The sequence below is a fragment of the Herbidospora sakaeratensis genome (assembly GCF_001570525.1).
In the GTDB taxonomy this organism is placed as follows: domain Bacteria; phylum Actinomycetota; class Actinomycetes; order Streptosporangiales; family Streptosporangiaceae; genus Herbidospora; species Herbidospora sakaeratensis.
Map to the genome: position 1 here is coordinate 57,672 of NZ_BBXC01000009.1, position 57,671 is coordinate 115,342.

49 protein-coding genes (1 of these 49 only partly in view) are annotated in these 57,671 nt (G+C 71.5%); 32 read left to right on the forward strand and 17 right to left on the reverse strand.

The annotated features are described in order from the left end of the window. The 4 genes from AW271_RS10250 to AW271_RS10265 form a co-directional block, all read left to right on the forward strand. Positions 1-274, forward strand: partial view of a phosphocholine cytidylyltransferase family protein gene (locus tag AW271_RS10250; protein WP_062335347.1) — the 3' portion only. Its footprint begins 458 nt before the window's first position; 274 of the gene's 732 nt are visible here — the last part of the coding sequence; its start codon lies beyond the left edge, outside the window; the stop codon is at positions 272-274. A 29-nt stretch (positions 275-303) separates the two neighbouring features. Then, positions 304-1,344 (forward strand): iron-containing alcohol dehydrogenase family protein, encoded by a 1,041-nt coding sequence (locus AW271_RS10255; RefSeq protein WP_062336365.1) that lies wholly within the window; start codon positions 304-306, stop codon positions 1,342-1,344. Beyond that, positions 1,322-2,080, forward strand: coding sequence for a CDP-alcohol phosphatidyltransferase family protein (locus AW271_RS10260; RefSeq protein ID WP_062335348.1), 759 nt, complete (start codon positions 1,322-1,324; stop codon positions 2,078-2,080). The genes AW271_RS10255 and AW271_RS10260 overlap by 23 nt, the downstream gene beginning before the upstream one ends. A gap of 149 nt (positions 2,081-2,229) precedes the next feature. After that, entirely contained in the window at positions 2,230-3,111 is an 882-nt protein-coding gene (locus AW271_RS10265; RefSeq protein WP_062335349.1) for a glycosyltransferase family 2 protein, read from the forward strand. Here AW271_RS10265 and AW271_RS10270 read toward each other — a convergent pair. From AW271_RS10270 to AW271_RS10290, 5 genes are all read right to left on the reverse strand, one after another. Then, positions 3,108-3,836: an acetoacetate decarboxylase family protein gene (locus tag AW271_RS10270; RefSeq protein ID WP_062335350.1), complete on the reverse strand. Its 729-nt coding sequence runs from the start codon at positions 3,834-3,836 to the stop codon at positions 3,108-3,110. The two genes, AW271_RS10265 and AW271_RS10270, sit on opposite strands and share 4 nt — an antisense overlap. A gap of 39 nt (positions 3,837-3,875) precedes the next feature. After that, a complete protein-coding gene (locus AW271_RS10275; RefSeq protein ID WP_062335351.1) occupies positions 3,876-4,994 on the reverse strand; it encodes a glycosyltransferase family 4 protein in 1,119 nt (372 codons plus the stop codon). A 60-nt stretch (positions 4,995-5,054) separates the two neighbouring features. Next, the gene (locus AW271_RS38365; protein ID WP_062335352.1) at positions 5,055-6,926 is read right to left on the reverse strand and encodes an acyltransferase family protein; all 1,872 of its coding nucleotides are present in this window, start codon (positions 6,924-6,926) and stop codon (positions 5,055-5,057) included. Between the two features lie 282 nt (positions 6,927-7,208). Continuing rightward, positions 7,209-9,173, reverse strand: a complete 1,965-nt coding sequence (locus tag AW271_RS10285) for an LCP family protein (RefSeq protein WP_062335353.1) — start codon at positions 9,171-9,173, stop codon at positions 7,209-7,211. Between the two features lie 176 nt (positions 9,174-9,349). Beyond that, on the reverse strand, positions 9,350-10,747 hold the full coding sequence (locus AW271_RS10290) for a hypothetical protein (protein WP_245653019.1): 1,398 nt from the start codon (positions 10,745-10,747) through the stop codon (positions 9,350-9,352). Here AW271_RS10290 and AW271_RS10295 point away from each other — a divergent pair. The 9 genes from AW271_RS10295 to AW271_RS10335 all read left to right on the forward strand — a co-directional run bounded on the left by AW271_RS10295 (position 10,736) and on the right by AW271_RS10335 (position 22,409). Beyond that, entirely contained in the window at positions 10,736-12,649 is a 1,914-nt protein-coding gene (locus AW271_RS10295; protein ID WP_245653020.1) for a hypothetical protein, read from the forward strand. The two genes, AW271_RS10290 and AW271_RS10295, sit on opposite strands and share 12 nt — an antisense overlap. A 48-nt stretch (positions 12,650-12,697) precedes the next feature. After that, positions 12,698-13,618 carry a glycosyltransferase family 2 protein gene (locus AW271_RS10300; RefSeq protein ID WP_062335355.1) on the forward strand — a complete coding sequence of 307 codons (921 nt, stop codon included), beginning with the start codon at positions 12,698-12,700 and terminating at the stop codon, positions 13,616-13,618. Further along, positions 13,618-14,676, forward strand: coding sequence for a glycosyltransferase family 4 protein (locus AW271_RS10305; protein WP_062335356.1), 1,059 nt, complete (start codon positions 13,618-13,620; stop codon positions 14,674-14,676). Before AW271_RS10300 ends, AW271_RS10305 begins: the two co-directional genes overlap by 1 nt. Positions 14,677-14,710: 34 nt before the next feature. Beyond that, on the forward strand, positions 14,711-15,562 hold the full coding sequence (locus AW271_RS10310) for a class I SAM-dependent methyltransferase (RefSeq protein ID WP_245653021.1): 852 nt from the start codon (positions 14,711-14,713) through the stop codon (positions 15,560-15,562). An 86-nt stretch (positions 15,563-15,648) separates the two neighbouring features. Beyond that, positions 15,649-16,575: a lysylphosphatidylglycerol synthase transmembrane domain-containing protein gene (locus AW271_RS10315; RefSeq protein ID WP_062335357.1), complete on the forward strand. Its 927-nt coding sequence runs from the start codon at positions 15,649-15,651 to the stop codon at positions 16,573-16,575. Positions 16,576-16,708: 133 nt separating this feature from the next. After that, on the forward strand, positions 16,709-17,824 hold the full coding sequence (locus tag AW271_RS10320; protein WP_245653022.1) for a glycosyltransferase family 4 protein: 1,116 nt from the start codon (positions 16,709-16,711) through the stop codon (positions 17,822-17,824). Between the two features lie 15 nt (positions 17,825-17,839). Further along, positions 17,840-18,943, forward strand: coding sequence for a mannose-1-phosphate guanylyltransferase (manB, locus tag AW271_RS10325; protein WP_083976456.1), 1,104 nt, complete (start codon positions 17,840-17,842; stop codon positions 18,941-18,943). After that, positions 18,936-19,859, forward strand: a complete 924-nt coding sequence (locus tag AW271_RS10330) for a DNA-3-methyladenine glycosylase family protein (protein WP_062335360.1) — start codon at positions 18,936-18,938, stop codon at positions 19,857-19,859. Before manB ends, AW271_RS10330 begins: the two co-directional genes overlap by 8 nt. 30 nt (positions 19,860-19,889) lie before the next feature. After that, positions 19,890-22,409 carry a bifunctional FO biosynthesis protein CofGH gene (locus AW271_RS10335; RefSeq protein WP_062335361.1) on the forward strand — a complete coding sequence of 840 codons (2,520 nt, stop codon included), beginning with the start codon at positions 19,890-19,892 and terminating at the stop codon, positions 22,407-22,409. A gap of 8 nt (positions 22,410-22,417) precedes the next feature. Here the strand turns inward: AW271_RS10335 and AW271_RS10340 are convergent, their stop codons facing one another. Next, a complete protein-coding gene (locus AW271_RS10340) occupies positions 22,418-23,695 on the reverse strand; it encodes a coenzyme F420-0:L-glutamate ligase (RefSeq protein ID WP_062335362.1) in 1,278 nt (425 codons plus the stop codon). After that, entirely contained in the window at positions 23,692-24,630 is a 939-nt protein-coding gene (gene cofD, locus AW271_RS10345) for a 2-phospho-L-lactate transferase (protein ID WP_062335363.1), read from the reverse strand. Before cofD ends, AW271_RS10340 begins: the two co-directional genes overlap by 4 nt. Before the next feature lie 132 nt (positions 24,631-24,762). Here cofD and AW271_RS10350 point away from each other — a divergent pair, with 132 nt between their 5' ends. The 4 genes from AW271_RS10350 (at position 24,763) to AW271_RS10365 (ending at position 30,980) form a co-directional block, all read left to right on the forward strand. Further along, entirely contained in the window at positions 24,763-26,166 is a 1,404-nt protein-coding gene (locus AW271_RS10350) for a fused MFS transporter/spermidine synthase family protein (protein WP_157554015.1), read from the forward strand. Between the two features lie 187 nt (positions 26,167-26,353). Then, a complete protein-coding gene (locus AW271_RS10355; protein ID WP_030451269.1) occupies positions 26,354-26,611 on the forward strand; it encodes a WhiB family transcriptional regulator in 258 nt (85 codons plus the stop codon). Positions 26,612-26,781: 170 nt separating this feature from the next. Continuing rightward, positions 26,782-29,556, forward strand: a complete 2,775-nt coding sequence (locus AW271_RS10360) for a glycosyltransferase family 2 protein (protein WP_062335365.1) — start codon at positions 26,782-26,784, stop codon at positions 29,554-29,556. Beyond that, positions 29,553-30,980, forward strand: coding sequence for a DUF5719 family protein (locus AW271_RS10365; RefSeq protein ID WP_062335366.1), 1,428 nt, complete (start codon positions 29,553-29,555; stop codon positions 30,978-30,980). The genes AW271_RS10360 and AW271_RS10365 overlap by 4 nt, the downstream gene beginning before the upstream one ends. Here the strand turns inward: AW271_RS10365 and AW271_RS10370 are convergent. After that, entirely contained in the window at positions 30,968-31,393 is a 426-nt protein-coding gene (locus tag AW271_RS10370; protein WP_062335367.1) for a metallopeptidase family protein, read from the reverse strand. The genes AW271_RS10365 and AW271_RS10370 overlap by 13 nt on opposite strands. 113 nt (positions 31,394-31,506) lie before the next feature. On the opposite strand from AW271_RS10370, the gene AW271_RS10375 reads away from it, so the two are divergent. From AW271_RS10375 to AW271_RS10390, 5 genes are read left to right on the forward strand one after another with little or no spacing between them, the layout of a single operon-like run. After that, on the forward strand, positions 31,507-31,863 hold the full coding sequence (locus AW271_RS10375; RefSeq protein ID WP_030451265.1) for a DUF3499 domain-containing protein: 357 nt from the start codon (positions 31,507-31,509) through the stop codon (positions 31,861-31,863). Between the two features lie 56 nt (positions 31,864-31,919). Next, positions 31,920-33,272: a phosphomannomutase/phosphoglucomutase gene (locus AW271_RS10380; protein ID WP_062335368.1), complete on the forward strand. Its 1,353-nt coding sequence runs from the start codon at positions 31,920-31,922 to the stop codon at positions 33,270-33,272. Next, positions 33,269-33,436: a Trm112 family protein gene (locus tag AW271_RS38370; protein WP_083958892.1), complete on the forward strand. Its 168-nt coding sequence runs from the start codon at positions 33,269-33,271 to the stop codon at positions 33,434-33,436. The genes AW271_RS10380 and AW271_RS38370 overlap by 4 nt, the downstream gene beginning before the upstream one ends. After that, positions 33,433-34,542: an SIS domain-containing protein gene (locus AW271_RS10385; protein WP_062335369.1), complete on the forward strand. Its 1,110-nt coding sequence runs from the start codon at positions 33,433-33,435 to the stop codon at positions 34,540-34,542. The genes AW271_RS38370 and AW271_RS10385 overlap by 4 nt, the downstream gene beginning before the upstream one ends. 34 nt (positions 34,543-34,576) lie before the next feature. Continuing rightward, the gene (locus AW271_RS10390; protein WP_062335370.1) at positions 34,577-35,515 is read left to right on the forward strand and encodes a cation diffusion facilitator family transporter; all 939 of its coding nucleotides are present in this window, start codon (positions 34,577-34,579) and stop codon (positions 35,513-35,515) included. On the opposite strand, the gene AW271_RS10395 is transcribed toward AW271_RS10390, so the two are convergent. Then, positions 35,492-35,824 (reverse strand): MerR family transcriptional regulator, encoded by a 333-nt coding sequence (locus tag AW271_RS10395; protein ID WP_062335371.1) that lies wholly within the window; start codon positions 35,822-35,824, stop codon positions 35,492-35,494. The two genes, AW271_RS10390 and AW271_RS10395, sit on opposite strands and share 24 nt — an antisense overlap. Before the next feature lie 94 nt (positions 35,825-35,918). Between AW271_RS10395 and ahcY the strand changes: the two genes are divergently transcribed. Both ahcY and AW271_RS10405 read left to right on the forward strand, forming a co-directional pair. Then, positions 35,919-37,349, forward strand: a complete 1,431-nt coding sequence (gene ahcY, locus AW271_RS10400) for an adenosylhomocysteinase (protein ID WP_062335372.1) — start codon at positions 35,919-35,921, stop codon at positions 37,347-37,349. A 2-nt stretch (positions 37,350-37,351) separates the two neighbouring features. Next, complete coding sequence (locus AW271_RS10405; protein WP_062335373.1) at positions 37,352-38,584, forward strand: adenosylhomocysteinase; 1,233 nt, start codon at positions 37,352-37,354, stop codon at positions 38,582-38,584. Positions 38,585-38,765: 181 nt separating this feature from the next. Here the strand turns inward: AW271_RS10405 and AW271_RS10410 are convergent, their stop codons facing one another. After that, the gene (locus AW271_RS10410; RefSeq protein ID WP_083976457.1) at positions 38,766-39,542 is read right to left on the reverse strand and encodes an RDD family protein; all 777 of its coding nucleotides are present in this window, start codon (positions 39,540-39,542) and stop codon (positions 38,766-38,768) included. A 26-nt stretch (positions 39,543-39,568) separates the two neighbouring features. On the opposite strand from AW271_RS10410, the gene AW271_RS10415 reads away from it, so the two are divergent. Continuing rightward, positions 39,569-40,561 carry a stage II sporulation protein M gene (locus AW271_RS10415; protein WP_062335375.1) on the forward strand — a complete coding sequence of 331 codons (993 nt, stop codon included), beginning with the start codon at positions 39,569-39,571 and terminating at the stop codon, positions 40,559-40,561. Here the strand turns inward: AW271_RS10415 and AW271_RS10420 are convergent. From AW271_RS10420 to AW271_RS41240, 5 genes are read right to left on the reverse strand one after another with little or no spacing between them, the layout of a single operon-like run. Further along, positions 40,558-41,880 (reverse strand): DUF58 domain-containing protein, encoded by a 1,323-nt coding sequence (locus AW271_RS10420; protein ID WP_062335376.1) that lies wholly within the window; start codon positions 41,878-41,880, stop codon positions 40,558-40,560. The genes AW271_RS10415 and AW271_RS10420 overlap by 4 nt on opposite strands. Further along, positions 41,880-42,833, reverse strand: a complete 954-nt coding sequence (locus AW271_RS10425) for an AAA family ATPase (protein ID WP_062335377.1) — start codon at positions 42,831-42,833, stop codon at positions 41,880-41,882. Before AW271_RS10425 ends, AW271_RS10420 begins: the two co-directional genes overlap by 1 nt. After that, positions 42,830-43,930: a DUF4350 domain-containing protein gene (locus AW271_RS10430; protein WP_062335378.1), complete on the reverse strand. Its 1,101-nt coding sequence runs from the start codon at positions 43,928-43,930 to the stop codon at positions 42,830-42,832. The genes AW271_RS10425 and AW271_RS10430 overlap by 4 nt, the downstream gene beginning before the upstream one ends. Then, a complete protein-coding gene (locus AW271_RS10435; RefSeq protein WP_062335379.1) occupies positions 43,927-44,541 on the reverse strand; it encodes a DUF4129 domain-containing protein in 615 nt (204 codons plus the stop codon). Before AW271_RS10435 ends, AW271_RS10430 begins: the two co-directional genes overlap by 4 nt. Then, the gene (locus tag AW271_RS41240) at positions 44,532-45,731 is read right to left on the reverse strand and encodes a DUF7847 domain-containing protein (protein ID WP_063817948.1); all 1,200 of its coding nucleotides are present in this window, start codon (positions 45,729-45,731) and stop codon (positions 44,532-44,534) included. Before AW271_RS41240 ends, AW271_RS10435 begins: the two co-directional genes overlap by 10 nt. A gap of 280 nt (positions 45,732-46,011) precedes the next feature. Between AW271_RS41240 and mtrA the strand changes: the two genes are divergently transcribed. From mtrA to AW271_RS10470, 6 genes are all read left to right on the forward strand, one after another. Then, positions 46,012-46,689, forward strand: a complete 678-nt coding sequence (mtrA, locus tag AW271_RS10445) for an MtrAB system response regulator MtrA (protein ID WP_030451251.1) — start codon at positions 46,012-46,014, stop codon at positions 46,687-46,689. Between the two features lie 122 nt (positions 46,690-46,811). After that, on the forward strand, positions 46,812-48,413 hold the full coding sequence (gene mtrB, locus AW271_RS10450) for an MtrAB system histidine kinase MtrB (RefSeq protein ID WP_439648968.1): 1,602 nt from the start codon (positions 46,812-46,814) through the stop codon (positions 48,411-48,413). Continuing rightward, positions 48,403-50,157, forward strand: coding sequence for an LpqB family beta-propeller domain-containing protein (locus tag AW271_RS10455; protein WP_157554016.1), 1,755 nt, complete (start codon positions 48,403-48,405; stop codon positions 50,155-50,157). The genes mtrB and AW271_RS10455 overlap by 11 nt, the downstream gene beginning before the upstream one ends. 28 nt (positions 50,158-50,185) lie before the next feature. Further along, the gene (locus AW271_RS10460) at positions 50,186-50,902 is read left to right on the forward strand and encodes a ComF family protein (RefSeq protein ID WP_157554017.1); all 717 of its coding nucleotides are present in this window, start codon (positions 50,186-50,188) and stop codon (positions 50,900-50,902) included. Between the two features lie 519 nt (positions 50,903-51,421). Further along, entirely contained in the window at positions 51,422-52,093 is a 672-nt protein-coding gene (gene hpf / locus AW271_RS10465; RefSeq protein WP_062335383.1) for a ribosome hibernation-promoting factor, HPF/YfiA family, read from the forward strand. Between the two features lie 148 nt (positions 52,094-52,241). Further along, positions 52,242-52,955: a response regulator gene (locus tag AW271_RS10470; protein WP_062335384.1), complete on the forward strand. Its 714-nt coding sequence runs from the start codon at positions 52,242-52,244 to the stop codon at positions 52,953-52,955. Here AW271_RS10470 and AW271_RS10475 read toward each other — a convergent pair. Continuing rightward, a complete protein-coding gene (locus AW271_RS10475; protein ID WP_062335385.1) occupies positions 52,948-54,081 on the reverse strand; it encodes a winged helix-turn-helix domain-containing protein in 1,134 nt (377 codons plus the stop codon). The genes AW271_RS10470 and AW271_RS10475 overlap by 8 nt on opposite strands. A gap of 40 nt (positions 54,082-54,121) precedes the next feature. Next, complete coding sequence (locus AW271_RS10480) at positions 54,122-54,391, reverse strand: hypothetical protein (RefSeq protein ID WP_062335386.1); 270 nt, start codon at positions 54,389-54,391, stop codon at positions 54,122-54,124. A gap of 212 nt (positions 54,392-54,603) precedes the next feature. On the opposite strand from AW271_RS10480, the gene secA reads away from it, so the two are divergent. Then, positions 54,604-57,399 carry a preprotein translocase subunit SecA gene (gene secA, locus AW271_RS10485; protein WP_062335387.1) on the forward strand — a complete coding sequence of 932 codons (2,796 nt, stop codon included), beginning with the start codon at positions 54,604-54,606 and terminating at the stop codon, positions 57,397-57,399. Positions 57,400-57,671: the final 272 nt, after the last annotated feature.

Below are 57,671 nucleotides of genomic sequence, written 5' to 3' on the forward strand. Positions count from 1 at the left end.
GCTCAAGCGCATCACCAAGCTGATGGAGCCCTCCGAGGCCTACGGCGAGTACATCGGCGCCACCCTCATCCGGCCGGGCGCCGCCGAGCGGCTGGCCGACGCGCTGCGCACCACCTTCGAGCGCGACCCCCAGCTCTACTACGAAGACGGCTACCAGGAGATGGTCGAGCGCGGCGAGACCATCCACGTCGCGCCCATCGGCGACGTGCGGTGGGTCGAGGTCGACAACCACGACGACCTCGCCAAGGCCCGCGTCATCGCCGCGACCTACTGAGAGGGGGGCACATGCCGATTCTGGCGAGGATGCTCCCCGCCCCCATCACCATGGAGGTGCGCCGGGGCGCGATCGCGCAGCTCGGAACGCTGCTGGCCGACAGCCGGGTGGCGACCTCCGGGCGGGTGGCGGTGGCCGTGGGCGCGGGCCTGGGCGACCGCATCACCGAGGTCATCGCGCCCTCGCTGGGCGACGCCGAGGTCTTCCGGGTGCCCGACGGCTCGGTCGACGCCGCCATCACGCTCGGCGCCGACCTGCGCAAGGGCGCCTACGAGGCGCTGGTGGGCATCGGCGGCGGCAAGACCATCGACGCCACCAAGTACGCCGCCTCGCTCGCCGGCATCCCCATGGTCGCCGTGGCGACCAACCTGGCCCACGACGGCATCTGCTCGCCGACCGCCTCGCTCACCCACGAGAGCGGCAAGGGCTCGTTCGGCGTGCCGATGCCGGTGGCGATCATGGTCGACCTCGACTTCGTCCACGACGCCCCCCAGGCGCTGGTGCGCTCGGGCGTCGGCGACGTGATCAGCAACCTGTCGGCGATCGAAGACTGGCAACTCGGCAACGCCGAGCGCGGCGAGCCGATCGACGGGCTGGCCTGTTCCATGGCCCGTACGGCCGCCGAGGCCGTCATGGGGCGCGGCGACTCCGTGGAGTCCGACGCGTTCCTGACCGTCTTGGCGGAGGCTTTGATTCTTTCCGGCATGTCGATGGTCATCGCCGGGTCAAGCCGTCCGGCGAGCGGCGGAGATCATGAGATCCTGCATGCCGTGGATCAGCTCTTCCCCGGCACCTCCAACCACGGCGAGCTGGCCGGCATCGGCGCCGCGTTCTGTTTCCACCTGCGCGACGACGAGGCCCGGCTGGGCCAGATCGTCGACTGCCTGCGCCGCCACGAACTCCCGGTGACCCACCTCGACGTGGGCCTGACCACCGAGCAGTTCGCCCAGGCGATCGCGCTCGCGCCGTCGACCCGTCCGGGTCGATACACCATCCTTGAGCATCTCCGCCTGACCGAGGGCGAGATCCGTGATCGAGTTGAGGGTTATGTCCACGCCGTCGGTCGCTGAGGTCCGCGCCAAGGCGCAGCCCGAGATGACCCTGGAGCGCCGCAACGGGGAACACTGGGCGGGCCTGCTCTACATGCGCAAGTTGTCGATCTACGTCACCTGGGCGCTGGCCCGCACCCCCATCACGCCCAACCAGGTCACCGGCCTGATGATCGTGACCGGGGTGGCGGCGGGCGCGGTGCTGGTGCTGCCGGGGCTGGCCGCGGCCGTGCTGGCGGCCCTGCTGGTGCAGGTCTACCTGCTGCTCGACTGCTCCGACGGCGAGCTGGCCCGGTGGACCGGGCGCACCTCGCTGACCGGCGTCTACCTCGACCGGGTGGGCCACTACTTCGCCGAGGCGGCGATCCTCATCGGGCTCGGCTTCCGGGCCTCCGAGACCTGGCCCGACTGGTACACCGTGCTCGGCTTCGCCGCCGCGCTCGGCGCCATCCTCATCAAGTCGGAGACCGACCTGGTCGACGTCGCGCGGGCCCGCTCGGGGCTGGTCGCGGCGACCGAGTCGTCGGCGACCCAGTTCCAGTCACGCAAGCTGGCGATGGCCCGCCGGGCGGCGGCCGCGCTGCGGTTCCACCGGGTGATCCAGGCGGTCGAGTTGTCACTTATCGTGGTGATCGCCGCGGTGCTCGACTTCTGGTTCCCGGCGACGAGGATCCTCGTCGTGGCGTGCGCGATCATCGCCGGGGTGCAACTTATTCTGCACCTGGTGAGCATTCTCGCCTCACGGCGGCTCGCTTGAGTTTTGCGGCGATCTCTCTTGCCCGGACACTTCGTGTTTGGTGGGTGTTCGCCGCTGGTTCCGATACGCTTAGTCCGGATTTGCCCGCCCAAATAGACTCGGTGATCATGAAATCGTGTGTCTCCCACCTCGTGCCGGGGCGATGACGCATGAAGATTTCCTGTGTCATCCTCACGATGGGTAACCGCATCCCGGAGCTCGACCGCGCGGTCGAATCGGCGTTGACGCAGGTCGACGGTGATATCGAAGTGGTGGTCGTGGGCAACGGGGTGGAAGTTCCGCCGCTCTCGGTGGAGCCGCAGCCCGGGTCCTCGGCCACCGTCAAGACCGTCCGGCTCGCCCACAACGTCGGCATCCCCGAAGGGCGCAACCGGGGCGTGCAGGAGTGCTCGGGCGACGTCGTGCTCTTCCTCGACGACGACGGCTGGTACGCCAACGACAAGGTCGCCGCGCACGTCCGCGAACGCTTCGCCGCCGAGCCCGACCTGGCCGTCATCTCCTTCCGGGTGATGGACCCCGACGCCGGGGTCGTGCAGCGCCGCCACGTGCCCCGCCTGCGGGCCGGCGACCCCGAGCGCAGCTCGCCCGTCACCACGTTCCTGGGCGGCGCCTGCGCCATCAGGCGGTCGGCGTTCCTGCAGGTCGGCGGCCTGCCGGAGAAGTTCTTCTACGCCCACGAAGAGACCGACCTGGCCTGGCGGCTCCTCGGCGAGGGCTACCGGATCGAGTACGACGCCGAGACGGTCATGTTCCACCCGCTCGTGCTGCCCACCCGCCACGCCGACTTCTACCGGCTCAACGCGCGCAACCGCGTGTGGCTGGCCCGGCGCAACCTGCCGTGGCCGCTGGTGCTGCTCTACCTGGGCAACTGGATGTTGCTGACGCTCCTCCGCGACCGCTCGCCGTTCGCGCTGCGCGCCTGGTTCCGCGGCTTCGCCGAAGGCTGGCGCGAGCCGGCGGGCGAACGCCGCCCGATGGCCTGGCGGACGGCCTGGCGCATGCTCATGCTGGGCCGTCCGCCCATCGTCTAAAAGGCTTCACCGAAGCTCATCGACACGTGCGTGGCCGTCATCGTGGCCAGCGCCCGCTTCGGCAGCCCCAACTCGCTGAGCTCCTTGGCGACCGGATGGTTGCCCAGCCGGATCAGCGCGCCGCCCGGCCGGGCCCGGACCCCCGACGCCCGCACGCTCCAGCCGGTCCGCCGGGTCGCGCCGTCGCGGTGCGCGAACGCCTCCAGCGCCGGCAGCCCCGCGCCCGGCAGCGGCACGCCGGGCCGGATCAGCAGGTCGAGCACCAGCCGCCCGTCCTTGCGCAGCACACAGCGTTTGTAGGGGGTCTTCTGGCGGACGTCGATGTCGGCCAGTTCCTTCGGGAAACCCCAGATCTCCCGGCCGGCCTCCATCGTGAACGTCTGGTCGACCGGCAGCCAGTGCACGAACGCCGCCGACCCGCTCGCCCGGACGTCCAGCACCCCCGCCCGCGCCGACCGGCGTGGCGGCGGCCCGGCCTCGGGTGGACGCACCCAGAAGACCACCCCGAACTCGTGGTAGGCCCCCAGGTCGGAGTCCTTGTACTCGGCGAAGACGAGCGTGCACAGCGCCTTCCCCGGGAGGATCTCGGTCACGTCGAGCCCCGAGTAGGCGATCACCGCACGGGCCGCGTCGGCCCGCACGAAATAGGTCGCCGCGCCCGCCGTCGCGTCCCTGACCTCCACCGGAAGGTCCACCCGGCGGCCCTGGATGAGATGGCTAGCCATGACTCCAGTACATCAACGCAGGGGGTGCACCGTACAGTCTCAGACCGCCACGGCGCGGTGCCCGCCGCGGACGGTCACCCGGCCGCGGGCGGCGGCCCAGTTCTCCAGCAGGGACACGAACTCCGGGGCGCGGTCGGGCCAGTGGTAGGCGGCGCGCGCCTCGGCGTGGCCTTCGGCGGCGGCCTTGGCGCGGCGGGCGGGGTCGTCGCGCAGCTCCAGCACGGCCCGGTAGGCGGCGTCCACGTCGCCGAACGGCACGACCGTGCCGCAGCCCTTCATCGCCTCGACGGCCCTGGGCAGCGGCGTCGTGATGACGGGCACGCCCTGGGCCATGTACTCGATCACCTTGGTCGGCGTCGACTCGCGGTAGTTCGGCACGTCGTGCAGCAGCGACAGGCCCGCCAGCGCCCCCTGAGTCATACGCAGGGCGTGCCGGTTCGGGACGTAGCCGAACCAGTCGAGCAGGCCGGTGCGCTGGGCGTCGCGGAGCATCGGCCGCACGTCGGCGTCGGCCGGGCCGATCAGGTCGAGCCGGATGCCGTGGGGCCGCAGCAGCTTGGCCAGCTCGACCATCTCGGTCGCGCCGCGCGCCTCGGAGATGTGGCCGACGTACACCACCCGCGACTCGCCCGGCGGGGGCGGCACGGTCTCGGACACGTAGGTGTGGTTGGGCACCACCGGGTGGTCGCCGGCGAACCGGGCCCGGTAGGACTCCTCGGCCAGGATCAGGTGCAGGCGGCGCTCGGCGCGCGCCTCCAGGTTGCGCAGCAGCGGCGGCAGCGTGCTGCGCGCGAAGTCGGGCAGGTACGGCTTCGCGTCGAGCGCGGCCACCGTGTCCTCGTGCACGTCCCACACCGTCGCCGGACGCCGCCTCGGCAGCGCCAGCAGCAGTTCGATGTCGTGCACCAGCAGAAGGTCGGCGTCGGCGCAGCCCCGCTTCAGCGCGCTCCGCGCGGCGCGCAGCGCCTTGGCCCGGTGCAGCCCGACGGCCCGGGGCACGTCGATGGCCCGGATCTCCGGCTGCGGCGTCACGTTGCAGTGCGTGAACGGCGCCACGTAGGTGACCTCATGACCCGCGTCCAGCAGCGCCCGGATCTGCCGGTGCATGATCCGGGCGTCCTCCGGATGGTGGACGACCGTGCCGACACATACCTTCATGCAGCGAGGCTGACCGGCAGGTCCGACATGCCCGGATGCGGAGCGTTAACCGCAGCCGAACTACGGTTGAACTTCCGCCTGCGGTTTCCGGTAGAGCCAGGTCAGGCGCGGTTCGAGCAGCCACTTGAAGATGGAGCGGGTGATCGGCAGGCAGAGGATTATCGCCAGCACGAAGGAGCTCGCGATGATCGCCAGGGTGCCCAGCGGGCCCTGCAGCCACTCCAGCTTGAGTAACCCGAAGTCCTTCAGGATCAGGATCGGGATGCCGTGGAGGAGGTAGGCGTACAGGGTGCGGACGCCGAGGTCGCTGAACCAGGTCTCCCGCTTGGGGATGATCGCCAGCACCGAGAAGCACAACGCCAGCACGCCGATCAGGAACGCCACGCGGAAGCCGATGGCGTACCACCAGTCGTCCATGTTGAGGTCGGCGTAGCTGTACCGGTTGTAGAAGATCTTCAGGCCGAGCTGGGGCGCGAGCACGATCGCGGCGGCGGTCCAGGCCGCCAGGACGAACGCGCCGATCATGCGCACCCACGACTTGTGCAGCCACTCGAAGTGCTCCGGCTTGAGGACCATGCCGAGCACGAAGAACGGCAGCAGGCCGAAGAACCGGTCCATGCTGAAGTCCTGCTCCAGCTGCGAGAAGCCCGAGAGCAGGTAGACCAGAACGGCGACGGTGAACGGCCAGCGCACCCGCTTCCACACCGGGACCGTCACCCGCCAGAGCAGCAGCGCGACCAGATACCAGTTGAGCCAGGCGGGGTCGGTGATGGTCAGCGTCCACTTGCCGCCCAGGCCCCAGCGCAGCAGCGCGTAGCCGACCTCCACGATCACATAGGGGATCAGGATCGTGTCGACGAGCTTGTTGACCTTGCCCCGGGAGTCCCAGAAGTTCCGCGACAGATAGCCGCTGATCATGACGAACAGCGGCATGTGGAACGCGAACGCCCAGATGTACCCGGCCTTGTTCGCCGGGTCGGCGCCGACCGTGTCGCGCAGCGCGTGGCTGGAGATGACCAGCGCGATCAGCACGAACTTGACGTTGTCGAGGTGGTGCGAGCGCGGCTTCTTCGCCGGGCTCGGCTCCTCTTCCTCCCGGTACGCCGGCGGCGCCGCCGACGGCGGGGTCGCGGCCCAGGCGGGCAGCGGCATGGACGGCGACTCGGGGAAGCCGCCCGTCGTGTGGCCGGCGTGGCCGCCCGTCTGGGAGCCGACGGCGGCGAAGGTGTCGGTCTGGAAGTTCTCGAAGCCGGGCGGCTGGGTGGGCAGCGGCGCCGACGGCGGGTCGTAGGGGGAGCGGCGGCGCTGCCACGGGCTCCAGTCGGCGGGCGGGTCGGGGTAGTCGACCGGCCCGAGGCCCGGGGGCGCCTGCTGCGCGGGGGTGTGCGGGATGCGCTGCGCCTGCTGCGGGTCGGGCGTGTGGGGGATGCGGTTGGCCGTCTGCGGGTGCTGCGGGGCCTTGGGCGCGCCGCCGCCGAAGTAGTCGAACCCCTCGCCGGGGCCGTCGTCGGCCTTGGCCCGCCGGTCGCGCGGCTTGCGCTGCGGCAGCGGGTCGGCGGAGGTCTGCGTGGGCGCGGAGAGCGGCGCGCCGGGCAGGCCGTACGCGCCCGTGCCCGAGGGGGTTCCGGACGCGCCGGGGCTGTCAAAAGGGCCCGGGAAGGGGGAGCGGCCGGTGTCCGGGCCGGGCTTCTGGGGGGCCTGCGGCGCGAAGGAGTCGGCCAGGCGGCCGCCCGAGGCGTAGGGGTTCTGGGGCACCTGCTGCGGGCCCGTCGAATGTGTGCCGTGGGCCTGGGGGCCGGTGCCGAACTCGACCGGTCGCTGGGGGCCCGTCACGGACGGGTCGTGGTGGTCGACCGGCTGACCGGGGGCCAGCGGGTCGGCGCCCTGGACGGCGGGGAGGTCAAGGTGGGTGTCGTCGGTGATCCGGCCCATCACCCCCGTTGGTGCGTCTTCAGCATCCGGATTCGGAACCGGGGGGCGGTTTCGGATGTCGCTCACGTGTCACTCACGGAAGAACGCTCAGCTATCTGTCAGAGGGCGGAACCAGACGAGGCCTGACAAACGCCCCCAGGGTGGCAGAAGGAAGACCGGGGCGCCCAGGCCGGACACCCCACCTTAACGGTCTTGTCGCCAGGATGTCGCAGGAGGGCGGAATCTCCGGGAAATCCGAAAATCCGCCCTCCAGTGACCGAAAAGCCGGTCGAAAACCGGGGATCAGGTCGCGCAGATGTCGGTGTTCGAGTCGACCGTCGACTCGTCCTCGGCCGCCGACAGCGGGACCTTGACGCCCTCGAAGTCCTTGCCGACGACGAGCTGGATGATCGGGCCGACGGCCTTCTTCGGCTTGCCCGGCGGCGGGGTGGTCGGGGTGAACGGCTTGACGTTGGCCACCGGCAGCAGCGTCGTCGACGGGTCGACCGCCTTCAGCAGGGAGGCGATGAGCATCTTGGAGCCCTCCCAGCCCTCGCCCTTGTAGGCGACCGAGGTGGTCTCCTGGTCGGAGCCGTCGGCCTTGCGGCCGTCGCCGATCTGGGTGACCCTGAAGCCCTGCGCGGTCAGCGCCTCGGCGACCTCGCTGGCCTTGCCGGTCGTGTTGGTGCCGTTCACGACCTGGACCCGCACCTGCGCGGCCTCGGTCGGCTTGGGCGCCGGCGGCGCCGACGGCTTGGCCTCGCCGCCGCCCTCGCTGGAGCCGCCCTCGGTCGAGCCGCCCTCGGCGGGCGGGGCCGCCGACGGGGGCGGGGTCGGCGCGGCCGTGGAGACCTCGCTGTCGGTGCGGATCGCCGCGAACAGGTTGTCGGCCTGCGGCTGCTTCCACTGGACGCGGTTGGAGTCGCCCGCGTACGCCTCCCACGGGACCGTGATGGCCTTGAAGCCCCGGGCGGTCAGCTTCTGGGCGCTCTTGGCGATGTCGACCAGCGTCTCGGTGTTGAGCTGGTCGTCCATCTCGACCGAGCCGGTCGCGGCGCTGACGAAGTCGAACAGCTTCGTCGGGTCGGTGACCAGGTCGCCGCTGGTGGCCTTCTTGACGACCTGCGACAGGAAGACCTGCTGGCGTTTGATGCGCTCGATGTCGCTGCCGTTGCCGATCTTGCGGATGCGGACGTAGCCGAGCGCGGCCTCGCCCTTCACGATCTGGCGGCCGGCCGGCAGCACGAGCTTGGAGGCCCGGTCGTTCACGGCCTGGGGCAGGCAGATCTCGATGCCGCCGAGCGCGTTCACGATGTTCTTGAAGCCGGTGAAGTCGACCTTGATGAAGTGGTCGATGCGGATGTTGGTCAGCGACTCGATCGTGCGGATCGTGCAGACGATTCCGCCGAGGTTGAACGCCGAGTTGATCATCCCGAGCTGGGCCGGCATCGGCTGCTTGGTCTGCACGTTGTCGCACGACGGGATCTGCACCATCGAGTCGCGCGGGAAGCTGATCAGACGCGCCTGGTCGCGCTGCGGCGACACGTGCAGCAGCATGATCGTGTCGGTGCGCTCGCTGTGGTCTTCGCGGGCCGCCTTCTGGCCGTACCGGGCGTTGTCGCCCTGCCGGGTGTCGGAGCCGACCAGCAGCACGTTGAGCGCGCCGGTCTGGTTCTCGGGACGGTTCTCGCCCAGGGCGTCGGTGACGTTGGTGGTCTGGATGTTGCCCAGCGTGCGGCGGTAGACCGTGTAGGCGGTCAGGCTGCCGGCCACCAGCAGGGTGGTGAGCACGATGCTCACCCAGCCGAGCGCGCCCAGGCCGGCCTTCGACCGGCCGCCGCCGCCCGCGCCGCCCTTCTTCGGGGCCTTCGGCGGGGGACCGGGCGGTCCGCCCACACCCGCGCCCGCGCCCATGGGCGAGACCGGCACGGTGTAGGCCGTCTGGTACGGGGAGGGGCCCGTCGGGCCGCCGACCGAGACGGGGGCGTCGTCGAAGTCGTCCTCGTCGTCGTTCTTGCGGCGCTTCAGCCAGCGGAACCGGCGCGGCTCGTCGTCGTCATCGTCCCAGCGGTCGCCGACGCCCCAGCGGTGCTCGTCGAAGTCGGGGTCGCCCTCGGTCTCGCGGCGGCGGGAGGACTGCTCGCCGTACATGGGCGGCGGCTCGAACGCCGGCTGCTGCGGGGAGCCGGGGTTGCCGGCCCCATAGGAGTAAGCACCGGTGCCCCAACCGGGTTGGTCGGAGGAGGGGACGTGCCGGTGGTCGCTCATACCGTCTCCTCGACTGAACACGTGTCGAAGGCAGAGGCGTCGTGGATGATTCGCTCGCTCATTGCGCCTTCGAGATTAGGTCACGATGCGGTCGCCCGGCCCAGCGATCTCCGATTTGGGCTGGCGGACAGCATACTCATTTGCGGACATTTCACGGTATGCGGTTGTGCTGAGGTTTACTTGCATTTCACTGACGTCGCAGGTGAGAGGGCCAGCGCGGCGGCCAGGAACGCCAGGGGGGCGGCGGGCAGGACGTACCGGTAGTCGAAGACCGCTGTGGCGGCCGGGACCACCAGGAGCGCCCATGCCACCGCCCACGGAATGAGGACGTCCGAACGCCGCATCGCGATGACGGGAACGAGCAGGACGAGCAGGAGCAGCGGCCCCGGTAGTGCCAGCACACTCTGATAGGTACGGAGCCAGCCCGCCACAGGTTCGATCACTTGCGTGGATATCGGCCCGTTTTCATATTGGCGGGCGAGTTCGACCCCAAGTGTGTCCCGCGTCTGCGGTTCGCCCGGAACCGTGACGGGGAACTCGTAGGCGGCGTACACCTCAGGATTCGGATAGACCGGACGGCCCGGCTCGAACGCCCTGACCAGGTCGCGGGCGACCACTTCGAGGTAGTCGCCGGGCTGCCGGGCGATGGCGAGCAGCGCGAACCGCTGCGCGAGCGCGTCGTTCCCGGCCGTGAAGGTCTCGCCGGGCAGCCGCACCAGCGGAGAGGCGTCGTCCCAGACGTAGTCCTGCGCGGGCGGCCTCGGGTCGCGGTCGTCGCAGAGCACGGCGAGGTCGGCGGGCGGCTTCATGACCTGACATTCGGCGAAGGGCATGACGCGGACGTAAAGGAAGGCCCCGTTCGCGCCCACGAGTCCCCAGCGGTCGTGGGCCGCGTGGAACCACACCCCGTAGGCCACCACGGGCACCAGGGCCCCGGCCGCGAAGACGACCGTCAGCCTGCGGGCGCGCCATCCGTACAGGACCAGGAACACGACGATCAACGGCAACCCGGCGGTGCGCGTGATCGTCGCCGCCGCCAGCAGCACCCCGACGGCCAGCGCCGCCCGCCACGTGACCGGCCGCAGCGCCAGCACGGTCGCGGCGACCACGAGGAACAGGAAGAGCGTGTCGGAGACGAGCAGGTGTTCGAGCTGGATCTGGTACGCGTCCAGCAGCACCACCGCCGCCGCGACCACCCCCAGCGCCTTGCGCCGGATCGCGGCGTAGATCAGCACCGCGGTGGCCAGCCCGAGCAGGTGCTGGACGACCACCACCAGCCCGAAACTGTGGAACGGCTCGAACAGCCGCAGGAAGAAGGAGTACCCGGCGGGCCGGACGAGATCGGGCCGGGGCCTGATCGCCGTCACGACATAGGTGTAGGTGTCGGGAAACCAGAGCGCCGGCTGGTAGCCGACCACGGCCAGCACCCGCAGCAGCACCCCGACCCCGAACACCCCGGAGAACCACGGGTTCTCCCGCACCCAGCCGACAGCCCTGCCCGCCCGCGACGGCGCGGCGGGCACGTCCTGGCGCTCCGCGCTCAGTGACGTGCCAGGTAGGTGGTGGTCGTTCATCTGGCTCCAGGTCAGGGCCGGTCGGAGGGGCGCGTCGCCCGGCCACGGTACACCGCTAGGCTCTGGCCCATTCGCGCGCTGAGGATCGACCTGTCACCAGGACGGCTGCTGGCCGTCGGGTCGGTGCTGCCCGCGCTGGCCCTGTCGGGGTGGTCGCTGGCGGGGCTGCTGCTGGTGTTCCTCGGCTGGTTCGGGATCTGGCAGCTGGTCGTGCTCGGGATTCCGGCGGCGGCGTTGTTCGTCTGGGCGGGGTGGCCGAAGGACACGGTCGAGTCGACGTGGTGGCAGGCCGGGTCGGTGTTCCTGGTCGCCGCCGCGTCGGGGGTGTTCAACACCGTCTACGCCTCGCAGCAGTACATCGTCCGCCGCGACCCGGCCACCTATCAGCAGTACGCCATCTGGCTCCGGGACCACGGCGGGCTGCCCATCCCGACCGACCTCGCCGCGTTCGGCGGCCCCGACGAGGCGCTGCGGTTCGCGAGCATGGGGTTCTACGCCCACGACGGCGCGGTCGTGCCGCAGTTCATGCCGGGCGCGCCCATCCTCTACGCCTCCGGGTTCACCCCGGCGCTGCTCGGCGCGCTGGCCGTGCTGACCGTCGGGGGCGTGACCGCCCGGCTCGTGCACGCGCGGTTCGCCTGGATCGGCGCGCTGGCGTTCGCCGTCGCGATGCCGATCCTCTACACCTCGCGGACCACCTTCAGCGAGATCCCCTCGCTGGTCCTGCTGTTCGGCGGGATCGCCCTGGTGCTGGCCGGGCGGCGCATGTTCACCGCCGGGCTGGTGTTCGGGCTGGCGCTGCTGATCCGGATCGACGGGCTGCGGGACATCCTGCCCGTGCTGGTCTTCGGGATCGTCGCGCAGCGGAGGCTGCTCGCGGGCGTGGTCGCCGGGGGCGCGATCGGGTTCGGCGCGGGGTTCGTGTTGTCGCGGCCCTACTTCGACTACCTGAGCGGGTCGCTGCTGCCGCTGCTGGCGATCTGCGCGGTCGTGCTGGTCGTCGCGCCGTTCGTCAGGAGGGTCCCCCGGTGGTTGCCGAACGTGGCGGCGGCCGGGGTGGTGCTCGCCGTGCTGGCCTTCGCCGTGCGGCCGCTGGTCGAAACGGTCACAAGGCCGGTGACCAACCCCGAAGACGAGCTCACCGCCCAGATGATCGAGGCGGTGCAGAGGGCCAACGGGCTGCCACTCGACCGCACACGTCTGTATTACGAGGATTCGCTCTACTGGGTCATCTGGTACGTCGGCCTCCCGGCCCTCCTGCTCGCCGTCTTCGGCGCGTTCACGCTGATGCGGAAGATGGAGAAGCCGTGGCTGCTGCCGACGGCGATCGTCCTGTGGACGACGGCCACCACGCTCTACCGCCCGGCCATCACCGCCGACCACCCGTTCGCCGCCCGCCGGCTGGTGCCGGTGATCATCCCGGGGCTGATCCTGCTGGCGGTCTGGGGCGCCCGGAAGCTGCCCGTCTGGGCGACCGCCGCGCTGCTGGTCGTGCCGCCGGTCATCACCTCGATCGGCACCGCGTTCACCCCGATCGAACGGGGCGAGCGGGCCGCCGTGCAGAAGATGTGCGACGCGATCCCGAAGGGGTCGACGGTGCTGATCGTCGAGCGGGTCACCGGCGACCGGCTCACCCAGGTGGTGAGGGGCCAGTGCGGCTTCCCGACGGCCCGGGTCGCCTATCCCGATGGCGCCGACGTGCCGAGGGAGGCCGACGTGCGCCGGATCATCGCGAAAACGCATGACCCCGTGCTGCTCGCGGCCGAGCCCGGCCAGCTCACCGCCTACGGCACGCCCCGGCAGGTCATGAGCCTGCGAACCCGCCAGGACGAGCGTTCTCTGGTCAAGGCGCCCGACGGAACGTGGTCGCTCAGCGTCGACGTCTGGCTCGCCGTGCCGTGATGTGCGGTCGGCGTGCGACTGGGCAGAGTACCCTCTTCCGACGTGGACATGCCCCCGGAGAGTGGACCAGTGGTGAGCGACAACCCCTACGTCACGATCGTGCTGCCCTGCTACAACGAGCAGGACCATGTGATCGACGAGGTCGAGCGCATCTGCGCGGCCATGGACTCCTCGGGCTACACCTACGAGCTCCTCGCCGTCGACGACTGCTCGACCGACGCCACGCTGGAGAAGCTCCACGAGGCGGCGCCGCGCTACCCGAGCATGCGCATCCGCGCCTTCCACCGCAACGGCGGCGCGGGCACGGTCCGGCGCATCGGCTCGCAGGAGGCCCGGGGCGAGATCGTCGTGTGGACCGACGCCGACATGACGTACCCGAACGAGCGCATCCCCGAGCTGGTCCAGATCCTTGAAAAGGACGCCACGATCGACCAGGTCGTCGGCGCGCGCACCTCCGAGGAGGGCTCGCACAAGCTGCTGCGGGTGCCGGCCAAGTTCGTGATCAGGAAGGTCGCCGAGCGGCTGGCGGGGCAGAAGATCCCCGACCTGAACTCGGGCCTGCGGGCGTTCCGCAAGTCGGTCGCCAGGCCCTATCTGCGGCTGCTGCCGCCCGGGTTCTCGTGCGTCACCACGATCACGCTGGCGTTCCTGTCGAACCAGCACGACGTCTACTACCTGCCGATCGACTACGCCAAGCGGGCCGGCAAGTCGAAGTTCAGCTTCTTCGGCGACGCCTACCGCTACATCCTGCAGGTGCTGCGGATGATCATGTACTTCAACCCGCTCAAGGTCCTGATGCCGCCGGCCCTGTGGCTGGTCGGCATCGGCCTGGTCAAGGGCGCCTACGACGTCGTCAACTACGGCTTCTACCTGACCAGCAACGCCATCGTGATCTTCCTGTCGGGCATGCTCATCGGCTCGGTCGCGCTGCTGGCCGACCTGATCGTGCGATCCCGCGGCAACGAGTGATGCGCGTCGCGATCGTCGGGCCGACCTTCCCCTACAAGGGCGGCGGCGCCCAGCACACGACCGAGCTCGCCCACCGCCTCGCGCGGGCCGGGCACGACGTCGTGATCGAGTCGTGGAAGGCGCAGTATCCGTCGTTCCTCTATCCGGGCGTGCAGACCATCGACACCCCCGAGGGCGAGCCCTACCCGGACACCCGGCGGCTGCTCGACTGGCGCCGCCCCGACGGCTGGGTGGCCTGCGGCCGCCGCCTGCGCGACGCCGACCTGGTGATCCTCACCGTGCTCAGCCCGGTCCAGGTGCCGCCCTACCTCGGCGTCCTGTACGGACTGCGCCGTCGGGCCCGGGTGATCGCGCTCTGCCACAACGTGCTGCCGCACGAGACCAAGCCCTACGACCGGCCGCTGATGAAGGCGCTGCTCGCCCGGGTCGACGGCGTGCTGGCCCACTCGGAGCCGCAGGCGGCGCTGGCGCGCGAGCTGGGGCAGCCGTTCGTGAAGGTGGCGCCCCTGCCGCCGCACCTGCCCTCGGCCGGGGCGACCGGGGCGGGCGGGCTGAACCGGCGTTTGTTGTTCTTCGGCATCGTCCGGCCGTACAAGGGCCTCGACCTGCTGCTCCGCGCGCTGGCCCAGGTGCCCGACGTGGCCCTGACCGTGGCCGGGGAGTTCTGGGGCGGTACGGAGGCCACCACGGCGCTGATCGGGGAGCTCGGCCTGGCCGACCGGGTCGAGCTGCGTCCCGGCTACGTGCCCGCCGACGACGTGCCGAAGTTGTTCGCCGGGGCCGACGCGCTCGTGTTGCCCTACCGGTCGGCGACCGCCTCCCAGAACGTGTGGCTCGGGCACGAACACGGTGTCCCGGTCATCGCCACCCGGGTCGGCGCGCTGGCCGACAATGTGACCGACGACGTCGACGGCCTGCTGGTCGAACCCGGCTCCGCCGACGCCCTCGCCGACACCCTGCGCCGGTTCTACGAACCGGGCACCCCCGAGCGTCTCCGGGCGGGCGTCAAGGCGGTCGACCCCGAGCCGTACTGGTCCGCCTATCTGGCCGCGCTCTGAGCGGCCGGCAGGTTCAGCAAGAGGAAGGACGCCCGTGGGCACCGAACGCGCCGCGCAACTGGAGTACTCCGAGTTCCAGTCGGCGATGCTCGACGAGGCCAAGCGCCGCCGCAAGGCCGCCAAGATCATCGCGGTGCTGGCCCACTTCCTGGGCCGCGGCGACCGCCCCCTGGAGGGCCTGACCGTCGCCGACATCGGCTGCTCGGCCGGGTTCATCGCCGACGAACTCGCCCTGGCCGGGGCCCGGCACACCTTCGGCATCGACATTGACGTCCCGGGCCTGCGCAAGGCCTCCGGACGCTTCGGCGAGCGGGTGGCGTTCGTCTGCGGCGACGGGACCCGGCTCCCGTTCCCCGACGGCTCGGTCGACGTCCTGGTCTTCAACCACATCTACGAGCACGTCGTCGACCCCGACGCGGTGATCGCCGACATGCACCGGGTGCTGGCCGACGACGGCGTGCTCTACCTGGGTCTCGGCAACCGCCTCGGGATCATGGAACCCCACTACAAGCTGCCGTTCCTGTCCTACCTGCCGCCCCGCGCCGCCGACCGGTACGTCCGGGCGTTCGGCCGGGCCGACAACTACTACGAGCGTTTCCGCACGCGGGCCGGCCTGCGCCGCATGCTGGCCGACTTCCACGTGTGGGACTACACGTTCCCAGTCCTGGCGACACCCGAGGCGTTCGCCGGGGGAGAGCTGTTCGCGGGCGCGGCCGGGAAGGCTGCCAAGGCGACCCTGGAGAAGGCGCCCCGGACGGCGCTGCGGGCGCTGCTGCCGATCGTGCCCACCTACATCTGGGTGGCGACCAAGAGCGCGCGCCGCCCGGCGGGCATGACGTTGCCCCAGCCGCCGGAGTCGGTGCAGACCCGAGCTTCGGCGTCGTGAAAAAGGCGGATAAATCCGGCGTGACAGAGAACGGCCCCACCGCTCACGAGCCTGGCCGACACGCAGAGCTCGGCCAGACCTCCGAAGTGGCGCCGCCGCGTAAGCGGGTGCTCAGAAGGGTCGTCCGGTTCGGGTTTCTCGCCGTGGCCCTCGGGTTCGGGGTGTGGGCGGTCGTCTCGCAGTGGGAGGCGATCAGCGCCGGGCTGGCGCGGTTGTCGTGGCCGCTCCTCGGGGTGTCGCTGGTCGCGGTCGTCGGGGCGTTGCTGGCCGGGATGCTCATGTGGCGGGCGCTGCTGGCCGATCTCGGGTCGCCGCTGCGGCTGACCGACGCGGCGAAGATCTTCTTCATCGGGCAGCTCGGCAAGTACATCCCCGGCTCGGTCTGGCCGGTGCTGGCCCAGATGGAGATGGGCAAGGACCACGGCATCCCGCGGGCGCGGAGCGCGGCGGCCTTCTTCCTGACGTACCCGATCTATCTCGCGACCGGGCTGCTGGTCGCCGTGGCCACGTTGCCCGCCTTCGCGGGGGACTCGGTCTCCGGGTACGCCTGGTTGCTGCTCCTGCTGCCGGTTCTCGCCGTGGGGTTGCATCCGAAGGTCGTCAACGGGCTGCTGAACCTGGGGTTCCGGCTGCTCCGGCGGCCGCCGATGGAGCGGCCGCTGACCGCCAGAGGGGTGCTGACCTCCACCGGGTGGGCCTTCGCCGGGTGGGCCGCCTACGGGGCGCAGCTCGCGGTGATCGTCCACGGGCTGGGGGCGACCGGGCCGAGGGCCGTGGTGCTCAGCTTCGGGGCGTTCGCGCTCGCCTGGTGTCTCGGGTTCGTGTTCGTGCTGGCCCCGGCCGGGGCGGGGGTGCGGGAGGTCGCCATGGTGGCGGCGCTGGCCCCGGTGCTCGACCAGGGGTCGGCCATCGCGGCGGCGCTGGTGTCGCGGGTGGTGGTCTCGGTGGGTGATCTGGTCTGTGCGGCCGTCGCGGGTTGGCGGGCCGGCAAAACGGAAAAAACCGTGGAATAGCTACGGAATGCGGTCCTGGAACGCGCGAATCGTGTGATTTCGCCCAGGATTGGCGTTCCAGGCGGCCTACAGTGAGGGACGAGGGCGAATTCTTCGCCGCGCGTTGAGGGGAGCGATCTCGTTGAAACCCCGAGTGCTCGTTGACGCCGCGGCCGTTCCGGCCGACCGAGGCGCCCTGATCCGCTACGTCGACGGGTTGCTCGCCGCGCTCGACCGGCAGGGCGCCGACCTCGTCATCGTCTGCCAGCGGGCCGACGCCGAACGGTACGCCCGGCTCGCCCCCGGCGCGGAGATCATGCCCGGCCCCCACGCCATCGCCAACCGGGGCGCCCGCCTCGTCTGGGAGCAGACCGGGGTGCCGCTGCTGGCCCAGAAGGTCGGCGCAGACGTGATCCACGCGCCCTTCTACTCGGTGCCGCTGCGCTCCGAGGTGCCGAGCGTGGTGACCGTCCACGACGTCGCCTGCTTCACCGAGGCCGACCAGTACGAGTCCGACCGCGCCGCCTTCTTCCGCTCGGCCACCAAGACCGCCGTCCGGGCCGCCCGCCGGGTGATCACCCCGTCGAAGGCCACCCGCGACGAGCTCATCCGGGTCGTCGGCGCCGACCCCACCCGCATCGACGTCGCCTACCACGGCGTCGACCCCGACCTGTTCCACCCGCCGGCCGAGGCCGAGATCCGCCGGGTGACCAGCCGCCTGGGCGTGCACGGCCGTCCCTACATCGCGTTCGTCGGCCCGGCCGAACCGCGCAAGAACGCGCCCAACCTGATCAGGGGCTTCGCCAAGGCCGTCGAGGGCCGGGAGAACCCGCCCGCGCTGGTCATCGCCGGGCCCGCCGAGAGCGGCCGGGAGGTCGAGGCGGCCATGCGGTCGCTGCCCGAGGGCGTCACCGTCGTCCGGACCGGCTACCTGCCGTTCGGCGACCTGGCCGGGTTCTACGGCGGCGCGCTGGTCGCCGCCTTCCCGTCGCGGTGCGAGGGGTTCGGCATGCCCGTGCTGGAGGCGATGGCGTGCGGCGCGCCGGTCCTGACGACGCGGCGCACGTCTCTCCCGGAGGTCGGCGGGGACGCGGTGGCGTACACCGAACCCGACTCGGAGAGCATCGGGGCGGCGCTGCGGAGCCTGCTCGATTCACCCGCCAGACGCGTCGAATTGGGCGCCGCGGGGCTCGCGAGAAGCCGCGAATTCACGTGGCAGATGTCCGCGCACGCACATCTGGTTTCCTATCGGCGTGCGACGGAACATTGAGTTAGCCTCGCCCATGTGACGGAGCCTTCTTTGCCCCAGCCCGGTCAGCTTGAGGCGATTCTCCTGGTCGGCGGGCAGGGGACGCGGCTACGCCCGCTGACCCTCTTCACCCCCAAACCCCTGCTGCCCACGGCCGGAGTGCCGTTCCTCGCCCACCAGCTCGCCAAGGCGCGGGCCTGCGGAGTGACCCGGATCGTCTTCGCGACGTCCTACAAGGCCGAGATGTTCGCCGAGGCGTTCGGCGACGGGTCGGCGTTCGGTCTCGAGATCGTCTACATGACCGAGGAGACCCCGCTCGGCACCGGCGGCGCGATCCGCAACGCGGCCGAGGCGCTGACCGTCCCCGGCGACGCGCCGGTGCTGGTGCTCAACGGCGACATCCTGTCGGGCCACGACATCTCCGCCCAGGTCGCCCGGCACGTCGAGGCCGGCGCCGCCGTCACGCTCCACCTCACCGAGGTCGACGACCCGTCGCGGTTCGGCTGCGTGCCGACCGACGAACAGGGCCGCGTGACGGCGTTCCTGGAGAAGACCCCCAATCCCGTGACGAACCGGATCAACGCCGGCTGCTACGTCTTCACACGGTCGGTCATCGACACGATCCCGTTCGGCGAGGTCGTCTCGGTCGAGCGGCAGACCTTCCCCGGCCTCATCGAGTCGGGCCACACCGTCCTGGGCTTCGCCGACTCCTCCTACTGGCTCGACGTGGGCACGCCGGCGGCGTTCGTGCAGGGCTCCGCCGATCTGGTCCGCGGCCTGCTCGCCTCCCCCGCCCTCCCGGGCGCACCGGGTGAGGCGCTGCTGCTCGACGGCGCGACCGTGTCGCCCGAGGCCAAGGTCACCGGCGGTTCGGTGATCGGGGCCAGGGCCGCCGTGGGGGCCGGGGCGACCGTGCGCGGTAGCGTGGTGGCCGACGGCGCGGCCATCGCGCCCGGCGCGACGGTGATCGACTCGGTGATCGGGGCCGGTGCCACCATCTGCGCGGGGGTCGTGGTGCGCGAGGCGGTCGTCGGCGACAGGGCGTCCATCGGGGCGCGCAACGAACTGACGGCGGGAGCCCGGGTCTGGCCCGGCGTCGACCTGCCGGAATGCGCGGTGAGATTCTCCAGCGATGCCTGAACGAAGCTGGCGCCCCGACGGCCCCCTGAACCTGGGGCTGACGGTGGCGCCGCACCGGCACGGCTCGGGCGACCCCGTCTGGCAGACCACGCCCGACGGGGCGCTCTGGCGCGCCTGCCTGACCCCCGAAGGCCCCGGAACACTCCGGATCTCCGTCGTCGCGGGCCAGGTCCACGGCCTGGCGTGGGGGCTGGGGGCCGAATGGCTCCTGGAGACGATGCCCGACCTGCTCGGCGCGGGCGACGACCCGGCCGGGTTCGGCGTGCTGCTCGACGCCATGGGCGACGACCCGGTCGCCGCGTTCCTGAAGAGGCTGCACCTGCGGGCCTCCGGCCTGCGGATCGGCCGGGCCGGACGCGTATTCGAGGCGCTGGTGCCGGCCGTGCTGGAGCAGAAGGTGGTGGGCCGGGAGGCGTTCCGGGCCTGGCGCTGGCTGGTCCGCAAGTACGGCGACCCCGCCCCCGGGCCGGGCCCCGAAGGGCTGCGGGTGCCGCCGTCGGCCGACACCTGGCGGCTCGTGCCGTCGTGGGACTGGCACCGGGCGGGGGCGGAGGCCGTACGGGCCCGCACGATCGTCAACGCGGCCCGCCACGAGGGGAAGCTGGAGACGGCGAGCACCACGTGGGAGGCCGACCGCCTGCTCCGGGCCCTGCCCGGCATCGGCGTCTGGACCTCCGCCGAGATCCGCCAGCGGGCCTGGGGCGACGCCGACGCCCCCAGCGTGGGCGACTTCCACATCCCCGGCCTGGTCGGCTTCGCCTTCACCGGCGAGAAGACCGACGACGAGGGCATGCTGCGGCTGCTCGAACCCTTCGCCGGGCACCGCCACCGGGTGGTCCGGCTGATCGAACTCAGCGGGCGCCGCCCGCCGGGCCGGGGCCCGCGCATGGCTCCCCGCGACTACCGCGAATTCTGATCACCGTAGTGTGCAGGTATGACGGCAGCAATGCGGCGGGCGCTGGCACGCGCGCGCGACGGCAAGACGATCGACGTGGCCGAGGCGGCCATCCTCCTGGAAGCCCGCGGCGCCGACCTCGACGCCCTGCTCGACCACGCCTCCCGGGTCCGCGACGCGGGCCTGGAGGCGGCGGGCCGCCCCGGAGTGATCACCTACAGCCGCAAAGTGTTCATCCCGCTGACGCGGCTCTGCCGCGACCGTTGCGGCTACTGCACCTTCGCGACCGCCCCCGCCAAGCTGCCGAGCGCGTTCCTGTCTCCCGACGAGGTGCTGGCCATCGCCCGTGAGGGCGCCGCGATGGGCTGCAAGGAGGCCCTGTTCACGCTGGGCGACCGCCCGGAGGACCGCTGGCCGGCCGCCCGCGAGTGGCTCGACGCCCACGGCTACGACGACACCCTCTCCTATGTGCGCGCCATGGCGATCCGGGTGCTGGAGGAGACCGGCCTGCTGCCCCACCTCAACCCGGGGGTGCTGACCTGGCGCGACTTCCAGCGCCTCAAGCCGGTCGCGCCGTCGATGGGCATGATGCTGGAGACGACCTCGACGGCCCTGTTCACCGAGAAGGGCGGCGCCCACTACGGCTCGCCCGACAAGGATCCGGCCGTCCGCCTGCGCGTGCTCGAAGACGCCGGTCGCTCGAACGTGCCGTTCACCACGGGCATCCTGATCGGCATCGGCGAGACGATCCTCGACCGGGCCGAGTCGATCTTCGCGATCCGCCGGGTGGCGCGCGAGTACGGCGGCGTCCAGGAGGTGATCGTGCAGAACTTCCGCGCCAAGCCCGACACCGCGATGCGCGGCCTGCCCGACGCCGACCTGCAGGAACTGGCCGCGACGATCGCGGTGACCCGCATGGTGCTGGGCCCCCGCATGCGCGTGCAGGCCCCGCCGAACCTCATCGGCGACGAGTACGCCCTGATGATCCGCGCCGGCATCGACGACTGGGGCGGCGTCTCCCCGCTGACCCCCGACCACGTGAACCCCGAACGCCCCTGGCCGATGATCGACGCGCTCGCCGAACGCACCGCCGAGGTGGGCTTCGACCTGCGGGAACGCCTGACGATCTACCCCGAGTACGTCCGCGCCGGCGAACCCTGGCTCGACCCCCGCCTGAGCGCTCACGTGGCCGCGCTGGCCGGCCCCGACGGCATGGCGCTCGACGTGAATCCGGTGGGCCGCCCCTGGCAGGAGCCCGACGGCGGGTTCGTCGCGTCGGGCCGGGTCGACCTGCACACCGAGGTCGACACCACCGGCCGCACGGGCGACCGCCGCGACGACTTCGACCACGTCTACGGCGACTGGGACGCGCTGCGAGACCGCCTCCCCACGGCCGTGCCGATGACCGGCGACGGCGCCGAGGCGCTGCGCCAGGCCGCCCGCGACCCCCTGGCGCTGACCGACGCGCAGGCCGAGGCGCTGCTGGGCCTGACCGGCGAGGCGCTCGACGAACTGTGCGCCCTGGCCGACGGCCTGCGCCGCGAGGTCAACGGCGACGACGTCACCTACGTCGTCAACCGGAACATCAACTTCACCAACGTCTGCTACACCGGCTGCCGTTTCTGCGCCTTCGCCCAGCGCCGCACCGACGCCGACGCGTACACCCTGAGCCTCGACCAGGTCGCCGACCGCGCCGAGGAGGCGTGGGCGGCCGGCGCGACCGAGGTGTGCATGCAGGGCGGCATCCACCCCGACCTGCCCGGCAGCGCCTACTTCGACATCGCGCGGGCGGTCAAGGCCCGGGTGCCGGGCATCCACGTGCACGCCTTCTCCCCGATGGAGGTCATCAACGGCGCCAGTCGGACTAACCTGTCGATCGAAGACTGGCTGACCGCCGCCCGCGAGGCCGGCGTCGACTCCCTGCCCGGCACGGCGGCCGAGATCCTCGACGACGAGGTGCGCTGGGTGCTGACCAAGGGCAAACTGCCCGCCCGCGAGTGGATCGACGTCATCACCACGGCCCACAAGGTCGGCATCCCGACGACCTCGACGATGATGTACGGCCACGTCGACACGCACGCCCACTGGGTCAAGCACATCCGGCTGATCCGCCGGCTCCAGGAGGAGACGGGCGGCTTCAGCGAGTTCGTGCTGCTCCCGTTCGTGCACCACAGCGCCCCCATCTACCTGGCCGGCATCGCCCGCCCGGGGCCGACGGCCGCCGAGAACCGCGCGGTCCACGCGGTGTCGCGGCTGCTGCTGCACGGCGCGATCGACAACATCCAGTGCTCGTGGGTGAAGCTCCAGGACGACCTGTGCCGCCAGGTGCTGGCCGGGGGAGTGAACGACATCGGCGGCACGCTGATGGAGGAGACGATCAGCCGCATGGCGGGGTCGGAGAACGGGTCGTACAAGACCATCTCCGAGCTGCGCGCGATGGTCGAGGTCAGCGGCCGTCCGCTGCGCCAGCGCACCACCGAGTACGGCGTCCCGTCACCCGAGCGCCGCGCGGCGGCGGAGGCGAGTGACGGGGTGTGCGCGAGCGTGCGGCGGGTGCTGCCCGTGGTGTGACCGGTGCTCTAGCGGATGACGTAGAAGTCCTCGGCCGACCTCGGCGGGCGCTCCCTCGGCGGTTCGGCCGCGTGGCCGATGGCCACCGCGCCCATCGGGTCCCAGGTGTCAGGGAGGCCGAGGACCTCGCGCACCACCGGGCGGCAGAACATCGTCGACGACACCCATGCCGAGCCCAGCCCCTCGACCGCGAGCTGGACCAGGAAGTTCTGCACCCCGGCCCCGGTCGCGACCACGAACATCTCCCGTTCGGAGGCGTTGCGGCGGTCGTCGCGGTAGGTGTGGGAGCCGTCCATGACCAGGCACGGCACCGCCAGGTAGGGCGCGTCGCGGAGTACGTCGCCGCGCCTGATCCGCTTGGCGATCGACTCCTCGGTGAAGCCGTCGCCGCGCAGGTCGGCGATCCACGCCTCGCGCATCGCGTCGACCAGCGCGAGCCGGGCCCCGGCGGTCTCCAGCAGCACGAACCGCCACGGCGTCGTGTGGTGGGGAGCGGGGGCCGAGATGGCGGCGGCGACCGCGCGGCGCACCGCGGCTCCGTCGACCGCCTCATCGGAGAACTTCCTGATGGTGCGCCGGGCGAACACGACGTCGGCCGAGCCGTAGCGGAACAGGTCCTGGTCGGCGGGGCGGATCAACGACGCCCCGCCGGGGCCGTCGGCGTCGCCCACCAGGTGGCCCAGGCCCGAGACCACGGCCACGGGGACCCCGCTGAGCTTGCCCTTCACCAGTTCGGCGGCCGCTGCGATCTCGTCGATCAGCGCGGTCACGGTGGCGTTCAGCGGGTTGCCGTAGGTGTCGGTGGTGCCGCGCAGGTCGTCGAGCGGCCGTACGCCCGAGGCGCCCAGCGCGACGTCGGTCAGGCCGTGCCGCCACGGGCGGCCGAAGGTGTCGGAGACGATCACGCCGACCCGGACCCCGGCGAGCTCGGCCAGCCGCCGCCGGATCGCCGACGCCGACGCGTCGGGGTCCTCGGGCAGCAGCAGCACGGTCCCGGGCGGGGTGTTGGACGCGTCGACCCCGGCCGCCGCCATCACGTAGCCGTGCCGGGTCTGGGAGATGACGGTGTCGCCCCGCCGCGCCACCACCCGGGCCGTCTCGGCCTCGATGGCCCCGGCGCGGTCGTCGGCCCGGACCACCCGGCCTTCGGCCTTGCTCACGATCTTCGAGGTGACCACGACCACGTCGCCGTCGGCCAGGCCGGGCACGGCCTTGACGATCAGGGCGGCGATGTCGTCGCCGTAGCCGACCTCGGGCAGCCCCTGGACCCCGCTGACGGTGATCACGCCGCCACCTTCGCGGCCAGTTCGAGCGCCGCGGCGGCCAGGTCGCGCGTCGCCTCGGGCGAGGACATCAGCAGCGGCCGCGCCTCCACGGCCACGCCGTCGAGCGAGGCCGCCGCGTCCTCCTCGGCCACCAGCCACCCGTCGAGCAGGTCGGCGCCGTAGAGCTCCAGCACGCCCTGGGCCGAGGTCTGCACGCCGATCGCCGTCAGGCACGCGTCGGCCATGCCGCGTACGGGCGCGCCGCCGATGATGGGGGAGACGCCGACCACGGTCTTGGCGGCCACCGCGTCGCGGACGCCGGGGATCTGCAGGATCGTCCCGATGCTCACCACCGGGTTCGACGGCGGCAGGATCACCACGTCGGCCTGCTCCAGCGCCTCCAGCACCCCGGGCGCGGGCGTCGCCGACGCGGCGCCGACCAGGGCGATCTCCAGAGCCGGCGTGGACGCCCGCAGGCGCACCCACCACTCCTGGAAGTGCACCGCGCGGCGGCCCCGCCCGTCGTCGATCACCACGTGGGTCTCGGTCTGGTCGTCGGTCATCGGCAGCAGGCGCACCCCCGGCCGCCACCGGTCGCACAGCGCCTCGGTCACCGCCGACAGGCCGTAGCCGGCCGCCAGCATCTGGGTGCGCACGATGTGGGTGGCGAAGTCGCGGTCGCCCAGGCCGAACCACTGCGGCTGCATGCCGTAGGCGGCCAGCTCGTCTTTCACGGTGAACGTTTCATCCGCGCGGCCCCAGCCCTGCTCCTCGTCGATGCCGCCGCCCAGGGTGTACATCACTGTGTCGAGGTCGGGGCATACCCGCAGGCCGAACAGGGTGATGTCGTCTCCGGTGTTGCCGATGACGGTGATGTCGGATTCCGGGGCCGCCGCCTTGAGGCCGCGGAGGAACCGGGCCCCGCCGATTCCGCCCGCGAGGGACACGATGCGCATGCCTGACAGTCTGGCATTCCATGCGAAACGCGAGATTGATGGGTCGCCCGGCATCCATGTCAGGCATATGCAAAACTCAGTTCCCATAAGCCGCATGAATTCCTGGGGGTAACTGTGGTGAAGGTTGACCCGGTGAGGCTCAGAGAGCCCGCCGCGTGGCTCCTTGTGGCAGCCGCGGGCACGACCGTTCTGGTCGGCGTCATCAGACTCGTCTTCGGCGACTCCTCACCGCTCGGGGGAGCGGCCGAGTTCGGCATCCGGTCGGTCGTCGCCCTGTCGGAACTGACCTCCCCGGTCACCGCCGCGCTGGTCATCGGCGCGGTCTTCCTCTCCACCCGGTTCGGCGGCGCCCCCACTCCCAAGAGCGGCCTCATCACCATGGGCGGCGCGGGCACCCTCGCCGTGGCCACGCTCTTCGGCGCGATCAGCCTGCTCGGCACGCTGTTCAGCGGGCTCGGGTTCGGCGGCAAGCTCGAGATCCTGCTGCTCGGCGTGCCGACCTTCGCCCTCACCGGCCTGGCGCTGGTCTATGTGCTGACCATGGTGTCGCCGCTGCCCGCGGGCGCGGCGAAGCCGAAGAAGGCGCGGCGTCTCTCGGTGGTCCCGCCGGCCATCCCGTTCCCGCAGACGGGCGACGCCCACCCGGTGCAGAGCGCGCCGGTGGAGCCCGACTACTCCTCCTATCCGCAGGGCCCGGTCTTCGACCAGAACGGCTACGCGGGCCAGCAGGTCGTCGAGGAGGCCCCGCTGCCGCCGGTGACCCCGGCCGCCCAGCAGCCCGAGCGCTACTCCTACCCGGAGCCGGTCTACGACGACACCCCGTCGCAGTGGGACTCCTCGCCGTTCTCCGGCTTCTCCGGCCCGCAGTACGCCCGCCAGGCCTACGAGCCCCCCGCCGCCGAGGCGGCGGCCCCCGCCCCGCGTCTGCCCGCCATCGAGACGCCGTTCGACAGCTCGGTCCGCGAGGTCTCGGGCCGTGAGCAGGTCGCGTACGAGACGCCGTTCGACAGTTCGGTCCGTGAGGTCTCGGGCCGTGAGCAGGTCGCGTACGAGACGCCGTTCGACAGTTCCGTCCGTGCGGTGCCGGGCCGTGAGGCGGCCGCCTACGAGCCGCCCGTCCAGAGTTACGACCTGGCGGCGAACGAGACCGTCTACGGCGCGCCGGTGCTCGACCCCGGCTACCCGGCGCAGCCCCCGGTCTACGGCGCGCCCTACGAGCCCGGCTACGAGGGCGACATAAGGGAGCAGCAGCTCGCCCAGGCCTACCAGCAGGCGCAGAGCTACCAGCAGCAGCCCGAGGGCTACCGCCAGAGCAACCCCTTCGGCCACCCCCAGGCCGCCTCGCAGGTCGCGCCGCAGCGTTACCACGGCGACCCGCTGAGCGACCCGCTCCGGGCCGAAGACCTGCTCGACCCGATCGACCCGATCGCCATCTACCGCCCGGCAAAGACCGGGGAAGGTCTTCCTGCCGATCCGGCATCCCTCGATTCGGACGCCACCGCGCATTGGTACAGTCCCGACCGCCGGGATCGCTGACCCGAAGTGGGGGGAGAAGGCCAGCCCTTTCCCCCGGTATCCCCATGGCGCTTGACGGGGCACGACTTACACGCGTGTAATTACAGCCATGTTGTTACGCCTTCTCCGAGGTGGGTAAGGGGAGGGCGTCCATAGGGGGGCACCAACTTTCGGGGTTGGTGACGGGCGGGCGACAGGGAGGTGTGCCGTGACCGAGCTGGTCATCGCACAGGCGCTCGACGGTGAAGATCTGGGCTGGCAGGAGCGCGCATTGTGCGCTCAGACCGACCCGGAGGCGTTCTTTCCAGAAAAGGGCGGCTCCACCCGAGAGGCGAAGAAGGTGTGCCGTGCGTGTGAAGTGCGCGCGGAGTGCCTTGAGTACGCGTTGGAACACGACGAACGATTCGGAATCTGGGGCGGACTGTCGGAGCGCGAGCGCCGACGCATGAAGCGCCAGGCCGTTTGACGCATAACTGAGCGGGACGCGACCGGCCGAAGGCCGGCCGCGTCCCGCGCTCGCTCGGCGACACGCGGGGGTCACATTTGTGGCCTCCGCTTGTCATTTGGGTCGGGGGCCGGTGCGACGTGCCGTAGTGTTGGCGCGCAAAAGCCGCACATACCCCCAAGGATCCCGCCGTGCACTCGGTCACCGCGATCGTGGTCGCTCATGATGGCTCCCGTTGGCTCCGGGACACCCTGCGGGCGGTGCTGGCGCAGACCCGGCCGGTCGACCGGGGGGTCGGGGTCGACAACGGCAGCCGCGACGGCAGCCGTGACCTGCTCGGCGAGGCGTTCGGCAAACACAGCGTCGTGCAGATGCCGCGCAGCAGCGGGTTCGCCGAAGCCGTGCACGAGGTCGTCCGGCGGCTACCGAAGGCGCCCGGCGACACCGAGTGGATCTGGCTGATCCACGACGACTGCGCGCCCGACGTCCGCGCCCTGGAGTTCCTGCTCCACGCCGCCGACGAGTATCCCGAGACCGCCGTCCTGGGTCCGAAACTGCGCGACTGGCTCGACCGGAAGCTGCTGCTGGAGGTCGGCGTCACGGTCGCCCGCTCGGGCCGCCGCGAGACCGGGCTGGAGGCGCGCGAATACGACCAGGGCCAGCACGACGCCGAGCCCCGGGGCGTGCGCGACGTGCTGGCGGTGTCGTCGGCCGGCATGCTGATCCGCCGCGACGTGTGGGACGAGCTCGACGGCCTCGACGCCCGGCTCCCGCTGTTCCGCGACGACCTCGACTTCTGCTGGCGGGCCCGCGCCGCCGGGCACCGGGTGCTCGCGGTGACCGCCGCGGTGGCCTGGCACGCCGAGGCGTCGGCCAAGCGCCGCCGCCGCATCGCCGCCAGCGACGACCACCCCCGGCGGCTGGCCCGGCGCTATTCGCTGTTCGTGCTGATGGCGAACCTGCCGTTCTGGACGATGCTCTGGTCGCTGCTCCGCAACACGGTCGGGTCGCTCATCCGTACCGTGTTGTTCCTGGTCGCCAAGCAGCCCGCGCACGCCGTCGACGAACTCGCCGCGATCGGCTCGGTGTTGTTCCATCCGCTGCGGCTGCGCCGGGCCAGGAAGGCGCGCAAGGCCAGCCGGCGTGGATATCAGCTGGTCAAACCCATGTTCAGCCCGCCGAGCCTGGCGTTCCGGCGGGCCTGGGAGATGGTGCAGAACCAGCTGTCGGGCGGCGGCCCGATGGACTCGGCCGGGCGGCACCACGCCGTCCAGCAGCCCGGCGCCGAAGAGGGCGACGAGCTGCTCAACGACGACGACGGGTTCCTGCGGCGCACCTTCGCCAGCCCCGGGGTGCGGCTGTTCGTGCTGCTCACGGCGGTCGCCGTCGCGGCCGAGAGAGACCTGCTGACCGGGGGCCTGCTCGGCGGCGGCGCGCTGGTGCCGGTGGCCGGAGGTGCCTCCGACCTGTGGGCGTTCTACACCGGCGAGCAGGCGCCGCCCTACGTCGCGGTGCTGGCCGTGTTGTCGACCATCACCTTCGGCAAGACCTGGCTGGCGGTGTCGATCCTGCTGCTGGGCTGCGTGCCGCTGTCGGGGCTGAGCGCCTACCTGGCCACCAGGAGCTTCGTCACCTACCGGCCCGCCCGGGTGTGGATGGCCGCCACCTACGCCCTCCTGCCGGTCGCGACCGGCGTGGTGGCGTCGGGGCGGATCGGGTCGGCGGTGGTGTTCATCCTGCTGCCCGTCTACGCCTCGCTCGCCACGAAGGTACTGGCCGACACCCGTAAGCCGGCCCGCCGCGCGGCCTGGGGCCTGGGCCTGCTGCTGGCCGTCGGCACCGCGTTCGCCCCGATCCTGTACGTCTTCGTCGCCGTCCTCGGCCTGCTCGCCGCCGTGTCGTTCGGGGGAGTGCGGCGCGGGGTCGGCGGGAACCTGCTCATCGCGCTGGGCGCCCCGCTGCTCCTGCTCGGCCCTTGGCTGGCCACGATCGTCCATGACCCGGTCCGCATCCTGCGGGAGGCCGGGCTTCCCATGACCTCCTCGCCCCGGCTGGCCCCCGAGTCGCTGCTCACCCTCAACCCGGGCGGGCCGGGCACGCCGCCGATCTGGGCCACCGCCGGGCTGCTCGCCGTCGCCCTGGGCGCGCTGCTGCTGCGCCGCCACCAGTTCATCGTGGCCGTCGGGTGGGGCGTGGCGATCGTCGGCGTGCTGGCGGCGACCGTGGTCAGCCGCATGTCGACCTGGCCGGGGGTGCCGCTGGCGTTCGCCGCGACCGGGCTGCTGGTGTCGACCGCGCTGGCCGCCCACCGGGTGGCCGAGTTCCGCAGGGCCGGCGGGTTCCGGCGGGCCGGCGCGTTCCTGATCGTGCTGGTCGCGTTCGCGACCCCGGTCGCCGCCGCGACCCTGTGGATCATGGATGAGGCCGGCGGGCCGGTGCGGCGCGACCTGCGCTCGCCGCTCCCGGCCATCGCCGAGGCGCAGTCGAAGCCCGGCCAGGGCACGCTGCTGATCCGCGCCGCGGACGCGGGGCTCACCTACACGGTTCTGCGCGGCCGCATCCCGGTGATCGGGGAGTCCGAACGGGCCGCGTACGGCTCCGACTTCACCGACGCGGTGGCGGGGCTGGCCTCCGGCCGGGGCGGTTCCGACGCGGCCGAACTCGCGGGCCGGGGCATCGCGTTCGTGAGCGTCCCGGCGCCGATAGACCCCGCCCTGCGGCGGGCCCTGGACTCCGAGCCGACCATGGCCCGGGTCACCCTCACGGATCGGGCCGGACTCTGGCGGATGACCGGCACGGTCACCCCCGAACGGCCGCCCGCCGACGTGGCGTGGCACCGGTGGTGGCTCTACGGCCAGGGGGCGCTCGTGGTGGTCGTGCTGATCCTGGCGGCGCCGGGGGCGCGGACCGCCGAGCCGGAGGCCGCCGAGGAGATCCCGGCCGACCGAGAGCGGGTGGCGGTGTGAGGCGGCTCATCGAGAACCGGTTCGGCATGCTGGCGCTGGTGCTGATCGCGCTCGGCGCGGTCTACGGCGTCGCGTTCGCCAGCCGCCCGGCCCCCGCCGCGCCGGTGCGGGCCGAACCGGTGCGGGCGCCCATCGCGGCCGTCTCCACGGTCTGCCCCGACCCGGGCGGCGCCATGGTCACCGCCGTCACCCCGCCCAACTCCGGGGGCACGGGCCAGACCCTCATCGAGGACGGCGACGAGCCGGTCACCGTCGACGAGCCCGGCAAGCTCTGGCAGAAGACCATGGCCGCCGGCACCGACCCGATGCGGGTGCACGCCACCGGCGCGATGGCCTCCGGCCTGGAGGCCGCCCAGACGCGGCGCGCGCTGACCGGCGCGGCCCGGGGCCTGGCCGGGGTGCGCTGCGTCGACCCCGGCGCCGACGCCTGGTTCGTCGGGCCCGGCCCGGCCGCCGGAGACCTCAAGCTCCACCTGGCCAACGTCGAGTCGGCCCCCGCCGACGTGGCGCTGGTCGTCTACTCGGGCGAGGGCCAGGTCATCGCCGACCGGGCCAGCGGAATGTTGCTGAAGCCGGGCGAGCACCGCGTCGTCGACCTCAAGAAGGTCGCGCCGTCGCCGCTGGTCATGGCGCTGAACGTGTCGACCGGCCGGGGCCGGGTCGCGGCCGCCGTCGAGGCGGCCACCCCCGAGGGCGTCGACTGGCTCCCGCAGACCACCCGGCCGGCCGAGCGGGTCGTGGTGCCGGGGGTGCCCGGCAGCGCCGGCCGCCGCGAGCTCTACGTCGCCGCCCCCGGCGAGTCGGACGCCGTCGTCCACGTCAAGGCCGTGCTGAAGGACGGCTCCTACGCCCTGGAGAACCGCGAGACCGTCGAGGTGCCCGCCGGCTCGGTCGCCACCCTCGACCTGTCGACCGGGGTGACCGGCCAGCCCGCCGCGATCGTGCTCACCTCGGAGACCCCCGTGGTCGCCGGGCTGAAGATCGTCGGCACCGGCGGCCGGACCGACGTCGCGTTCACCGCCGGGGCGCCCTCGATCGACCTCGGCAGCGTCGTCGCCGACGCCCGCTCGACCAAGGAGGTCACCTCGCGGCTGATCCTGAGCGCGCCCGACAAGGCCGCCGAGGTCACCGTGACGCTGCTGCCGCGCGAGGGGAAGGCGCCCGACCCGATCGAGGTGGCGATCCCCGCCGCCCGTACCAAGGAGCTCATCCTGAAGGGCCCGGCCAAGGGCTTCAGCGTGGTCGTCACGCCGAAGACCGGCTCGGGGCCCGTCTACGGCGGGCGGGTGATGGAGGAGCGCGCCGCCGGCGGTCAGCTCGTCACCGCGCAGCCGCTGGCCGTGGCGCGCACCTGGACGCTGGTGCCCCCGGTCGCCGAGGAGCCCTCGGCGGTGTTGTCTCAGCCGTTGTCTCAGCCGTCGTAGCCGGGGTCGACCTGTTCGGGGGTCAGCCCCAGGAGCGTGGAGACCTGCTCGACCACGACGGTGTGCACCAGCGCGGCGAGGCTCTCGCGGTCACGCGCGCGGGCCTCCAGCGGGCGCCGGTAGACCACGACCATCGCCGGGTCGCCGCGCAGCGCCGGTTCGGCCCGGCCGAAGGGGATCGGGTCGGAGGCCAGCCGCGCCGGGCCGTCGAGGAGCTCGGCGACCGGGGGCACCTCCTCGACGCCGAAGTCGACCGCCGCGAGCTCCTTGGCCCACCGGACGCGCAGCCGGTCGACGGCGTCGAGCACGAGGTCGTCGAAGCGCTCGCCACGGGACTTGGCGATCGGCACGTGGGCGGGCGCGAGAGGGCCCCGCATGCCGCGCCCGTGGCGGTCCCGTCGTCGAGGAGTCATCAGGTCAGCTTAGGGCTCCGGCCGTGTTCGGGGGGTGTCCGGATTGTGGCGACACGCTCGTTAAGAGGGGCGGGGTGGTGGCAATGTGCGGGCGGACCGGATACGGTCCCTCCGTGAGCCCCGTCCGCAGCTGTTCCCGTACCGCCTGCAGGCAGCCTGCCGTCTTCACACTCACGTACGTTTACGCCGACTCGACCGCTGTTCTTGGCCCCCTGGCGACGTACGTCGAGCCGCACTGCTATGACCTGTGCGCCGAACACGCCGAGCGGCTCACCGCGCCCCGCGGCTGGGAGGTCGTGCGGCTGCCCTACGAGCCGGGCGCGCCCTCCGGAGACGACCTCGAAGCGCTGGCCAACGCCGTCCGCGAGGCCGCCCGTCCGGCCCCCGCGCCGGGCGAGCCGACCGGCCAGGCCGTCGAGGTGGGCCGCCGTGGTCACCTCCGGGTCCTGAAGTCCAATCGCGACCGCTGAAGGCGTGCGGCCACTAGGCTTCCAACCCTAGGGATCTGCGACATATAGGGGCGGAATTGGGCGACCTCGCCAAGATCTTCAAGGCGTATGACGTACGCGGTGTCGTACCGGACGAGTTCGACGAGGAGATCGCCGAGGCCGTGGGGGCGGCCTTCGCGGAGGTGGTGGGGGGCGACCGGATCGTGATCGCCCATGACATGCGGGAGTCCTCCGGCCCGCTCGCGGCGGCCTTCGCCCGCGGCGCGACCTCCCGGGGCGCCGATGTGATCCACGCCGGGCTGGGCTCCACCGACCTGCTCTACTACGCCAGCGGCACCCTGAACCTGCCGGGTGTCATGTTCACCGCCAGCCACAACCCCGCGCAGTACAACGGCATGAAGATGTGCCGCGCCGGGGCCGTGCCGATCGGCTCCGAGACGGGCCTGACCGAGATCCGCGACCGGGCGCTCGGGCTGCTGGGCGCCTCGGCCCCCGACCCGACCGGCGACGTCACCCACCGCGACCTGCTGACGGGCTACGCCGACCACCTGAAGTCGCTCGTCGACCTGTCGGCGATCAGGCCGCTGAAGGTCGTCGTCGACGCCGGCAACGGCATGGGCGGCCACACCGTGCCCGAGGTGTTCGCCGGGCTGCCGATCGAGCTCGTGCCGCTCTACTTCGAGCTCGACGGCTCCTTCCCCAACCACGAGGCCAACCCGATCGAACCGGCCAACCTGGTCGACCTGCAGCAGGCCGTCGTCGAGCACCGGGCCGACCTGGGCATCGCCTTCGACGGCGACGCCGACCGCTGCTGGGTGATCGACGAGAAGGGCGCCTCGGTCTCCCCGTCGACGATCACCGCCCTGGTCGCCGCGCGCGAGCTGGCCAAGCACCCCGGGGCCACGATCATCCACAACCTGATCACCTCGCGCGGCGTGCCCGAGATCGTCAAGGAGCACGGCGGGCTGCCGGTCCGCACCCGCGTCGGCCACTCCTTCATCAAGGCCGAGATGGCCCGCACGGGCGCCGTCTTCGGCGGCGAACACTCGGCCCACTACTACTTCCGCGACTTCTGGTACGCCGACTCGGGCATGCTGGCCGCCCTCCACGTGCTGGCCGCCCTCGGCGAGCAGGACCGCCCCCTGTCGGAGGTGCTGGCCGCCTACGCGCGCTACACCGCCTCCGGCGAGATCAACAGCACCGTCGCCGACCAGGCCGCCGCCACCGCCAAGGTGCGCGAGGTGTTCGGGTCCCGCGAGGGTGTTACCTTCGATGAGCTGGACGGCCTGACCGTCACCGGTCCGACCTGGTGGTTCAACCTGCGCCCGTCCAACACCGAACCGCTGCTCCGGCTCAACGCCGAGGGCGACGACGAGGTGACCATGGCCGGCGTGCGCGACGACGTTCTGAAAGAGGTTCGAGGGATTTGAAGATCGACGACTGGCTGCTGGAGATCCTGGCCTGCCCGGCGTGCAAGTCCCCGCTCCGGGCCGAGGCCGACGAACTGGCCTGCACCTCCGAGAGCTGCGGCCTGGTCTACCCGGTCCGCGACGACATTCCCGTGCTGCTGGTCGACGAGGCACGGAAGGCATGATCTGGGAGCCTGAGCTGCTCGACGACCAGAACCATCTGGTCGCGGCCGATCCCTCGGGCATGCTTCCGGCGGTCGCCTCGGCGGCCGCCCAGATCCGCACCGGCCGCCGGCTGGCCGCCGAAGCGGGCGTGGGGGTGGTCGCCGCCGAGGGGCGCCCGAGGGCGATCGTGACGCTCGGCATGGGCGTCAGCGGCGTGTCGGGCGAGATCCTCCGGGCGATCTGCGGCAACGGCGCGCCGATCCCGATCACGACCGCGAGCGGCCACCGGCTGCCCGGCTGGATCGGCGCCAACGACCTGGTGTTCGCCGTGTCGGCCTCCGGGGCCACCGAGGAGACCCTCGGCCTGGCCTGGGAGGCCGCCCGGCGCGGTTGCCGTCTGGTCGGGGTCGGCCGCCCCGGCTCGCCGCTCCAGTCGCTCTGCACCCAGCGCGGGGCCCCGTTCGTCCCGGTCGAGGCCGCGCTGGGCCACGCCCGCGCGGCGTTGTGGGCGCTGACGGTCCCGCTCGTCGTGGCGGCGTCGTCGCTGGGCCTGGCCGACGTGCCCGAGCCGGTGTACGAATCCACCGCCACCCTGCTCGAAGACCTGGCCCACCGGTGCCGCCCGTCGAGCGACACGTTCATCAACCCCGGCAAGACGCTGGCCATGGAGCTGGCCGAGTCGGTGCCGATGGTCTGGGGCTCCTCGGCGCTGCCGATCGTGGCCGCCCACCGGCTGGTCCACCAGCTCTACGAGAACGCCAAGTACCCGGCGATCTTCGGCGAGCTGCCCGAGGCGGCCCACAACCAGGTGGCCGCCTTCGACGGCCCGCTCGCCGAGCGCGACATCTTCGCCGACACGCAGGGCCGGCAGCTGCGGCTGTTCGTGCTCCGCGACACCGACGAAGACGAACGCGAGACCCGCACCCGGGGCACCACCGTCCGGCTGGCCGAAAACCGCGACGTGCGGGTGTCCGAGTTGATGGCCGAGGGGCGTCATCCGCTTGAACGGCTGGCGACGCTGATCGGGCTGGCCGATTTCGCCAGCGTCTATCTGGCACTTGGTTATGGAATCGATCCCACTCCGGTGAGCGCGGTCCGGGAGCTTAAGGCCAGAATTGCCCGTTAGGATCTTCTGGCCGAAAACCTGAGGGAGTGTCATCGTGAGCGCCAGTGGCGGAACGAAGGCGATCGTCGCGGCGCTGGTCGCCAACCTGTCGATCGCCGTGGCGAAGTTCGTCGCCTTCCTGTTCACCGGATCGTCGTCCATGATCGCCGAGTCGGTCCACTCCGTGGCCGACTCGGGGAACCAGGCGCTGCTGCTGCTGGGCGGCAAGCGGGCGGCCCGTGAACGCACCGAGCAGCACCCGTTCGGCTACGGCCGCGAGCGCTACTTCTACTCGTTCGTGGTGGCGGTCGTGTTGTTCACGATCGGCGCGCTGTTCTCGCTCTACGAGGGCGTACACAAGATCCAGCACCCCGAAGACCTGAGCTCCCCGCAGTGGGCGTTCGGCGTGCTGATCTTCGCGATCATCGCCGAGGCGTTCTCGTTCCGGACCGCGATCAAGGAGTCGCTGCCGCACAAGGGCAACCTGACCTGGTGGCAGTTCATCCGCCGGTCGAAGTCGCCCGAGCTGCCCGTCATCGTGCTCGAAGACCTGGGCGCGCTGCTCGGTCTGATCTTCGCGCTGTTCGGCGTCACGATGGCCGTCGTCACCGGCAACGGCATCTGGGACGGCGTCGGCACCCTGATGATCGGCGTCCTGCTCGGCGCCATCGCGATCGTGCTGGCGATCGAGACCAAGTCGCTGCTCATCGGCGAGAGCGCCGGTCCCGAGGTCGACGCGCAGATCCGCGCGGCCCTGGAGAGCGCGCCCGAGGTGAGCCGGGTCATCCACATGCGCACCCTCCACGTCGGCCCCGAGGAGCTGCTGGTGGCCGCCAAGATCGCCGTCGAGCACGACGACACCGCCGCCGAGGTGGCCCGGGGCATCGACGAGGCCGAGCAGCGCATCCGCGCGGCCGTGCCGATCGCCCGGATCATCTACCTCGAACCGGCCATCGAGGCGTCCTCGTCGTCAGCGCCCGCGCAGCAGGCGTAGCGCCTTCTCCTTCTCGAAGTCCAGCGCCCTGCGGGGCGCCTGGATGCGTCCGATCCGCACGCCCAGGTCTCTCACGGCCTGGGCGACGGCCGGTTCCGACAGGGCCCGCAGTGCGAAGGCGAGCTCGCTCGGCGAGACGTCGAACCGCTTCTCCAGTTCCATCGCCTGGGTGACGGCGGCGAGCTCCTCGTCGCCGAATCGGCGGTGAGAGCCGAGGTCGCGGACGGGTGGGAGTAGTCCGAGCGCCTCCCGATATCGCAGCATTCTGGGCGACATGCCCAATTTGGCGGCGGCCTCCGTGATGCGCATGAGCCCATTCTTACATTCTTGTGTCAGGTTCGGCGCTCGGTGGTGGTGTTCGGCCCTACAGTGGCAGGGACGCTACGAGAGGGGACACCCCAAGATGGACTTCAAGGTCGCCGACCTGTCGCTCGCGGACTTCGGCCGCAAGGAGATCCGCCTCGCCGAGCACGAGATGCCGGGCCTGATGGCGACGCGCAAGGAGTTCGCCGCCTCCCAGCCGCTCCGGGGCGCGAAGATCATGGGCTCGCTGCACATGACCATCCAGACCGCCGTCCTGATCGAGACGCTGGTCGCCCTCGGCGCCGACGTGCGCTGGGTCTCGTGCAACATCTTCTCCACGCAGGACCACGCCGCCGCCGCGGTCGTCGTCGGCCCCGAGGGGACCGTCGAGGAGCCCAAGGGCGTGCCGGTCTTCGCCTGGAAGGGCGAGACGCTGGAGGAGTACTGGTGGTGCACCGACCAGGCGCTGCAGTGGCCTGACGGCACCGGCCCCAACATGATCCTCGACGACGGCGGCGACGCCACCCTGCTCGTCCACAAGGGCGCCGAGTTCGAGAAGGCCGGCGGCGTCGTGCCGACCGCCTCCGAGGACGACCCCGAGGAGTGGGGCATCATCCTCGACCTGCTCCGCCGCACGGTCGGCGCCGACCAGCGCTGGACCAAGACCGCCGAGGCGATCAAGGGCGTCACCGAGGAGACCACCACCGGCGTCCACCGCCTCTACGAGATGTTCAACAACGGCCAGCTGCTCTTCCCGGCCATCAACGTGAACGACTCGGTCACCAAGTCGAAGTTCGACAACAAGTACGGCTGCCGCCACTCGGTGATCGACGGCCTCAACCGCGCCACCGACGTGCTGATCGGCGGCAAGGTGGCCGTGGTCGCCGGCTACGGCGACGTCGGCAAGGGCTGCGCCGACGCGCTGCGCGGCCAGGGCGCCCGCGTCATCGTGACCGAGATCGACCCCATCTGCGCCCTCCAGGCCGCGATGGACGGCTTCCAGGTCACCACCCTGGAGGAGGTCGTCGGCATCGCCGACATCTTCGTCACCACCACGGGCAACTTCAGCATCATCACCGCCGACCACATGGCGCAGATGAAGCACAACGCGATCGTGTCCAACATCGGCCACTTCGACAACGAGATCGACATGGCCGGCCTGGCCCGCATCCCGGGCATCGAGAAGGAAGAGGTCAAGCCCCAGGTCCACACCTGGCGCTTCCCTGACGGCAAGCAGATCATCGTGCTGGCCGAGGGCCGTCTGATGAACCTGGGCTGCGCCACCGGCCACCCCTCGTTCGTCATGTCGAACTCCTTCACCAACCAGGTGATCGCGCAGATCGAGCTGTTCACCAAGACCGACGCCTACCCGATCGGCGTGTACGTGCTGCCCAAGCACCTCGACGAGAAGGTCGCCCGCCTCCACCTCGACGCGCTCGGCGTGAAGCTGACCACGCTGTCGAAGAAGCAGGCCGAGTACATCGGCGTCGACGTCGAGGGCCCCTACAAGCCCGACCACTACCGCTACTGATCATGGATGCCGTTCTCGCCGAGGCCGGCGAGCGCCGGATCGGGTGGGCGTCGCGCGCCATGCCGGTGCTCACCGCGATCGGCGCGGGGTTCGGCGTCGACCGCCCGCTCGACGGGCTGAAGGTCGCCGCCTGCCTCCACGTCACGGCCGAGACGGCGGTGCTCATGGGCGCGCTGAAGGCGGGCGGCGCGGAGATCGCGCTGGCCGCCTCCAACCCGCTCTCGACACAGGACGACGTCGCCGCCGCCCTGGCCGACTACGGCATCGCCGTGCACGCCAGGGCGGGGGTCGACCGCGACACCTACTACCGGCACATCCACCGGGCCCTGGACATCGGGCCCGACATCGTCCTCGACGACGGGTGCGACCTGGTCAACATCCTGCACACCGAACGCTCCGACCTGACGGTCAAGGGCGGCTGCGAGGAGACCACGACCGGGATCATCCGGCTGCGCCAGATGGCCGCCGAGGGCGCGCTGAAGTTCCCGATGGTCGCGGTGAACGACACCCGCACCAAGCGGATGTTCGACAACCGCTACGGCACGGGCCAGTCGACGCTCGACGGCATCATGCGGGCCACCAACACCCTGCTGGCGGGCCGGACGGTCGTGGTGGCCGGGTTCGGCTACTGCGGCCGGGGCGTGGCCGAGCGGGCCAAGGGGCTGGGCGCGCGGGTCGTGGTGACCGAGATCGACCCGGTGAAGGCGCTCGACGCCGCGCTGCACGGCTACGGCGTGGCCACCATGGCCGAGGCGGCCGCGGTCGGCGACGTGTTCGTGACGGTCACCGGCAACCGCGACGTGATCAGGGCCGAGCACCTGGCGGTCATGAAGGACGGCGCGATCCTGGCCAACGCGGGCCACTTCGACGTCGAGATCGACGTGCGCGCCCTGGAGTCGATGGCCGAGGAGGTCCACTACCAGGTGCGGCCCAACACCGACGAGTTCGTGGTGAACGGCCGGCGGCTGCTGCTGCTGGCCGAGGGCCGGCTGGTGAACCTGGCGGCGGCCGAGGGCCATCCGGCGGCGGTGATGGACATGTCGTTCTCGGCCCAGGCGCTCGCGGTGGCGTGGCTGGCGGCCGAGCACGCGTCGCTGAAGCCGGGGGTCTACGACGTGCCCGACGGGATCGACGCGCGGGTGGCGGGGCTGAAGCTGGCGGCGGCGGGGATCACGATCGACGGCCTCACCTCTGACCAGGAGGCCTACCTGCACAGCTGGCGTTCAGGTTCGTAGAAACAGTTGTGTTACCCCATGGATACCGGCAATCTGCCGTACTACGGTCATATCACTCGGCTCGCTCCAGGCCAGTCACCTGAGCCGAGATGACGGGCGGGTACGACCGGTTCGCCTCTCCCTCTGCGCTCCGGACGTACCCGCCCAACCCCACTGCAGGCGTGCCCCATGCCTGCGTTCGTCACAACTGCCCCTGGCGTCTTTGGCTAAACCTCGCCATCTCACGGCGGCGGCGTTCGGCGAGCACGGCGGCCAGGTAGGCGTAGGGCGGAACCCCAGGTGGCGGCGGGGGTTGCACCCGGGCCGAGACCTGAGAAGCGATCCGCAAACCCATGTCGTGGGCGGCGTGCGGCGACAGCTGCGGCAGCCGGGTCAGGTACTGCCGTGACACGGCGGCCAGGTCGTCGGTGAGGCCGGTCAGCTCCAGCGTGGCCGCCCACGCGGCCAGCTGCGGCGGCATCTCGGGCGGGGCGCCCGTCTCCTTCGGCGCCCGCTCCGAGATGACGACGGTGCCGCCGAACAGGTCGCCCAGCCGCTTGCCCTTCTGGTTGACCAGCGCGCAGATCACCGCCGGGGCGCCGGTCAGCATGTAGATCTCGACGACGGCCGTCAGGCCGCGGAAGAACGCCTGCCGGAACCGCTCGGGCCCGCCGTCGTCGGCCACCACCCGCAGGCCGAGGGCCATCTTGCCGAGGCTGCGGCCGCGCGACAGGGTCTCGAACGTCACCGGGTAGCCGACCAGGACCGCCACGAACGAGGCGATGATCAGGGCGGTGGCCAGCGACTCGTCGATGTCGCCGAGGGCGAACGCGATCAGCAGCATCGCCCCGACGAGCAGCAGGATCTGCACGATCAGGTCGAGCAGGAAGGCGACCACCCGGATCGGCAACTGCGCCAGCGGCACGTCGAGCGCCACGGCGTCGCCGGTCACGACGTCAGGGCGCGGCACATCGGACATGTCCCGACCCTACTAGGCTCGCGATCGTGGACATCGACGCCTTCCGAGCCGCCCACCAGCCGACCTGGGACCGGCTCGACGACCTGGTGAAGCGGCGCCGCAGGCTGACCGGGCCGGAGGTCGACGAACTCGTCGAGCTCTACCAGCGGGTGTCCACCCATCTGTCGATCGTCCGCTCCGCGTCCCGAGACGGCGTGCTGGCCGGCCGGTTGTCGGCGCTGGTCGCGCGGTCGCGGTCGGCCGTCACCGGCGCCCACGCGCCCGCCTGGCGGGAGTTCCTCCGGTTCTGGACGGTCTCGTTCCCGGTGGTCTGCTACCGGTCGTGGCGGTGGTGGCTGGGCGCGGCCGTGGCGTCGTCGATCGTCGCGGTGGCCGTGGGCGTGTGGGTGGCCGCCAACCCCGACGTGCGGGCCGCGATGGGCACCCCCGAGGAGATCAGGCAGCTGGTCGAGCACGACTTCGCCGACTACTACAGCGAGAACCCCGCCGGGTCGTTCGCCACCCACGTGTGGGTGAACAACGCGTGGGTGGCCGCCCAGTGCATCGCCTCGTCGGTCATCGGGGGCGTGCTCATCCCGTACATCCTCGTCCAGAACGCCGCCAACGTCGGGCTGCTCGGCGGCATCATGATCGACTCGGGCCGGGGCGAGGTGTTCTTCGGGCTGATCACGCCCCACGGCCTGCTGGAGCTCACGGCGGTGTTCCTGGCCGCCGGTGCGGGCATGCGGGTCGGCTGGGCGCTGATCGCGCCCGGCCCGCGCCCCCGCGCGCAGGTGCTCGCCGAACAGGGCCGCGCGGTGGTCGCGGTGGTGCTCGGGCTCGCGGTGGTGCTGCTGGTCTCGGGCCTCATCGAGGCCCTCGTCACCCCCTCGCCGCTGCCGACCTGGGCCCGCATCTCAATCGGCGCCGCCGCCGAACTGCTCTTCCTCCTGTACGTCGTCCGCTACGGCCGCCGCGCCGCCAGGGCCGGCGAGACGGGCGACATCGCCGACGCGCCCGACCACGTGCCGACGGCCTAGAGGCGGCCCGCGGCCTTCAGGTTCAGGTAGGCGTCGGCCAGCGCCGATGCCAGGTCCCCGGGCAGGGCGTCGACGACCTCGACCCCGTGGCGGCGCAACCGGGCGGTCACCTGGCGGCGTTCGACCCGCTGGCGTTCGGCCGCCGCCGCCTCGAACACCTCGGCCGCGCCGTCGCGCCCGGCCGCCAGCGCGGCCACCCGGGGGTCGGCCACGGCGGCCAGCAGCACCAGGTGCCGCGCGGAGAGCTGGGGGAGGACCGGCAGCAGGCCCTCGTCGAGCGCGGTCGCGTTCAGGTCGGTCAGCACGACCACCAGGCAGCGCCGCCTGGCGCGGGCCAGCACGGCGGCCACCATGCCGTGGGCGTCGGCCTCCACGAGCTCCGGCTCCAGCGGCGCCATCGCGGTCACCAGGCCGGGCAGCAGGTCGCCCCGGCCGCCGCCGCTCACCTGGGCCCTGACGGCCCGGTCGTAGGCCAGGAAGTCGACCCGGTCGCCCGCCCGCGCGCACAGGGCGGCCAGCAGCAGGGCGGCGTCCATGCCCCAGTCGAGCCGGGGCCAGCCGCTCGGGTCGCCCGACGCCGGGTCGACCCCCACCCGCCCGGCCGAGGTGCGGCCGGTGTCGAGCACGATCAGCACCCGCCGGTCGCGTTCGGGCCGCCAGGTGCGCACCACGACGTCGGCCCGCCGGGCGGTGGCCCGCCAGTCGATCGACCGGACGTCGTCGCCGACGACGTACTCGCGCAGCGAGTCGAACTCGGTGCCCTGGCCGCGGATCTGGACCGGGTTCAGCCCCTCGATCGCGCGCAGCCGGGCCAGCTTGCCCGGCAGGTGGCGGCGCGACAGGAACGGCGGCAGCACCCTGACCCGCCCGCCGACCTGATGGGACCCTTGCCGGGCCGCCACGCCGAGCGGGCCCAGCGCCCGCACGGTCACCGCCGCGGCGGTGAAGTCGCCCCTGCGGAGCGGGCGCAGCGTGGTGGTGACCCGGCGGCGTTCCCCGGCCGGGACGTCGAGAGCGTGCTCCCTGGGGGCCGGGCGGGTGCTCGGCGGCCACGCGTCGCGCAGCAGGCCGCGCACCCGGCGGCGGCCCGGATTGGCCACCAGCAGGGTGATCTCGGCGGTCTCCCCGAGACGTACCCGCTGATCGTCGGACCGCTCGAACCGCAACGCCCGCACACTGCCCGCCAGCGCCAGGTCGACCCCGACGGCCAGCACGATCACTCCGAGGACCAGCCAGAACGCGACGGCGGGCGCGGGCGCGGCGAGCACGACGAGCGCCCCCGCGACCGCCAGCAGCGCGGCCCGCCCGGTCAGCGCCATCAGCGCGGCACGGGGACGGACGCCAGGATGCCGTCGAGCACCCCGTCGGCGGTCGCGCCCTCCAGCTCGGCCTCCGGACGCAGCTGCACCCGGTGCCGCAACGCGGGCCGGGCCAGCGCCTTCACGTCGTCGGGCGTCACGTAGTCGCGCCCCGAGAGCCAGCCCCAGGCGCGGGCCGCCGCCAGCAGGGCCGTCGCGCCTCGCGGCGAGACGCCCAGCCCCAGCGAGGGCGACTGCCGGGTCGCCCTGGCCAGGTCGACGATGTAGGCGAGCACTTCGGGCGACACGTGGGTCTCGGCCACCGCCGCCCGGCCCGCGGCCAGGTCGGCCGCGCTCGCGACCGCCTTCACGTGGGACAGGTCGCGCGGGTCGAAGCCGTCGGCGTGCCGCCGCAGCACCGCGATCTCGTCGTCGCGGCCCGGCAGCGGCACGGTCAGCTTCAGCATGAACCGGTCGAGCTGCGCCTCGGGGAGCTGGTAGGTGCCCTCGTACTCCACCGGGTTCTGGGTCGCCGCCACGATGAACGGGTCGGGCAGCGGCCGCGGCGTGCCGTCGACGCTGACCTGCCGCTCCTCCATGGCCTCCAGCAGGGAGGCCTGGGTCTTCGGCGGGGTGCGGTTGATCTCGTCGGCCAGCAGCAGGTTGGTGAACACCGGCCCCGACCGGAACTCGAACTCGGCGGTGCGCGCGTCGTAGACCAGCGACCCGGTCACGTCGCCCGGCATCAGGTCGGGGGTGAACTGCACCCGCTTGAAGTCGACCGACAGCGCCGTCGCGAGCGTGCGCACCAGCAGCGTCTTGGCCACACCCGGCACGCCTTCGAGCAGCACGTGGCCCCGGCACAACAACGCGATCACCAGCCCGGAGACCACGGCGTCCTGCCCCACCACGGCCTTCGCGACCTCGGCGCGGAGGGCCGCCAGCGCCTCCCGGGAGGCGTCAGGTGTCGTCACGAGTCCCGTACCTGCCTTTCGATGGTGTCGAGGTCGCGCGCCAGGGCGACCAGTGCGGCGTCTCCGGCGGGCACGCCGCCGTAGAGGATCTCGCGGACCCGTCCGCCATCCTGCCCGGTCCGGGCGGCCACCGCCGTAACGATCTCGTTCTCGCCGGCCGTCGCGGTCAGCCCCAGCCGGGGCGTCGTGCGCGCCAGCGCGGCCTCGCGCAGGGCCAGCGCCGCCCGGTCGCGGGCCGCGCGGGCCCGGTAGAGGCGGCCCCGCCCTTCGACGGTCTCGGCGGCCCGGACGACCACCGGCAGCCGTTCTTCGACCACCGGCCCCAGGCGGCGGCCCCGCCACAACGCGGTGAGGAGCACCGCCACGACCAGCGCCCAGACGAACCAGCCGACGTTCGCCGGGATCAGCTCCGCGATGGACTTCTGGCCGCCCTCGGGCGTGCCGAGCGGGGCCCGGGGCGCGAACCAGGTGACCCGCTGGTGGGCGCCGGCCAGGTTCATCGCCAGCGCCGCGTTGCCGTTCTCGGGCAGCCGTCCGTTGGTCAGGAACGAGCCCGACCCGACCAGGGTGGCGTCGCCGACGACGCCGACGGTGCCGCCGTAGCAGGTCGCGTCGGTGAAGGAGGAGCCGCCGACGAGGGCGTTCCCGGCCAGCACCGCCGCCTTGAGCCCGCAGCCCGGCTCCCGGACCGTCTCGGTGGAGCCGGGACGGGCGGTCACCCCCGGGGCCAGCGCCCGCAGCACCGGTTCGGTGGGCGCGATCAGCAGCCGGGGCCCGGGCCGTCCGGCGAGCTCGGCCAGCCGGGCGGCGTCGACCAGGAACTCGGGCCGGGCCACCACCAGCAGCGAGCCCTCGGCCTGCTCGATCGCGTCGTCGAAGGTCGTCACCTGGTTCACCTCGACGCCCTGCGCGCGCAGCAGCTCGGCCAGCGCGCGGGCGCCCTGGGGGGTGGTCGCCTCGACGTCGAGGCGCCCCCCGTTACGGGTGCCGCTGAACAACACGATCGCCGTGGCCGCGAGCACGATCGCGGCCAGCGCGCCCAGCACGCCGCGCCACGAGCGCCACCGCTCGGTGATCGTCGGGGTGACGGAGGTCATCGCAGGGTCGCCTTCTCCCGGCGGACCGCCGTGTCGAGCTCGGTGAGCGCGGCGTAGCCCTCGGGGCTGCCCGGACGCTCGCCGTAGGTGACGTCGGCGAACGTCCGGACGCCCTGATCGAGGCCGGCGGCCAGCGCGGGCAGCGCCCGGCCCGCCTCGGCGGCCAGCTCGGTCGCCGTACGCCCCGGCATGGGTTCCACGATCGTGCGTTCCTCCAGCTCGCGGGCGATGGCGCGCAGGCGTTCCCGGATCGCCTGGGCCCACTCCCCGGCGGCGGCGTGCCGTTCGGCCAGGGCCCGGTGTTCGGCGGCCCCCAGGCGGGTCTCCCCGAACAGGCCCCCGTCACCGGGCTGCCGGCTGCGGGGGGCCTTGCGGGCCGCCCTGACCAGCGCGACCACGACGACCGCCAGGATCAGCACGAGCACCGTCAGCGTCAACCACCCGCCGGGGACGCCCGAGGCCCGCGCGATCAGGTCGTTGACGAACGCCCAGATCCGTTCGAGCACCAGGTCGACCCACGACGGCTTCGGGTAGGCGGGATCGGAGAGCTCGCGGACGGCGGCCTCTCTGGCGGCCTCCCGGCCGATCTCGACGGGGATGTCTAGGACCATGGGTCGCGCGGGCGCCACAGGTTCTCGGGGGCGGTGCCGGGCGCGCCCTGCTGACGCTCGACGGCCTCGGTCTGGAGAACCAGGTCGAACGCCTCGGCGCGCATGCGGCGGTCGGCGTACAGGAGGGTGGTGACCCCGGCGGAGAACGGGTTGGTGATGGTGCCGGCGATGATCGCGCCGACGCCGGCGATGATCGAGCTGACGTAGAACTGCCCGTCGCTGACCAGCGTCTCGGGGTTGCCGAGCGAGCTGAACACCGAGAACGGCGCGGCCACCGCCGTGGCGACCAGGCCGACCACGATCGTGGTCAGCAGCAGGATGCCGAACACCCGCCAGAAGTCGCCCTTGACCAGCCGGAACGACCGGCTCATGGCGGTGCCGACGCCGACGCCCTCGAGCACGATCGCCGAGCTCGCCAGGCTGAGCTTGGTGTAGAGGAACACCGCGAAGCAGACGCCGCCGGTGAGCAGGACCAGCCCGAGCAGCACCAGCGCGCCCTCCGGCGCCCCGGCCGCCCCCAGCATGAACAGCAGGAGGGCCGGCCCCAGGAAGACGCCGAACACGATCAGCGACTGCAGCAGCGCCAGCCCGATCAGCGCGGGCACCCGGCCCCTGACGATGGCCCACGCCTGGCCGATCGAGATCTGCTCGCCGAACACGGCCCGGCCGATGATCCCGGTGAGCATGCCGGTCAGCACGACCATGGCCACCGCCGTCACGATGCTGCCCAGCAGCGTGCTGCCGAGGAAGGCGGCCATGGGCCCGAGCATGGCCTCGACGTCGTTCCCGGTCCGCGCGGGGTCGAGCGCCGCGCTGGCGAGGGGGCCGAAGGTGGGCAGCTGGATCGCCAGCGTGATGATCTCGGCGACCGTCACCACCAGCGCCGACAACCCCAGCGTCGCCTTCGGGTTGGCCCGGATGAACGACACCGCGCCGTTGTAGAGGTCGCCCAGCTGCAGCGGCCGCAGCGGGATGATGCCGGGCTTGAGCACCGGCGCGCCGTAATAACCGCCGCCGCCGTAGTAGCCGCCGGGAGGGGGAGGCGGCGGGGGCGGGTAGCCGCCGGGGGGCGGCGGATAGGAGCCGGGGGCGTTGGGGTCGGCCCAGGGGCCGGGCGCACCGTAGGCGGGAGGTTGCTGGGGCGACCAGCCGGGAGGTGGCTGCTCACGATCGCCGGGGCCGTCTGTCATGCCCCAATCCTGGCATGATGAGTGCCCTGACGGTCATGTGCGACTCCTCCCGCGTCGAGGCCGGCCTCACGACGAACGCCCGCCGCAGGTCGGCGTGGCGCACACTTGGAACGTGACCTGTTCTTGGGATTCTCGTTGCGGTACCGGCACGCTCGGCTATTTGGGCCTAAACTTCGTCCTTTGTCACGGTCGTGTTTCATCCACCGCAGGGTCACGGGTAACCTTCCGATAAATCGCCCAAATACCTCCTTAGCTGCGCCGAAGTAACGAATGAGGGGCCATGAAAGGACGCGTGCTGGTCGTCGACGACGACGCCGCTCTCGCCGAGATGCTCGGCATCGTCTTGCGCGGGGAGGGTTTCGAACCGTCCTTCGTCTCAGACGGCGACAAGGCGCTCGACGCGTTCCGCGACACCCGCCCTGATCTCGTGCTGCTCGACCTGATGCTGCCCGGGGCCGACGGCATCGACGTCTGCCGGCGCATCCGCGCCGAGTCGGGCGTGCCGATCGTGATGCTCACCGCCAAGAGCGACACCATCGACGTCGTGCTGGGCCTCGAGTCGGGCGCCGACGACTACATCGTCAAGCCCTTCAAGCCCAAGGAACTGGTGGCCCGGGTCCGGGCGCGGCTGCGCCGCACCGACGAGCCGACCCCCGAGATCCTGCAGATAGGCGACATCACGATCGACGTCGCCGGTCACTCGGTCAAGCGGTTCGACGAGACGATCAACCTCACGCCGCTGGAGTTCGACCTCCTCGTCGCGCTGGCCCGCAAGCCGCGCCAGGTGTTCACCCGCGAGGTGCTGCTGGAGCAGGTCTGGGGCTACCGCCACGCCGCCGACACGCGACTGGTCAACGTGCACGTGCAGCGGCTCCGCGCGAAGATCGAGAAGGACCCCGAGCACCCCGAGATCGTCGTGACGGTCCGCGGCGTCGGGTACAAAGCCGGGCCGGCCTGATCCCCGTCTGAATGCCTAAGAAGCGGCCCCGACGGACTCCCCGGCAGATCGCCCGGGGGGTCCGTCGCCGTGCTCGGCGGATCGCGGGCCGGGCCCGCTCCGCCTGGCGGCGCTCCCTCCAGATGCGGGTGGTCACCTCCACCCTGCTGATCTCGATGGTCGTCGTGGCCGTTCTGGGCGTCTTCCTGTTCCAGTCGATCAACAAGACCATGCTGGCCGGCCGGACCGACGCCGCCACCGCCGAGGCCCGCGCCAACGTGCTGACGGTCTCCGACTACCTGTCGAGCGTCGCCGAGCCCGACCCGGGCGAGCAGTCCGACCCCGCCACGCAGACCATGCTCGACCCCGCCGACCAGGCCATCAACGTGCTGGCCCAGCGCGCCGGGGCACGCTACGCGGTGGTCATCTTCAACGACAGCATCGTCGGGCAGGACCGCGCCACCCTCAACATCGACGCCTACAAGAGCGTGCCGCGGGGCTTCCGCGAGCAGGTGCGCACCGGCACCGCCGACCAGACCGACTCCCGCTACAGCCCGCTGCGCTACCTGAGCGGCGAGACCGTGTCGGGGCTGGTCATCGGGTCGCGGGTCTTCGCCGGCGTCAACGGCACCTACGAGGTCTACCACCTGTTCCCGCTCAACGAGGAGGAGGAGACCCTCAGCTCGGTGCTCCAGCTCCTCGTGCTGGTCGGCGCCGGCCTGGTGCTGCTGCTGGCCGCGATCGCCTCGCTGGTCACCCGTCAGGTCGTCACGCCCGTCCGGCTGGCCCGCCAGGCCGCCGAGCGGCTGGCCTCCGGCCGTCTCGAAGAGCGCCTGAAGGTCCGCGGCGAAGACGACCTGGCCCGTCTCGCCACCTCGTTCAACGAGATGGCCTCCAACCTCGCGCTCAAGATCCACCAGCTCGAGGAGCTCTCCCAGGTGCAGCGCCAGTTCGTCTCCGACGTCTCCCACGAGCTGCGCACCCCGCTGACCACCGTCCGCATGGCCGCCGACCTCCTGTACGACGCCCGCGAGGACTTCGACCCCATGGCCGCCCGCTCGGCCGAGCTCATGCAGGCCCAGCTCGAACGGTTCGAGTCGATGCTGGCCGACCTGCTGGAGATCAGCCGCTACGACGCCGGCGCCGCCACCCTCGACCTCGAGTCGGTCGACATGCGCGACGTCGTGCTGCGCGCGGTCGGTGACTCCGAGGCCCTGGCCGAACGCCACGCCACCCGGTTCGAGCTGCGGCTGCCCACCGAGCCGTGCATGGCCGAGTGCGACACCCGGCGGATCGAGCGCATCCTGCGCAACCTGCTGTTCAACGCGATCGAGCACGGCGAGGGCAAGGACATCGTGGTCACCCTCGGGGCCGACCGCGACGCGGTCGCCGTGGCCGTGCGCGACCACGGCGTGGGCCTGCGCGCGGGCGAGGAGAACATGGTCTTCGACCGCTTCTGGCGGGCCGACCCGTCCCGCGCCCGCACCATCGGCGGCACCGGCCTGGGCCTGGCCATCTCCCGCGAGGACGCGATCCTGCACGGCGGCTGGCTGCAGGCGTGGGGCTCGCCGGGCGAGGGCACCCAGTTCCGGCTCTCGCTGCCGCGTACGGCCGGGAGCGTGCTGAAGGGCTCGCCGCTGCCCCTGGTGCCGCCGGAGGTCGAGATGCGCCGGACCTGGCGCGGGCACGCCACGCCCGTGTTGTCGGCCGCCGCGGGGGAGTCGGGGGTGTTCGATGTCGACTAGGCGACGTGTTCTCACGCTGGTGGCCACGCTCGCCACCCTCACGGGCTGCACGATCGTGCCGGCCAGCGGCAACCCGCCGACGGCCAGCGAGGAGGAGCGCGGGGGCGACATCCTCAGCCAGACCTACGTCCGGATCCTGGCCTCGCCGCCCCGGCCCGACGCGACGGCCGTGGAGATCGTGCGCGGCTTCCAGACCGCGATGGCCAGCTTCGACGACCCCCAGCGCAAGATCGCCCGGCAGTACCTGACCGGCGCGGCCGCGGCCGAATGGCAACCCTGGGCCGCCGCGACGCGGGTCTGCGACTGCCGCTTCGCCGACGACCTGCCCGAAGAGGACGCCGAGAAGTTCATCGTGTCGTTCAAGGGCCGCCAGGTCGGCACCCTGGAGGCGGGCGGCCGCTACCGCGCGGCCTCCGAGGGCACCCTCGACGAGGCGTTCACGCTGGTCCGGGTCAACGGCGAGTGGCGCATCTCCGAGGCCCCCCAGGGCCTCATCCTGCTCCGCACCGACCTCACGAGGGCGTACGCCCCCGTGGAGATCTACTTCCCCAACCCGTCGTTCAACGGCCTGGTGGCCGACCGGGTGCGGGTGCCGATCGACCCCAGCCGGGGCCTGCCCGAGTCGCTGATCCGGACCCTGCTGAGGGGCCCGACGGGTCCGCTCGCGGGCGCGGTCGAGAACGTCTTCCCCAAGGGCACCGAGCTCAACGGCATCGAGATCGAGGGCGACACGCTCTACGTCGACTTCTCCTCCCCGATCGCCCAGCTGCGCGACAGCCCCGACCGCATCAAGGCGATGAAGGCGCAACTGGCCTGGTCGCTCGGCGCCGACCGGGTCGGCGGGCGCTACATCGAGATCCTGGTGAACGGCGAGGCGTTCCCGGGCGGCGGCATGCGCTTCAAGCCGACCGAGTACCCGACCTACAACCCGTCGGTGATCACCGGCGACGCCGCCGGCTACTTCGTCCGCGAGGGCCGGATGTTCCGGGCCGCGGGCAAGGACGAGGAGCAGCCCGCAGCGGTGCTCGGCGCGGCCGGGCAGCCGACCCGGCCGTTCAACCACATCGCCGTCTCCGCCGAGGGGCGTGACCAGGTGGCCGCCCTGATGAGCGACGAGACGGGGGTCTGGGTCACCCAGATGGTGGCCGGCAGCCCGTGGCAGCGCTGGATCAACGCCCAGGGCAGCCTCACCTCGCCGTCGTGGGACCGCGAGGGCGAGGTCTGGGCGGTCGAGTCGGCGGGCGGCAAGTCGCAGGTCTGGCACGCCGCCAACGCCAACCACCAGTCGCCGGTGCCGGCTCCCGAGCTGGCCGACTCCACCGTGAGCGCGTTCAGGGTGGCCCGTGACGGGGTGAGGGTCGCGGTCGTCGCCGACCACGGGGCGGGGCCGACCGTGCAGATAGGGTCGATCGTGCGCGGCCAGACCTATCGGGTCGGGGCGCTGGAGACCCTGGTGCCCGCGGAAGAGGGCCAGCGGGTCGTCGACGTCGCCTGGAAAGACGCCACCACCCTGCTGGTGCTGACCGAGAAGAACGGCTCCCAGCAGACTCTGGCAGCCTACCCGATCATGGACGGCGACGAGAAGACCGCCATCGAGGTGCCCAAGCGCCTCAGTTACATCACGAGCACCGATTCGCGCATCCTGGCCAGCGACGACAACGGCGCCATCACGGTGTGGGACGGCAAGAAGTGGACCACCCTCGTGGACGGTGGCTCCAACTTCCCCGCCTACCCTCTGGGGTGAACTTTCGTCAGTGTCGGCAGGGAGTGTCATGGTGGTCCGCGTGCTCGACGCGGTGCTCGATCTGCTCGTTCCCCCTCGGTGCGCCGGTTGCGGCGGCCGGGGGGCCCTGGTCTGCTCCGGGTGCGCCGCCGAACTGACCGCCCCGCCCCGCCTCCACCAGCCCGAGGCGCCCCCCGAGGGCCTGCCCGAGTGCTGGGCCGCCGCCGGCTACGACGGGGTGGCGCGGCGGGTGCTGATCGCGTACAAGGAACGCGGCCGCACCGCCCTCGGCGCCGCGCTGGGCGTCTGCCTGGCCCGCGTGGTCGCGGGCCTGCCGCCTGAGCCGGGCCCGCTGGTGCTGGTCCCGGTGCCCAGCACCCGCCGGTCGAGAAGAGCCAAAGGCCATGATCCGGTACGCCGGATCGCCGAGGTCGCGGCCCGGCGGCTGCGGGCCGGAGGCGTCCAGGTGACCGTCGCGCCGGTGTTGCGGCCCGCCCGGAAGGTCGCCGACCAGTCGGGCCTGACCTCCGCCCAGCGGGCCGCGAACCTGGCCGGGGCGTTCACCTCCGGAGCGGTGCCGAAGGGCCGGGTCGTGCTGGTCGACGACGTGGTCACCACCGGCGCGACGCTCGCCGAGGCGGCCCGCGCGCTGCGGGCGGCGGGCGCCGAGACCGCCGTCGCGGTCACCGTTGCGGCCACCCGAAAACGAGTGCCGGTCATGCGACACGCCCGGCGGTCACAAATTCGCCGACATCACTCTGGGTAAAGAAACGGTCAAATAACGACCTGGCCTCGGAGTGACAACCTCGTGTCAAATACCTGGTGAACCCGCATGTCAGAAGAGGCTTGACCAGGTGGTCCCGGCCATGGTCCAAGCCACCCCAAGGCCCCCTCCGCGCTCGCACGCCCCGGGAAAAATCACCGAAAGTGATCCTTTGGCGTGGCTCACGGCTGACATACGGCCGGGCAGCGACTAGCGTTCAGGACATGGCACCCGTTCGGGTCCGTGGTTGCGCCGGACCGAGTCCCCTCGGGGGTTCGGCCTGGCTAGCCGATGCCAGCCGCAGGCGAAACGGTCCACGTAAGGCGACTCTTGGTCGACCGATCACGGTGCGGCTTAGAGGTAAGACCTGCCTTCCCAAGAATCCAGATGATTCTTGCCAGAAGAGAAGGGCAGTAGTGGCGTGGAGCTGCGAACCCCTCAGCAGGCGGATGTGGGGACGAAGACCAGGTCGGCCGAACGGGTGCTCCTTCATGTCAGTCGATAGGCGAAGGGGGCTTTTGCGTGGACATCATCGTCAAGGGACGGCACACCGGAGTGAGCGACCGTTTCCGTGATCACGTGACTTCCAAGCTGGCCAAGATCGAGCGACTGGACAACCGACTCATCCGGGTTGACGTAGAGGTCTCGCGAGAGAAGAACCCCAGGATGAGCGACCAGAGGGAGAGGGTGGAACTCACCATCCACTCCAAGGGCCCGGCCGTACGGGCCGAGGCGGCGGCGGACGACCGCTTCGCCGCGCTCGAGATCGCTCTGGGCAAGCTGGAATCACGGCTGCGGCGGCTGAGTGACCGCCGCAAGATCCATCACGGGAAGAACTGCCCTCCGTCGGTGGCCGAGTTCACCGCGACCCTGGCCGGGAACGGCGGCCTGGGAGAGCCGGTGGCGAGGCTGCCCGAGCCGGAACTGCTCCACGACGAGTACATCCCGCCGCAGAAGCCAGACAACGGCTACACCGAACCGATCATCCCGATAGAGCAGGACGGCGACGGCCCTCTCGTCGTCCGCGAGAAGTTCCACCAGTCCGACGCCATCACCATCGACCAGGCCCTCCTCGAAATGGAACTGGTCGGCCACGACTTCTTCCTGTTCCGTGACAAAGAAAGCGGCCACCCGAGCGTCGTATATCGGCGCCGCGGATACGACTACGGCGTGTTGCGTCTCGTCGAAGGCTGAACCGGCGCCACCCCTTCCCACGTTTTCAAAGCGAGACGACCATGCGCCCCGCCTGGTGCGGGGCGCATGGCGTACGAGATCCTCGCCAGCACTGGAAGCCATGTCATGATGGCGATCCAGCTACCTGGCCCCCCGACGAGGAGGAGCTGTGAGTGACCGCAGCGTACGAGACGACGCAAGCCGCCCCAGCGGGCGCGGTGAGCCGATCCGTGTGCTGATCGTCGATGATCACTCGCTGATCCGCCGCAGCCTGGTGCTGGCCCTCCAGGCCGAAGCGGACATCGAGGTCGCCGGTGAGGCGAGCGACGGTCAGGAGGCCGTGGCGCTCGCCGAGAAGCTGCTGCCCGACGTCGTGCTGATGGACGTGCGGATGCCCAGGCGCGACGGCATCGAGGCGACCAGGGCGATCAAGGAGAGCATGCCGACGACCCGGATCATCATGCTCACCGCCTCCGACGAGGAGGAGGACCTGTTCGAGGCCTTCAAGGCCGGCGCGACGGGTTACCTGCTGAAAGACGTCCAGATCGACGAGGTCCCCGACGCCGTCCGCGGCGTGCACAGCGGGCAGTCGTTCATCAACCCCGCCATGGCGACCAAGCTGATCACCGAGTTCGCCAGCATCAGCCGCAAAGAGGCCGAGCGGCCGCCCCAGCTTCCGGTGCCCCGGCTGACCGACCGGGAGATGGAAGTGCTCCGGCTGGTGGCGAAGGGGATGAACAACCGCGAAATCGCGAAGGAACTCTTCATCTCGGAGAACACGGTGAAGAACCACGTCCGCAACATCCTGGAGAAGCTGCAACTGCACAGCCGGATGGAAGCGGTCGTCTACGCGGTCAGGGAACGTCTCCTCGAGATCACCTGACGTCTTCGACGCGCAGACCCGTGCAGCCCACCCACGTCGCGGCTTCTCTCAGGGCCTCCTCGACGGCGTCGAGCTTCGTGACGCCCGGCTCCAGGGTCACCCGCCTGGCCACCAGGGTGGTTCCCTCGCGGGCCGGGTCGACGCGGGCGATCAGCTTGCCGCCGTGGAGGACCGGCATCGCGAAGTAGCCGTGGACCCGCTTCTCCTTCGGGACGTAGGCCTCCAGGCGGTGGGCCATGCCGAAGACACGCTCGGCGCGGGCGCGTTCCCAGATCAGGGAGTCGAAGGGGCTGAGCAGGGTGGTGCGGTGGCGACCCCGCGCCTCGCCCAGGGCCAGCGCCTCGGGGTCGGCCCAGGCGTTGGGGCCGCCCTTTCTGGCCGCCGGCCAGCCCGCCACCGTCACGGGCACCAGGCCGCTCGCGCCGCCGAGCAGGGCGTCGTCGAGCATCGCGGCGTGTTTGTCCTTGACCCTCGTGTAGTCGACCAGGTCGGCCCTGGTCGCCACGGCCAGGGAGCGGCCCGCGATCGAGGTCAGCCGGGTCACGCACTCTTCGTCGGTGAGGTCGATCTCCCGGTGTTCGGCGGGGATCGCGCGTTCGGCCAGGTCGTAGACGCGCCGCCAGCCCACCCGCCGCACGCAGACGACGTCGCCCACGTCGAGCAGGAACTCGACGGAGATCTTGGCGTCGGACCAGTCCCACCAGGGGCCGCCCTTCTTGGCGCCGCCGATGTCTCCGGTGGTCAGGGGGCCGTCTTGGCGTACCCGATCGAGGATCTCGCCCACCGTCGCGGGCACCTCGTGCCAGCGGAACCGCCGTTCGCGGTAGGCGCGGCGGCGGAAGGCGTAGACCGGCCAGTGCTCGACGGGCAGAATGCAGGCCGCGTGGCACCAGTATTCGAAGGCCGACCCGCTCCAGTAGGCCTGCTCGACCGCCGGGCGGCCGATCGCGCCGAGGCGGGCGTAGGCCACCAGCTCATGGGAGCGGGCCAGCACCGAGATCGTGTCGAGCTGCACGGCGCCCAGGCGGCGCAGCATGCCCGCCGGGCCGCCCCTGCGGCCGCCGGCGCCCAGGAAACCCTGGGCGCGCAGGATGAGCCGTCGTGCTTCGTCGGCCGTGAGGTCCATCCGGCCGACTGTAGCCGGGGGCGCCGACAGTTCTAACGGGTCAGTGCTCGAAGGGGCTGTGGTGGTCGCGGGCGTCCATGACGCGCGGGGCGTCGATCACGACGTCGGAGAAGACGTCGAAGACCAGGGCGAGGATCGCGCCCACGGCCGACACGCCGACGCCGACCCAGACCATGGTCCAGTTGGCCGTGTCGGCGCCCAGGCCGGTGAGGCCCGCGCCGCTGATGATCGTGCCGATCAGGATCGTCGTCACCGCCACCCACGACTTCGCGCTGCCCGCGTGGCTTCCCTGGTGTGAGGTCTCTGCCATTCCGCCCTACCCGACTCGCGCCTTCCGCGTCCCTGACTGGAACACCAGGCGGTCTCCTTACGTTTGACAGGGTTGAGCCTATCGACCCCGTCCCCCGGTCCGCCGCGCCGCTCCCGCTGAAACTCGTGGTGGCTGTGTCTGGTGGTCGAACGGCCTACCATGGCACAGGGGAAGTGTGTCTCGTCCTCAGACCTGCGAGGAGCTTTACAAAAGTGGCAGCCATTCTCGACCGAATTCTCCGCGCCGGCGAAGGTAAGACGCTGCGCAAGCTGAAGCGCATCGCCGAGCAGGTCAACTCCATTGAAGAGGACTTCAAGAGCCTTTCCGACGAGGAGTTGCGGGCGCAGACCCAGGAGTTCCGCGACCGTCACGCCCAGGGCGAGTCCCTCGACGACCTGCTCCCCGAGGCCTTCGCGGTGGTCCGCGAGGCCGCGCGCCGGGTGCTGGGCCAGCGTCACTTCGACGTGCAGATCATGGGCGGCGCCAACCTCCACATGGGGAACATCTCCGAGATGCGCACCGGTGAGGGCAAGACCCTCACCTGTACTCTCCCGGCCTACCTCAACGCGATCTCCGGCAAGGGCGTCCACGTCGTCACGGTCAACGACTACCTGGCCAAGCGCGACTCCGAGACCATGGGCCGCGTCCACCGCTTCCTGGGCCTCGAGGTCGGCTGCATCCTCGCCAACATGCCGTCCGACGAGCGCCGCCGGCAGTACGCCGCCGACATCACCTACGGCACCAACAACGAGTTCGGCTTCGACTACCTGCGCGACAACATGGCGTGGTCGATCGAGGAGCTCGTCCAGCGCGGCCACAACTTCGCCGTCGTCGACGAGGTCGACTCGATCCTGATCGACGAGGCCCGCACCCCGCTGATCATCTCCGGTCCCGGCGAGCAGTCCGGCAAGTGGTACTCCGAGTTCGCCAAGATCGTCCCCCGCCTCCGCAAGGGCGTCGAGGGCAAGGACGGCACCGAGAGCACCGGCGACTACGTCGTCGACGAGAAGAAGCGCACGGTCGGCATCCTCGAGGCCGGCGTCGAGAAGGTCGAAGACCTGCTCGGCATCGACAACCTCTACAAGCCGGAGCACACCCACCTCGTCCAATACCTGAACAACGCCCTCAAGGCGAAGGAACTGTTCAAGAAGGACAAGGACTACATCGTCGTCGACGGCGAGGTCCTGATCGTCGACGAGTTCACCGGCCGCGTGCTCCACGGCCGCCGCTACAACGAGGGCATGCACCAGGCCATCGAGGCCAAGGAGAGCGTGAAGATCAAGGACGAGAACCAGACTCTCGCCACGATCACCCTCCAGAACTACTTCCGCCTCTACACCACGCTGTCCGGCATGACCGGCACCGCGGCCACCGAGGCCAACGAGTTCCACCAGACCTACAAGCTGGGCGTCGTGCCGATCCCGACGAACCGGCCAATGGTCCGTAAAGACCAGTCCGACATGGTCTACAAGTCCGAAGACGCGAAGTTCGTGGCGTGCGTCAACGACATCAAGGAGCGCTACGAGGCCGGTCAGCCGGTCCTCGTCGGCACCACCTCCGTCGAGAAGTCCGAGCGCCTGTCGCGCATGCTCAAGCACAAGGGCGTCCGCCACGAGGTGCTGAACGCGAAGAACCACGCGCGTGAGGCCGCGATCATCGCCGAGGCGGGCCGCAAGGGCGCCGTCACCGTCGCCACCAACATGGCCGGTCGAGGCACCGACATCATGCTCGGCGGCAACCCCGAGTTCCGCGCCGACCTCGAACTCCGCAGCCGCGGCCTCGACCCGGTCGAGACCGCCGAGGAATACGAGAAGGCCTGGGCCGAGGCGCTGGAGAAGGCGAAGGACGCCGTCAAGACCGAGCACGAAGAGGTGACCGCCCTCGGCGGCCTCTACGTCCTGGGCACCGAGCGCCACGAGTCCCGCCGCATCGACAACCAGCTGCGTGGTCGTTCCGGCCGTCAGGGCGACCCCGGCGAGTCGCGCTTCTACCTGTCGCTCGAAGACGACCTGATGCGCTTGTTCAACTCGGCCCGGGTCGAGATGATCATGACGCGGCTGAACATCCCCGAAGACCAGCCGATCGAGTCGGGCATCGTCTCCAAGGCCATCGCCTCGGCCCAGCACCAGGTCGAGCAGCAGAACTTCGAGATCCGCAAGAACGTCCTCAAGTACGACGAGGTCATGAACCGCCAGCGCAAGGTGATCTACGCCGAGCGCCAGAAGGTCCTCGAGGGCGCCGACCTCCACGACCAGGTCAACACCTTCATCGAAGACGTCGTCAGCGGCTACGTGAAGGGCGCCACCTCCGAGGGCTTCGCCGAAGAGTGGGACCTCGACAAGCTCTGGAACGCCTTCCGCCAGCTCTACCCGATCTCCCTGAAGATCGACGACCTGGCCGAGGAGGCCGGCGGCCGCGAAGGCATCGACGCCGCCCTCCTCGAGGAGCGGGTCAAGGCCGACATCCTGGCCGCCTACCGCAAGCGCGAGGAGGAGTTCGGCGCCGAGGTCCTGCGCGACGCCGAGCGCCGCGTCATCCTCGACGTGCTCGACCGCAAGTGGCGCGAGCACCTCTACGAGATGGACTACCTCCAGGAGGGCATCGCCCTCCGCGCCTACGCCCAGCGCGACCCGCTGATCGAATACCAGCGCGAGGGCTACGACATGTTCGCCGCGATGCTCGAGGGCATCAAGGAGAACTCGGTCAACTTCCTGTTCCGCTACCAGCCGCCGCAGCCGGTCGCCGAGAGCCCGATCTCCTACGAGGCCGGTGCGGGCCCCAACGCGGCCGTCGCCGAGGCGGGCTCGATCATCGCCAACGCCCTGCGCCGCCCGCAGCCGCAGATGAGCTACTCGGGTCCGGGCGAAGACGGTGAGGTCGAGGTCCGCCGCTCGACGCCGGAGCAGCGCGCCAACTACGGCAACGTCGAGCGCAACGCGCCCTGCCCCTGTGGCTCGGGCAAGAAGTTCAAGCGCTGCCACGGCGACCCGAAGAACGCGACCGCCTAGCCGGTAGACGACGCCGAAGCCCTCTCCTTCGAGGTGAAGGAGAGGGCTTTCGCATGTACGACCCCAGCGGTGGGAGAGGTTCCCGGCTCTGGGCGCGGGGTCGTCCGCCGGTGGCTCTGACGGCGAGCGGGATGACGCCGAGCGTCATTCAGCAGCTCGCCGAACCCATCCGCGATCGCGTCCGTGCGGCGGTGGGGGTTACCCGCTCGGCTGGGGCCTCGGTGTGGCTTTGGCTTCATGGTGATGGAGAGGCCGCCGGATTCCGGGGTGTG

What these genes read in the sequence shown, in the direction of transcription:
- AW271_RS10480 (WP_062335386.1), bottom strand. Translation starts at nt 54,391, where the DNA reads ATGGCAGAGACCTCACACCAGGGAAGCCACGCGGGCAGCGCGAAGTCG.
- AW271_RS10270 (WP_062335350.1), bottom strand. Translation starts at nt 3,836, where the DNA reads ATGGCTAGCCATCTCATCCAGGGCCGCCGGGTGGACCTTCCGGTGGAG.
- AW271_RS10285 (WP_062335353.1), bottom strand. Translation starts at nt 9,173, where the DNA reads ATGAGCGACCACCGGCACGTCCCCTCCTCCGACCAACCCGGTTGGGGC.
- AW271_RS10410 (WP_083976457.1), bottom strand. Translation starts at nt 39,542, where the DNA reads ATGTCCGATGTGCCGCGCCCTGACGTCGTGACCGGCGACGCCGTGGCG.
- mtrB (WP_439648968.1), top strand. Translation starts at nt 46,812, where the DNA reads ATGCGGGTGGTCACCTCCACCCTGCTGATCTCGATGGTCGTCGTGGCC.
- AW271_RS10305 (WP_062335356.1), top strand. Translation starts at nt 13,618, where the DNA reads ATGCGCGTCGCGATCGTCGGGCCGACCTTCCCCTACAAGGGCGGCGGC.
- AW271_RS41240 (WP_063817948.1), bottom strand. Translation starts at nt 45,731, where the DNA reads ATGACAGACGGCCCCGGCGATCGTGAGCAGCCACCTCCCGGCTGGTCG.
- AW271_RS10405 (WP_062335373.1), top strand. Translation starts at nt 37,352, where the DNA reads ATGGATGCCGTTCTCGCCGAGGCCGGCGAGCGCCGGATCGGGTGGGCG.
- AW271_RS10395 (WP_062335371.1), bottom strand. Translation starts at nt 35,824, where the DNA reads ATGCGCATCACGGAGGCCGCCGCCAAATTGGGCATGTCGCCCAGAATG.
- AW271_RS10300 (WP_062335355.1), top strand. Translation starts at nt 12,698, where the DNA reads ATGCCCCCGGAGAGTGGACCAGTGGTGAGCGACAACCCCTACGTCACG.
- mtrA (WP_030451251.1), top strand. Translation starts at nt 46,012, where the DNA reads ATGAAAGGACGCGTGCTGGTCGTCGACGACGACGCCGCTCTCGCCGAG.
- AW271_RS10335 (WP_062335361.1), top strand. Translation starts at nt 19,890, where the DNA reads ATGCGGCGGGCGCTGGCACGCGCGCGCGACGGCAAGACGATCGACGTG.
- cofD (WP_062335363.1), bottom strand. Translation starts at nt 24,630, where the DNA reads ATGCGCATCGTGTCCCTCGCGGGCGGAATCGGCGGGGCCCGGTTCCTC.
- AW271_RS10370 (WP_062335367.1), bottom strand. Translation starts at nt 31,393, where the DNA reads ATGACTCCTCGACGACGGGACCGCCACGGGCGCGGCATGCGGGGCCCT.
- AW271_RS10290 (WP_245653019.1), bottom strand. Translation starts at nt 10,747, where the DNA reads ATGAACGACCACCACCTACCTGGCACGTCACTGAGCGCGGAGCGCCAG.
- ahcY (WP_062335372.1), top strand. Translation starts at nt 35,919, where the DNA reads ATGGACTTCAAGGTCGCCGACCTGTCGCTCGCGGACTTCGGCCGCAAG.
- AW271_RS10265 (WP_062335349.1), top strand. Translation starts at nt 2,230, where the DNA reads ATGAAGATTTCCTGTGTCATCCTCACGATGGGTAACCGCATCCCGGAG.
- AW271_RS10455 (WP_157554016.1), top strand. Translation starts at nt 48,403, where the DNA reads ATGTCGACTAGGCGACGTGTTCTCACGCTGGTGGCCACGCTCGCCACC.
- AW271_RS10430 (WP_062335378.1), bottom strand. Translation starts at nt 43,930, where the DNA reads ATGACCTCCGTCACCCCGACGATCACCGAGCGGTGGCGCTCGTGGCGC.
- AW271_RS10330 (WP_062335360.1), top strand. Translation starts at nt 18,936, where the DNA reads ATGCCTGAACGAAGCTGGCGCCCCGACGGCCCCCTGAACCTGGGGCTG.
- AW271_RS10420 (WP_062335376.1), bottom strand. Translation starts at nt 41,880, where the DNA reads ATGGCGCTGACCGGGCGGGCCGCGCTGCTGGCGGTCGCGGGGGCGCTC.
- AW271_RS10385 (WP_062335369.1), top strand. Translation starts at nt 33,433, where the DNA reads ATGATCTGGGAGCCTGAGCTGCTCGACGACCAGAACCATCTGGTCGCG.
- AW271_RS10475 (WP_062335385.1), bottom strand. Translation starts at nt 54,081, where the DNA reads ATGGACCTCACGGCCGACGAAGCACGACGGCTCATCCTGCGCGCCCAG.
- AW271_RS10435 (WP_062335379.1), bottom strand. Translation starts at nt 44,541, where the DNA reads ATGGTCCTAGACATCCCCGTCGAGATCGGCCGGGAGGCCGCCAGAGAG.
- AW271_RS10255 (WP_062336365.1), top strand. Translation starts at nt 304, where the DNA reads ATGCTCCCCGCCCCCATCACCATGGAGGTGCGCCGGGGCGCGATCGCG.
- AW271_RS10260 (WP_062335348.1), top strand. Translation starts at nt 1,322, where the DNA reads ATGTCCACGCCGTCGGTCGCTGAGGTCCGCGCCAAGGCGCAGCCCGAG.
- AW271_RS10275 (WP_062335351.1), bottom strand. Translation starts at nt 4,994, where the DNA reads ATGAAGGTATGTGTCGGCACGGTCGTCCACCATCCGGAGGACGCCCGG.
- AW271_RS10460 (WP_157554017.1), top strand. Translation starts at nt 50,186, where the DNA reads ATGGTGGTCCGCGTGCTCGACGCGGTGCTCGATCTGCTCGTTCCCCCT.
- AW271_RS38365 (WP_062335352.1), bottom strand. Translation starts at nt 6,926, where the DNA reads ATGGGCCGGATCACCGACGACACCCACCTTGACCTCCCCGCCGTCCAG.